The sequence below is a fragment of the Mesorhizobium salmacidum (SeqCode) genome (assembly GCF_037179605.1).
Taxonomy (GTDB): domain Bacteria; phylum Pseudomonadota; class Alphaproteobacteria; order Rhizobiales; family Rhizobiaceae; genus Mesorhizobium; species Mesorhizobium salmacidum.
This window is the reverse complement of record NZ_JAPYKS010000002.1, coordinates 54,591-110,750: the sequence shown is the minus strand read 5'-3', so window position 1 is coordinate 110,750 and position 56,160 is coordinate 54,591. Positions and strand designations below refer to the sequence as shown.

Here is a 56,160-nt window from a genome sequence, read left to right as displayed (position 1 = left end):
TGCGCGTTTGCCGGTTTTCGCCCGTGTGGACGAGGTGGGTGCGGGGCAGGCAATGCGCGGCTGTGGCGCGTGCGACACGATGAAGAGGGGTGCGGCGGCGCAAGCGGCCGCAACGTGTGATGGACCGGTTTCTGTCGAACACGGTGAGCAGGATCGATGCGAAGGGGCGGGTGTCCGTTCCTGCGCATTTTCGTGCCGTGGTGCAGAAGCGCGGCTATTCGGATCTCTACGCGCTGCGCTGCCTGGACCTGCCGGCGATGGATGTCGGCGGGCTCGATCTGCTCGACCGCTACGAGCAGCGCATCGCGCGGGAAGACCCGTTCCTGCAGACTGCGGACGACATGTCGTTCTTCTGCCATGGCGACGGCGCATTCCTGAAACTCGACCAGGACGGCCGCATCACCATGACCGATTTCATTCGCGAGCATGCCGGCATCTCGGCGGAGGTGGCCTTTGTCGGGCGCGGCAATTTCTTTCAGATCTGGGAGCCGGGACGGCTTGCGACCTATGGGGCGCAGGCGCGGGCCAGGCTTTTGCAGCTTCGGCAGGGGACGAAGGCTCACGAGGCCAAGGCTGGGGAGCGACCGGAATGACGGTGGGCCACGGCGATGATATCAACGCCGTTGGCGGATCGGTCCGCCACATTCCGGTCCTCCTTGGCGAAGTGCTGGAAGCGCTGGCGCCGGCAGAGGGCGACATCATCATCGACGGTACGTTCGGCGCCGGCGGCTACACCAAGGCCATCCTGGCGGCGGGCGCGTCCGTCGTTGCCATCGACCGCGATCCGGATGCCATCGCGGCCGGCCGCGACCTCGAGGCGCGGTCCGGGGGCCGGCTGCGGCTCGTGCAGGCGCCGTTCTCGACGCTCGACGAACACGTCGAAAGCGCCGATGGCGTCGTGCTCGACATCGGCGTCTCCTCGATGCAGCTCGACCAGGCCGAGCGCGGCTTTTCCTTCCGCAACGACGGACCGCTCGACATGCGCATGGCGCAGGCGGGACTGAGCGCCGCCGATGTCGTCAACAGTTTCAAGCCGGGCGACCTTGCCCGCATCTTCGGCTTCCTCGGCGAGGAGCGTCACGCCGGCCGTATCGCCCGCATGATCGAGGCGCGCCGGGAAAAACGCCCGTTCGAGCGAACGCTGGAACTCGCCGACGCGATCGAGACGCATATCGGCCGCGCGCCGAAGGACAAGATCCATCCGGCGACGCGCGTCTTCCAGGCGCTGCGCATCTTCGTCAATGACGAGCTCGGTGAATTGGCCAAGGCGCTGTTCGCGGCCGAACGCGCGCTGAAGCCTGGCGGCCGCCTTGTCGTGGTGACGTTCCATTCGCTGGAAGACCGCATCGTCAAGCGTTTCATCGCCGACCGCGCCGACGTCATGACCGGCTCGCGCCACATGCCGGAGGCGCAGGCGCGCACCGCGACCTTCCGCAAGGCTGGTGGCGGCGTGACGGCAGGCGACGCCGAGATTGCGGCCAACCCGCGCGCCCGCTCGGCCAGGCTGCGTGCCGCGATCCGCACCGAGGCGCCTGCGCGCAGCGGCGATTTCTCGATCTTCGGCCTTCCAAAACTTCCTGGCATCGACCGGCCAGGGGAGAGGTAAGCACGTGTTTCGTACCAGCGATATCATCCTGATCGCCGTCATGGTTTCGGCCGCCGCCCTGACCTACAAGGCCAAGCGCGAGGCCGAGGACCAGTTGGCGGCCGTGCAGAAGATCCATGCCGAGATACGTTACGAGGAGGACACGATCGACCTTCTCAAGGCCGACTGGAGCCTGCTCACCCAGCCGTCGCGGCTGCAGAAGCTCGCTGAGCTCTACAAATCGCAGCTCGCTTTGGAGCCGGTCAGTGCCCGGCAGATCGTGGGCCTGGGCGACCTGCCGGCCAAGGCCCTCGACATCCAGGACATCCTGAACGGGCGCCAGGGCGCCATGGCCGACAATTCCGACAAGGCGCCCTTGGGCGACAAGGATCCCGTCGTGACCGGAGACATCGCCCAATGATCGGCAAACTGCTGAAACGCTTCGCCACGGTAGGCCGCGCCAGGACGGGCGAGGACGGGTCGATCGTGGTCGAAGGCGCCCGCAAAGCGACCGGCGGCAAGGGCAAGGCGCGCATCGTGATGACGATGGCGGTATTCTTCGGCATTTTCTCGACCATATCCGGGCGGCTGGTCTATCTCGGTTTCCAGACACCCGATCTGTCGGGCGGTCCGCAAAGCCGGGTGACCGCGTCACGTCCCGACATTGTCGATCGCAACGGCGAAGTGCTGGCCACCGACATCAAGACAGCGTCGCTGTTCGCCGAGCCGCGCCGCATCGTCGATGCCGACGAGGCGATCGAGAAGCTGTCGACGGTGCTGCCCGAAATCGACTACGAGCAGACCTATCACAAGCTGAAGAGCGGCGCCGGCTTCGTCTGGCTGCAGCGGCAGCTGACGCCCAAGCAGCAGGCCGACATCATGCAGCTCGGCATTCCCGGTTTTGGCTTCCGCACCGAAAAGCGCCGTTTTTATCCGAGCGGCGAAACCTCATCCTACATTGTCGGCCTGACCAACATCGACAACCAGGGCATCTCCGGCATGGAGAAATATATCGATGAGCAGGGCCTGAGCGACCTGCAGGCGTCGGGCCTGGCGGTGGCGAAGGATCTCAGGCCGGTCAAGCTTTCGATCGATCTGCGCGTCCAGCATGTGGTGCGCGACGAGATCGCCGCCGGCCTGGAACGCTATCGCGCCATGGGGGCTGGCGCCGTCGTGCTCAACGTCAAGACCGGCGAAGTGGTGGCCATGGCGTCGGTGCCGGATTTCGATCCGAACAATCCCTACAATGCGCAGGACAAGGACCGGCTCAACCGGATGTCGGCGGGACTCTATGAGATGGGCTCGACATTCAAGAGCTTCACCTCGGCCATGGCGCTCGATTCCGGCAAGGCGACGATGTCGAGCCGCTTCGACGCTTCGCATCCAATCCGGGTCGGCCACCAGGCCATTCACGATTTCCACGGCAAGAACCGCGTGCTGTCGTTGCCGGAGGTGTTCCTCTATTCCTCCAATATCGGGTCGGCCAGGGAGGCCGAGCTGGTCGGCATCGAGGCGCATCGCGAATTCCTGCATCGCCTCGGCATTCTGGAGAAGATGCAGACCGAACTGCCCGAAGTTGCCCGCCCGACCGAGCCGAAGGTCTGGAAGCAGGTCAATTCGTTCACCATCGCCTTCGGCCATGGCGTGTCGACGACGCCGCTGCAAGCGGCTGTCGGCTGCGCGGCGCTGGTCAATGGCGGATTCCTGATGCAGCCGACATTCCTGGTCCGCAGCCAAGAGGATGCGATGGCGGCGGCCAAGAAAGTGGTTGCCGAAAAAACTGTCGAGGGCATGCGCTACCTCTATTCGCTCAACGCCGAGAAGGGTTCGGCCAGAAACGCCCGGGTTCCCGGCTACCGCGTCGGCGGCAAGACCGGAACGGCCGAGAAGGTCATCAATGGCCGTTACTCGAAGGAGTTGAATTTCAACACCTTTGTCGCCGCCTTCCCGATGGACGATCCGCAATATCTGGTGTTCACGATCGCCGACGCCCCGCATCCGGAAAAGCCCGGGATGACCGACGTCGCGGCCAACAATGCAGGGGTAATGGCAGGCAATATCATCAGGCGTGCAGCGGCCATGCTTGGCGTGAAGCCAGATTTCAGCCATGAAAATGGTGCAACGCTGGTTTCCTATCAGTGATTCTTGGGGCGCGCCGGCAACTGCGCGCTATTTTGTTGCGGTGAACGGAACTCGATGAAGCTCAAAGATCTAGCCGGTATCCTGCCAGTCGAAGGAACAGCTTCCGCCGATCTGGAGGTTTCCGGCATCTCGTCGGATTCCCGCCAGGTAAAACCGGGCGTCCTCTTTTTCGCGCTTGCCGGCACCAGGGCCGATGGCGCCAGCTACGCCGCCGACGCGGCCCGGCGTGGCGCTGCCGCGATCGTCGCGGGCAGCGCCCTTGCCGATTTGCCGGTTCCGGTGCTGGCGGTAGATGATCCGCGCCTGGCACTGGCGTTGAGTGCCGCCCGCTACTTCCGCAGACAGCCGCAAACCATGGTCGCCGTGACCGGTACCAGCGGCAAGACGTCGGTCGCCGCCTTCACCAGGCAGATATGGGAGCAGGCGGGATACGCAGCCGCCTCGATCGGCACCACCGGCGTGGTTGCGCCCGGCCGCAACGAATATGGTTCGCTGACGACACCCGATCCGATCGCCCTGCACCAGTTGCTGAGGGAATTGGCCGATGGCGGCGTTACCCACGCTTCGATGGAAGCCTCCAGCCACGGGCTCGACCAGCGCCGCCTCGATGGGGTTAAGCTCTCGGCTGGCGGCTTCACCAATCTCGGCCGCGACCACATGGATTACCATCCGACGATCGAGGATTATCATCGCGCCAAATTGCGCCTGTTCGACACGCTGCTGCCGAAGGGCGCACCGGCCGTCGTCTTCGCCGACGATCCGTGGTCGGAACCGACGATAAAGACGGCGCGGGCCGCTGGGCTCGATGTGCTGACGGTCGGCCGCCATGGCGATTTCCTCAGGCTGAAGCGGGTCGAGCATGAGCGTCATCGCCAGCGTGCCGAGGTCGAGGCGGACGGTGTGATCCACGAGATCGACCTGCCGCTCGCCGGCGATTTCCAGATAGCGAATGCGCTGGTTTCGGCGGGGCTTGCCATTTCCACAGGAACACCTGTCGCCAAAACCTTGGCGGCATTGGAGAAATTGAAAGGCGCGCCGGGCCGGCTAGATCTGGTCGGCACCACGGCGAGCGGCGCGCCGGTCTATGTCGATTACGCCCACAAGCCCGATGCGCTGGAGAATGTTCTGTCCTCGGTGCGTCCGTTCACCACCGGGCGCGTGATGGTCGTGTTCGGCTGCGGTGGCGATCGTGACCGGGGAAAACGACCGATCATGGGCGAGATCGCGACCCGGCTCGCCGATGTCGTCATCGTCACCGACGACAATCCGCGCTCCGAAGTGCCCGAGACCATCCGCGCCGCCATTCTCGCCGCCGCGCCCGGTGCCATCGAGATCGGTGACCGGCGCAAGGCAATCCACGAGGCTGTCGGCATGCTGCATGCCGGCGACACGCTGATCGTGGCCGGCAAGGGCCATGAGGAAGGCCAGACGATCGGCTCTGAAACCCTGCATTTTTCCGACCATGAGGAAGTGCGCGCCGCGCTCAGGGAGCGTGCCGCATGAGTTTGCTGTGGACATCGGAAGCGCTGGTTGCCGCCACGGACGGGCGGCCGCTCGGCCCCATGCCCGAAGGCATATCGGGCATTTCGATCGACAGCCGCAGCCTGCAGCCGGGCGAGGCCTTCTTCGCCATCAAGGGCGAGGCGATGGACGGCCATGACTTCGTCACCGCCGCCATCAAGGCCGGCGCCGGCGTGCTGGTGGTGGCGGAAGGCAAGCTGCCGTCTCTTGGCCGGCTGACGGCGCCGATCATCGTCGTCGAGGACGTGCTGGTTGCGCTGGAAAAGCTCGGCGTCGCGGCGCGCGCCCGCTCGCAAGCCAGGATCATCGCGGTAACCGGCTCCGCGGGCAAGACCACAACCAAGGAGGCGCTTCGCCACGTGCTTTCGGCCGTCGGCAAGGTGCATGCCTCGGCGCAGTCCTTCAACAACCATTGGGGGGTGCCGCTGACCCTGGCTCGCATGCCGGCTGACTGCGACTATGCCGTGTTCGAGATCGGCATGAACCATCCCGGCGAGATCCGGCCGCTGGCGAAGATGGTGCGGCCGCATGTCGCCATCGTCACCATGATCGCGGCCGCGCATCTTGGCTTCTTTCGCAATCTGGACGAGATCGCCAAGGCCAAGGCCGAGATTTTCGAGGGTCTGGAGCCCGGCGGTGCCGCGGTGCTCAACCGCGACGATGCGCGTTTCAAGCTGCTGGACAAGATGGCACAGGCTGCCGGCGTCGAGCATGTCTATGGCTTCGGCGAGAATGCTCGCTCGACCTTCAAGCTGGTCAAGTGCGAGTTGCATGCCGATCATTCCGACATCGCCGCCAGGATCAGCGGCCACGATATGATCGCCCGTATCGGAGCTCCCGGCCGGCACATGGTGCAGAACGTGCTGGCGGTGCTTGGCGCCGCGCATCTGGTTGGCGCCGATCTCAACAAGGTTGCATTGGCGCTGGCCGATCTCTCGGCCGAGCGCGGGCGCGGCAAGCGCCACGTGCTGCAGCACCCCGGCGGCTCGGCTTCGGACCAGCCCGGTGGCCAAATCACGCTGATCGACGAGAGCTACAACGCCAATCCGGCCTCGATGGCGGCTGCCATGGCGCTGCTCAATGCGACGCCGGTGACGGGCGAGGGCAGGCGCATCGCCGTGCTTGGCGACATGCTGGAGCTCGGCGACCACTCGGCCAAGCTGCATGCCGCTCTTGCCGATCTCATCGTCGGCACGGGCACGCGGACAGTCTTTCTCGGCGGGCCGGAAATGCGGTCGCTGGCGGAAGCGCTGCCGGGCGATATCAGGACGGAATACCGCGCCGGCGTCGAGGAGTTGAAGCCGGTGCTGCTCGCCGCGCTGAAGCCGGGCGACGTGGTGATGATCAAATCGTCGAAGGGCATCGGTTTTGCAAAACTGGTCGATGCGCTGCTGGGCAAATTCCCGGCCAAGACGATAACCAGTAACCAGACCTAGTCGGGGAACGAAAGCGCATGTTCACACTGCTGGTCGATTTCGCGGACAAGGTCTCTGTCTTCAATGTCTTCCGCTACATCACGTTCCGCACCGGCGGCGCGCTGATCACCTCGGCGCTGATCGTCTTCATCTTCGGGCCGACCATCATCAATTCGCTGCGGCTCAGGCAAGGCAAGGGTCAACCGATCCGCGCCGACGGGCCGCAGACGCATTTCAAGAAGGCGGGCACGCCGACCATGGGCGGCCTGATGATCCTGTCCGGCATCATCGGCTCGTCGCTTTTGTGGGCGAACCTGTCGAGCATCTATGTCTGGGTGGTGCTGTTGGTGACACTCGGCTTCGGCTCGATCGGCTTCTACGACGATTATCTGAAGGTGACGAAGCAGTCGCATCTCGGCTTCTCCGGCAAGGCGCGGCTTGCGTTGGAATTCATTATCGCCGGCATCGCCGCCTGGGCGATCATGCACAATGGCCAGGCGCCGTTTTCGTCGTCGCTGACCTTCCCCTTCGCCAAGGAATTCATCATCAACCTCGGCTGGTTCTTCATTCCGTTCTCCTGCTTCGTCATCGTCGGCGCCGGCAATGCGGTGAATCTGACCGACGGCCTCGACGGTCTGGCGATCGTGCCGATCATGATCGCGGCGGCGTCCTTCGGCGTCATCGCCTATCTCTCGGGCAACGCGGTGTTCGCCGAATATCTGCAGATCCATTTCGTGCCCGGCACCGGTGAACTGGCGGTCGTGCTTGGCGCGGTCATCGGCGCCGGCCTCGGCTTCCTCTGGTTCAACGCGCCGCCTGCGGCGATCTTCATGGGCGACACCGGGTCGCTCGCCATGGGCGGCCTGATCGGCACGGTCGCGGTCGCCACCAAGCACGAGATCGTGCTCGTCATCGTCGGCGGTCTGTTCGTGGTCGAAATCCTCTCGGTCATCATCCAGGTCGGCTACTTCAAGATGACCGGCAAGCGCGTGTTCCTGATGGCGCCGATCCATCATCATTTTGAAAAGCTCGGCTGGACCGAAAGCCAGGTGGTGATCCGCTTCTGGATCATCGCCGTCATCCTGGCGCTGGTCGGCCTCTCCACCCTCAAGCTCAGATAGGCTGCCATTTGATCCCCGCCGCATCCTTCGCAGGCAAGCGTGTTTCGCTCTTCGGGCTCGGCGGCTCGGGGATCGCCACGGCGCGCGCGCTGATCGAGGGCGGCACTGAGGTGCTGGCCTGGGATGACAATCCCGACAGTGTCGCCAAGGCGGCCGCCACCGGTATCGCCACTGGCGATCTGCGTGGCGCCGACTGGGCTGGGTTTTCCGCCTTCGTGCTGTCGCCCGGCGTGCCGCTGACCCATCCCAAGCCGCACTGGACCGTGGAATTGGCGCGCGGGGCGGGCGTCGAGGTCATCGGGGATATCGAGTTGTTCTGCAGGGAGCGGACGCAGTGTTCGCCGGATGCTCCCTTCATCGCCATCACCGGCACCAACGGCAAGTCGACAACGACCGCGCTGACGGCGCATATTCTCAAGGCCTCCGGACGCGACACGCAGATGGGCGGCAATATCGGCCGCGCGGTGATGACGCTCGATCCGCCGAAGCCCGATCGCCACTACGTGGTCGAATGCTCATCCTACCAGATCGACCTTGCGCCCTCGATCAATCCGACGGCCGGCATCCTGCTCAATCTGACGCCCGACCATCTCGACCGCCACGGCACCATGCAGCACTACGCCTCGATCAAGGAGCGGCTGGTGGCGGGCAGCGAGACGGCGATCATCGGCATCGACGATTCCTGGTGCGCGCAGATCGCCGATCGGCTGGAGCGGGCAGGGCGGCAGGTCATCCGCATTTCCAAGCGTCTGCCGCTGACCGACGGCTATTTCGCCGACGGCACCAACATGATGGAGGCCGTGCATGGCCGCTACAGCCGGATCGCCTTCCTCGAAGGCATCGGCTCGCTGCGCGGCCAGCACAATGCGCAGAACGCTCTAGCCGCCGTCGCCGCCTGCCTCAAGGTCGGGCTCGACCTCGGCGAGATCCAGTCCGGACTGGAAAGCTTTCCGGGTCTCGCCCATCGCATGGAGCAGGTTGGCCGCAAGGACCATGTGCTGTTCGTCAACGATTCCAAGGCGACCAATGCCGATGCCGCGGCACCCGCGCTGTCCAGCTTCAGCCGCATCTACTGGATCGCCGGCGGCCTGCCGAAGGAAGGTGGCATCGAGCCGCTGCGCGGCTTCTTCCCGCGCATCGCCAAGGCCTATCTGATCGGCGAGGCCGCACCCGCCTTTTCGGCGACGCTCGGCGAGGCCGTGCCTTATGAGATCTCGGGCACGCTGGCCGCCGCGGTCGAGCATGCCGCGCATGACGCGGCCAAAGACGACAGCGGCGAGGCAGTGGTGCTGTTGTCGCCGGCCTGCGCCAGTTTCGACCAGTTCAAGAATTTCGAGGTCCGCGGCGAAGCCTTCAGGCAAGCTGCGAGCGCTATAGATGGTGTCAAACCCATCGGAGGGGCACGATAATGCAGAGCCGTCTCGACAAAAGTCCGGTCGCAACCTGGTGGTGGACCATCGATCGCTGGTTCCTGGCAGCGTTCCTGTCGCTGATGGGGCTCGGCATCGTGTTGTCCTTCGCGGCAAGCCCCGCGGTCGCCGAACGCATCGGCCTCGACAGTTTCCATTTCGCCACCCGACAGATCATCTTCACCGTGCCTGCGCTCGGCGTGATGCTGGCGGTCTCCTTCCTCGATTCCAGGCAGATCCGGCGCATGTCGCTGATCATGCTGTGCCTCATGCTGGTGCTGATGGTGGCGGTGCTCTATGTCGGCGTCGAGGTGAAGGGCGCGCGCCGCTGGGTATCGCTCGCCGGCCTGTCGATCCAGCCTTCGGAATTCCTCAAACCGGCCTTCGTCATCATGTGCGCCTGGCTGTTCGCCGAACACAAGCGCCAGCCCGACATTCCCGGCAATCTGTTCGCCATGCTGCTCCTGGTCTTGGTCGTGTCGCTGCTGGTAGCGCAGCCGGACCTTGGTCAGACCATGCTGACCACCGGCACCTGGGGCATTATGTTCTTCATGGCGGGACTGCCATGGCTTTGGATCATCGTGCTGGGAGCCGCCGGCGTCGGCGGTGTCTTCGCCGCCTATACGGTGTTTCCGCACGTCGCGCTGCGCATCGACAAGTTCCTCACCGGCGAAGGCGACACGTTCCAGGTCGACATGGGCCGCGATGCGCTGATCAATGGCGGCTGGTTCGGCGTCGGGCCGGGCGAGGGCACCGTCAAGCGGGTCATCCCCGACAGCCATGCCGACTTCGTCTTCTCGGTCGCGGGCGAGGAGTTCGGGCTGATCATGTGCTTCTTCATCATGTCGATCTTCGCCTTCATCGTGCTGCGCGGTCTCAACACGGCGCTCAAGGAGCATGACGACTTCACCCGCTATGCCGTCGGCGGTCTGGTCACCGTGTTCGGCTTGCAGGCCGTCATCAACATGTGCGTCAACCTGCAACTGGTGCCGGCCAAGGGCATGACGCTGCCCTTCATCTCCTATGGCGGCTCCTCGCAGATCGCCATCGCCATATCGATGGGCATGGTGCTGGCGCTGACACGCAAGCGGCCGGAAAAGCGCAAGCAGATGGGCTTTGCGCTGCCGCAGCGCGCCATGCCGGCGGAGTGACATGGCCAGAGGCGTTATCCTTCTCGCGGCGGGTGGAACCGGCGGACATCTGTTTCCAGCCGAAGCGCTGGCGCACGAACTGATCGAGCGCGGCTGGGCGGTGCATCTGGCGACCGACACCCGGGCCGAGCGGTTTGCCGCCCGTTTCCCGGCGGCGGCCGTCCACCCGATCCAGTCGGCGACGTTAGGCTCGAAAAATCCCTTCACCCTGCTTGGCGCCTTCTGGAAAATCTGGAGCGGCGTGCGTCAGGCCTCCGCCATCATCGGCAGGATCAAGCCGGAGGCCGTCGTGGGCTTTGGCGGCTATCCGACCTTGCCGCCGCTTTATGCGGCGACGCGGCGCAAGGTTCCGACGCTGATCCATGAGCAGAACGCGGTGATGGGGCGCGCCAACCGGGCGCTGTCGGGCCGTGTCGATGCGATCGCCGGCGGCTTCCTGCCGCAGGATGAGAGTGCGGCCGGCGCCAAGACGGTGACGACCGGCAATCCGGTCAGGCCGGCTGTGCTCGAAGCAGCCAGGACACCTTACGTGGCTTCAATCGGGGATGAGCCTTTCCGCCTGCTGGTGTTCGGCGGCAGCCAGGGCGCGCAATTCTTTTCCGATGCGATGCCGGGGGCAGTCGCGCTGCTTTCCGATGCACAGCGCAGACGCCTCGTCATTACCCAACAAGCTCGAGCGGACGACGTGGCGCGGGTGAAGGCGGCTTATGCCGCGCTCGGCGTCGCCGTCGAGGTCTCGCCGTTCTTTACCGACATGGCGGCGCGCATTGCGGCGGCGCATCTGGTGATCTCGCGTTCCGGCGCCTCGACTGTCTCGGAGATCGCCGTTATCGGCCGGCCGGCGCTGCTGGTCCCCTATCCCTTTGCGCTCGACCACGATCAGGCAGCGAATGCGGCAGCGCTCGCTGCCGCCGGCGGCGGCGAAGTGCATGTGCAATCGTCGCTTTCGTCCGAGCGTATCGCGGCACTGCTCGGCGCCCTGATGGACCAACCGGAGCGGCTAGCGACGATGGCCGCCGCGGCCAAGTCGGTCGGCAGGCCCGACGCGGCACGGTTGCTCGCCGACCTCACAGAGGCTATTGCGTCCCGCAAAACAGTATCGGATTTCAGGAAGGGAACGCACCCATGAAAATGCCGCAGACCATTGGCCTCGTGCATTTCATCGGCATTGGCGGCATCGGCATGAGCGGCATCGCCGAGGTGCTGCACAATCTCGGCTACAAGGTGCAAGGGTCCGACCAAGCCGACAGCGCCAATGTGCAGCGGCTGCGCGACAAGGGCATCGAATGCTTCGTCGGCCACAAGGCCGAGAATCTCGGTGACGCCGAGGTCATCGTCGTCTCGACCGCGATCAAGAAGTCGAATCCCGAACTGAAGGCGGCGCGTGAAAAACTGTTGCCGATCGTGCGCCGCGCCGAGATGCTTGCCGAGCTGATGCGTTTCCGCCAGGCTGTTGCCATCGGCGGCACGCATGGCAAGACGACGACGACCTCGATGGTGGCGACACTGCTTGAAGCCGGTGGGCTCGACCCGACCGTCATCAATGGCGGCATCATCAATGCCTATGGCACCAATGCGCGCATGGGCGACGGCGAGTGGATGGTGGTCGAAGCCGACGAAAGCGACGGCACCTTCCTCAAGCTGCCGGCCGACATCGCGGTCGTCACCAACATCGATCCCGAGCATCTCGATCATTATGGCAATTTCGACAATGTGCGCGAAGCGTTCCGCCAGTTCGTCGAGAACGTGCCTTTCTATGGCTTCGGCGTGATGTGCACCGATCACCCGGAAGTGCAGGCGCTGGTCGGCCGCATCGAGGACCGGCGCGTCATCACCTATGGCGAGAACGCACAGGCCGACGTGCGCTTCACCAACCACCGCATGGCGGGGGCGACCTCGGAGTTCGATGTCATCATCCGCGACCGCAAGGGGCGCGGCCAGACAACGATAGCGGGCCTGCGCCTGCCGATGCCTGGTCACCACAATGTGTCCAACGCGACGGCCGCGATCGCGGTCGCGCACGAACTCGGCCTCTCCGCCGAGGCGATCAAGAAGGGTCTGTCGTCCTTCGCCGGCGTCAAGCGCCGCTTCACGCATACCGGTTCCTGGAATGGTGTCGACGTGTTCGACGACTACGGCCACCACCCGGTTGAGATCTCGGCGGTGCTGAAGGCGGCGCGCAGCGCCACCAACGGGCGCGTCATCGCCATCGCCCAGCCGCACCGCTTCACCCGGCTGCACGATCTGTTCAACGAGTTCTCCGCCTGCTTCAACGATGCTGACACGGTGATGGTCGCCCCGGTCTACGCCGCCGGCGAAGAGCCGATCGACGGCGTGACCTCGGACGCGCTGGTGTCGCGCATCCGCGCCGGTGGCCATCGCGATGCCCGCTACATCGAAGGGCCGGCGGATATCGCGCCTGTCATCCGCGACATCGCCAAGCCAGGCGACTTCGTCGTCTTCCTGGGCGCCGGCAATATCACCCAATGGGCCTATGCTCTGCCGAAGGAGCTTGCCGCCTCATGATGAACGGCCAGGCCCTGATCGACAGACTTGGCGACCGGCTGGCCGGCCTGCGCGGTCGCATCACGCCGAATGCCGAGATGGACAAGATCACCTGGTTCCGGGCAGGCGGCCTTGCCGAGGCGCTGTTCCAGCCCGCGGATGAGGAGGACCTTACGGCGTTCCTCAGGGCGGTTCCCGAAGAGATCCCCCTGACGATCGTCGGCGTCGGTTCGAACCTTCTGGTCCGCGACGGCGGCATCCCGGGTTTTGTCGTCAGGCTTTCCGCGAAGGGCTTTGGCGAGCCAGAAGTCATGTCCCCGATCAGGATCAAGGCAGGTGCCGCCACGCCCGACAAGCGTGTGGCGGCGGTGGCGCTCGAGGCCGGCATTGGCGGCTTCCATTTCTACCACGGCATTCCGGGCGCCATTGGCGGGGCGCTCAGGATGAATGCCGGCGCCAATGGCGTCGAGACGCGCGAGCGCGTCGTCGAGGTGCGGGCGCTCGACCGCAAGGGCAATGTCCAGACGCTGAGCAATGCCGAGATGGGATATGCCTACCGCCATTCGGCGGCGCCCGTCGGGCTGATCTTCACCTCGGCCGTTTTCGAAGGCTTTGCCGAGGACAAAGCGGTGATCAAGACGGCGATGGATGCGGTGCAGAACCATCGCGAGACCGTGCAGCCGATCCGCGAGAAGACCGGCGGCTCGACCTTCAAGAATCCCGAAGGCACCTCGGCCTGGAAGGAAATCGACAAGGCGGGTTGCCGCGGCCTGATGATCGGCGGCGCGCAGATGTCGCCGATGCACTGCAACTTCATGATCAACACCGGAACCGCGACCGGCTACGATCTCGAATATCTCGGCGAGACGGTGCGCGCGCGGGTGCTCGAGCATTCCGGCATCCGGTTGCAGTGGGAGATCAAGCGCATCGGCGATTTCCGCTCCGGGCATGCCGTGCAGGAGTTCCTCGGCCAGCTCCTCTAGCGCATCTTGAAGTTCACGTGATGCGTGAACTTCAAGAGGATCGAAATGCCGTGAAATCGTTGCTGCAAAGACTCAGCGACACGGTTTTCGCATCCATTTTCTCAGAAAGTGAATCTCTCGGAATCATAAGTACTTGCCAGTGAATCAACTCTCTGATTCTCTACCCTAAAGCGTTTCCTGATTTGAGTCGTTCGACGCGTTACCCGCGTTTTCCGTCTGGGGGGGCAACCTGCCGGGAGACTCGGACTCAGTGTTGCGGAAATCTTGGATTTTGGTCCGCCGTGAGAGGGGATGACGGGGAATGAAAAACAAGCATGTGGCCGTATTGCTGGGAGGTTTCTCGTCCGAGCGGCCCGTGTCCTTGTCTTCCGGAAAGGCCTGTGCCGATGCGCTGGAACAGGAAGGGTATCAGGTCACTCGTGTCGATGTCGGGCGCGGCGTCGGCTCGGTGCTTGCCGAGCTCAAGCCCGACGTCGCCTTCAATGCGCTGCATGGACCCTTTGGTGAGGACGGTACCATCCAGGGCATCCTTGAATATCTCGGCATTCCCTACACCCATTCCGGCGTGCTCGCCTCGGCGCTTGCCATGAACAAGGAGCAGGCGAAGAAGATCGTCAAATCGGTCGGCGTTCCCGTCGCCGAATCGAAGGTCGCCAACCGCTTCTCTATCCAGAACAAGCACCCGATGAAGCCGCCCTACGTGGTCAAGCCGGTCAGCGAGGGATCGAGCTTCGGCGTCGTCATCGTGTCGGAGGGGCAGTCGCACCCTCCGCAGGTGATAGGGTCGTCCGAGTGGAAATATGGCGATACCGTTATGGTTGAGCGCTACATCCATGGGCGCGAGCTGACCTGCGCCGTCATGGGCGATGTGGCGCTTGGCGTCTGCGAGATCATCCCGACGGGCCATTCCTTCTACGACTATGATTCAAAATATGTCGCGGGCGGATCAAAACACGAATGCCCCGCAAAAGTTTCACCGAATATTTACCAAAAAATACAGACACTGGCGCTCAAGGCTCACCAAGCTGTCGGCTGTCGGGGCGTTTCCCGGTCGGACTTCCGTTATGACGATCGTCACTCCGAAAATGGCGAGGTTGTATGGCTCGAGGTCAACACTCAGCCGGGCATGACGCCGACGTCTCTGGTGCCTGAAATTGCCGCCCATGCCGGGCATTCGTTTGGTGAACTGTTGAGTTGGATGGTGGAGGACGCTTCGTGTCTGCGTTGAAATGGGGGCAGGGCAAGGTGAGGGGCGCGGCCGGGCCGTCGCTGTTCGGCCTGCCGTTGTCGTTGGACCATTTCGTCCTGCCGCGCGTGCTTCGCCGCCCGGTGCGCATCCTGACGCGCCTTGGAGATGGTGAATTCCAGGCGCCGCGGTTCTCCGTCGCGATCATGTCGTCGGTGCTGCTGGCTTCGAGCGGGGCCTATGGCGCCTACCTCGGCGGTCATGCCGACGGCATCATTCAAAGCATCACCGCCCGCACCGGCTTTGCCGTCGATCAGGTCAAGGTGGTCGGCAACCGTCAGACTTCAGAGATCGACATTCTCGACAGGCTTGAACTCGATGGCTGGACGTCGCTGATCGGCTTCGATGCCGAGGCCGCGCGGGAGCGCATCGCGACCTTGCCGTGGATCCAGGTCGCCGCGGTGCGCAAGGTCTATCCGCATACGCTCGAAGTGCGCGTCGAGGAGCGCGCGGCTTTCGCGCTCTGGCAGCAGGGCAACGACCTCTCCGTCATCGAAAAGGATGGCGCTGTCATCGCGCCGTTCTCGGGCGGCAAGCAGGTGCTCCTGCCGCTGTTGATCGGCACCGGCGCGCCCGCCAAGGCGCCTGATTTCCTGGCCAAGGTCGAACAATATCCTGACCTTGCCAGTCGCATCAAAGGCTATGTCCGCGTCGGCGAGCGGCGCTGGGACCTGAAGCTGGACAACGGCATCACCATCAAGTTGCCCGAGGATGACGAGGACCAGGCGCTCGCCGAACTCGTCAAGATGGACCATGACAAGGGGCTGTTGTCGCGCGATATCGCCGCTGTCGATATGCGCCTGACGGACCGGCTGGTCGTGGAGTTGACGCCGCAGGCGGCGACGCAGCGCGAAGCCGCGCTCAACGAGAAGCCGAAAACCCTGAAGCGCAAGCCGGAGACGAAGATATGAGCTGGCTTGGCGGTTCTGGCGATGCCTCGTCGCGCCGGTCGGGCACCCTGACGGTGCTGGATGTCGGCTCGAACAAGGTCTGCTGCATGGTGGCCAAGCTCAAGCCGAACGATGACGGCAAGCTCCTGCGCGGCCGCTCGCATCGGATCCAGGTCATCGGCATCGGCCACCAGAAATCGCAAGGCGTGAAGTCGGGTGTCATCGTCGATCTCGATCGTGCCGAGCATGCTATCCGCCTGTCCGTCGACGCCGCCGAGCGCATGGCCGGGCTGACCGTCGATTCGCTGATCGTCAACATGACCGCCGGACGGCTGAAGAGCGAAAGCTTCTCGGCGACCATCAACCTTGGCGGCCACGAGGCCGACGAGGCCGACATCAAGCGCGTGCTCGGCGCCGGCGCCAAGCAGGCCCTGAAGGCCGAACGCGAGGTGGTCCATTCGCTGCCCGTTGGCTTCTCGCTGGATGCCGAACGCGGCGTGCGCGATCCGCGCGGCATGGTGGGCGACACGCTTGGCGTCGACATGCATGTGCTGACGGGTGATGCCGCGCCGATGCGCAATTTGGAGCTTTCCATCAATCGCTCGCACCTGTCGGTCGAGCGCATGGTGGCGACGCCCTATGCCAGCGGGCTGGCGGCACTCGTCGACGACGAGCTGGAACTCGGAGCCGCCTGCATCGACATGGGCGGCGGCACGACGACGATCTCGGTGTTTTCGGAAGGCAAGTTCGTTCATGGCGACGCCATCGCCATTGGCGGCAACCATGTCACGCTCGACATGGCCAAGGGACTTTCGACCTCGCTCGATGCCGCCGAACGGCTGAAGGTGATGCACGGCTCGGCGTTGCCGGGCAGTGCCGACGACCGCGACCTGGTCTCGATCCAGCCTATCGGCGACGACGGCGACGTGCCGCTGCAGATCCCGCGTTCGGTGATGACGCGCATCGTGCGCGCCCGCATCGACGAGACGCTCGAACTCCTGCGCGACCGGTTGAACAAGTCCGGCTATGGCAATGCGGTCGGCAAGCGCGTCGTGCTCACCGGCGGCGCCAGCCAGCTGGCCGGCCTGCCGGAGGCGGCGCGCCGCATCCTGGGGCGCAATGTACGCATCGGTCGCCCGCTCGGCGTGGCGGGCTTGCCCGAAGCGGCGAAAGGCCCTGCTTTCTCGGCCGCTGTCGGGCTTCTGATCTATCCGCAGATGGCGAGCTTCGAGAGCCATCCGGCGAAAGGCATTTCCGGTCTCAGGATGACCGGAACTGGTGGAAAACTGCATCGCATGAGTCAGTGGTTGAGAGACAGTTTCTAATTGACGGGGACAGCCCCATAGGCGGCCGCGGCGGCGAAGCGGCGTGAAAGGCAAAGGACGGAGACAATGACCATCAATCTGCAGAAGCCGGACATCACCGAGCTCAAGCCGCGCATCACCGTGTTCGGTGTCGGCGGCGGCGGCGGCAATGCCGTGAACAACATGATCACCGCCGGACTGCGCGGTGTCGAGTTCGTCGTGGCCAACACCGACGCGCAGGCGCTGACCATGTCGAAGGCCTCCCGGCTGATCCAGCTCGGCGCGCATGTCACCGAGGGGCTCGGTGCCGGATCGCAGCCGGAAGTCGGCCGCGCCGCGGCGGAAGAGTGCATCGACGAGATCCTCGACCATCTCACCAACACCCATATGTGCTTCGTGACCGCCGGCATGGGCGGCGGCACCGGTACGGGTGCTGCTCCGGTTGTTGCCCGCGCAGCCCGCGAGAAGGGCATCCTGACCGTCGGCGTCGTCACCAAGCCGTTCCACTTCGAAGGCCAGCGCCGCATGAAAACGGCCGACTTCGGCATCGAGGAGTTGCAGAAATGCGTCGACACCTTGATCGTTATCCCCAACCAGAACCTGTTCCGGCTGGCCAATGACAAGACCACCTTCGCCGACGCCTTCGCGATGGCCGACCAGGTGCTTTACTCCGGTGTCGCCTGCATCACCGACCTGATGGTCAAGGAAGGCCTGATCAACCTCGACTTCGCCGACGTGCGTTCGGTGATGCGCGAGATGGGCAAGGCGATGATGGGTACCGGCGAGGCTTCGGGCGAGGGCCGTGCGATGGCCGCGGCGGAAGCCGCGATCGCCAACCCGCTGCTCGACGAGACCTCGATGAAGGGCGCCAAGGGCCTGCTGATCTCGATCACCGGCGGCCGCGACCTGACCCTGTTCGAAGTCGACGAAGCCGCGACCCGCATCCGCGAGGAAGTCGACCAGGACGCCAACATCATCCTGGGCGCCACTTTCGACGAGGAACTCGAAGGCGTCATCCGCGTCTCGGTGGTCGCCACCGGTATCGACAAGTCGGCGGCTGAAATCGCCGCCGCGCCGATTTCGATCCGCACCGCTCCGCCGAAGCCGGCTGCCCGGCCGGCCGTCGCGCCGGTGGAAAGCCGCCCGGCACCGGTCCAGCAGGCGGTGTATGAACCACGCGCCGCCGATCCGGTTGCCGAAGCCATCCAGTTGGCCGAAGCGAATGCCGCGGCCATGGCGCAGGCTCGTCCGGCTCCGGTCGCCCATGCGGACGATTTCCGCCCGCAGAGCAAGATCTTCCAAGCGCCGCCCGCACAGCCGCAGCCGATGGTACAGCCGGTCGTCCAGCAGATGATGCAGCCGGCTCCGCAGCCGCGCGAAATGCTGCGTGAGGTTCAGCAGCCGGTCGCGATGGCGCCGCAGCGCATGCCGCGTGTCGAGGACTTTCCGCCGGTCGTGAAGGCCGAGGTCGACGCCAAGAGCCGTCCGGTGGACCATGAGAACAGCGGCCCGATGGGTCTCCTGAAGCGTCTGACCAATGGCCTGACCCGTCGCGAAGAGGAACCTGCACGGCTGCAGCCGGCGCAACCGCGCGAGCCCAAACTGCGCCAGGCCGCACCGGAAGTGCGCCGCCTCGCCAGCCAGGACGCGCAGCTCTACGCGCCGCGCCGCGGCCAACTGGACGATCAGGGCCGCCTGACACCGCAGACCAGGGCGACTCAGGACGACGATCAGTTGGAGATTCCGGCGTTCCTGCGCCGCCAGGCCAACTGAGCCGTTAACGGACTGTAACAACTGTTAACAGGCAGGCAAGGAATTGCCTGCCTGTTAACGTTTAAAGTGCTGTATAATCAATTAGTTATGGTGCCGTACATGTTCCAGTTCGCGGTTACAAAGAGTAAGAAACCGTGATTTGGAGTCTCCTTGCCGGGACATTATCTTCGCTGCCTACCATAGTCGGTATGCCGGGATTTCGGGGGAAGTAGCCCTGCCTGCCGATTTAACAAGAGCCGCGCCCTCGGGCTGGAGAAGCGGACCTAGGCATTACGGGCTCATGGGGATTGTCTTGCACGACCACCAGACGACAGTGAAGACGCGCGCGTCGCTTACAGGCACCGGCGTTCACAGCGGCAAAGAAGTTTCCATCAGTTTCCTGCCCGCGGATGCCGATACCGGCATCGTGTTCCAGCTCCTTAATGGCGATGGGCAGGGCCGCGAATTCCGCGCCCTGTTTTCCGAGATCGGCGCCACCGACCTTTGCACAATGCTCGGCGATCCCTCTGGCGAGCACATCGCCACGGTCGAGCACATCATGGCGGCCCTGTTCGGGCTCGGCATCGACAATGTCGTCATCGAGATCGACGGCCACGAGGTCCCAATCCTTGATGGCAGCGCCATGGCCTTCGTCGAAGCCATCGACCAGGCCGGCATCGAGGTGTTGGCCGTCAAGCGGCGCTATATCAGGGTGGTCAAGCCGGTCCGCATCGAGAACGGCGCCTCCTGGGCGGAGTTCAGGCCTTATGACGGTACCCGTTTCGAGGTCGAGATCGATTTCGAAAGCCCGGCGATCGGCCGTCAGCTCTTCGCATCGGACATCAATGCCGATATTTTCCGCCGCGACATCGCGCGTGCCCGCACCTTCGGCTTCATGAAGGACGTCGAGCGGCTGTGGGCCGCCGGTTATGCGCTGGGATCCTCGCTGGAAAATTCCGTGGTGATCGGTGATGACAACCGCGTCATCAATATGGGCGGCCTGCGCTATCCCAACGAATTCGTGCGCCACAAGACGCTCGACGCCATGGGCGACCTGGCGCTGGCCGGTGCGCGCTTCATCGGCTGTTTCCGCTCCTATCGCGGCGGTCACAGGCTGAACGCCGCCGCGCTGCGGCGCCTGCTGTCGGACCGCACGGCCTTCGAGATCGTCGAGACGACACGCCGGGAGCGTGGCCGGGCCGCCGAGATGAACGCCGTCAACGCGCCGCTCTATGCGCCCTGGATGATCTGATTTTCTTAATCTTTTTCGGTTTCCATGGGGCATGGGTGTTGCATGAATGCATCATCCATCAGCGAAATTGCATAGATTTTCACGCCACGGTCCGCCGCCACAAAAATGTGCGATTGGCTGGACATAGCGTTGCCGGGCAAGGCGGTTATGGTTTATGGCTGCTGCCGTCTATTAGTGCATGTCGCTCAAAAGTGGGGATCAGTTTTGGGACAACAGCATGCAAGAGGCATTGAAATAACGCCGAAAGGGCGCAATCCAATCATGTTCTTCAAGCGAGTCGGTCAATCGAAAGCGCCGCAGCGGTCTGTTTTTCTGGCGCTTTCGGTGGTTGTTCCATCGCTCTTTCTGTCGGCCTGCATGTCGTCGGAGAAAGATATCGACCTGTCGACCTATGTCGACCAGACCGAGCCGGCCGACGTTCTCTACAATCAGGGCCTCGCCAACATGAATGCGGGACGCCTGGACGAGGCGAGCAAGAAGTTCGACGCCGTCGACCGCCAGCACCCCTATTCGGAGTGGGCGCGTAAATCGATGGTGATGGGCGCGTTCGCCGACTATCGAAAGGGCAGCTACGACGACGCGATCCAGTCGGCAAAGCGGTACCTGGCTCTTTATCCGTCCACGGATGACGCCGCCTACGCCCAGTACATCATTGGTCTCAGCTACTATCGCCAGATCAAGGACGTGACGCAGGACCAGAAGGAAGCACGCCAGACCCTGCAGACCATGCAAGACCTGGTGACGCGCTGGCCGACGTCGGAATATGTAGACGATGCCAAGGAAAAGATCCGCTTCGCCAACGACCAGCTCGCCGGCAAGGAAATGCAGATCGGGCGCTATTATCTGGAGCGCCGCGAGTACATCGCCGCAGTCAAGCGCTTCCGCACCGTGGTCGAAAACTATTCTAATACCCGCCATGTCGAGGAAGCGCTCGCGCGCCTGACCGAAAGCTATTACGCGATGGGATTGACCTCGGAGGCCCAGACGGCCGCCGCGGTGCTCGGTACCAACTATCCCGACAGCTCGTGGTACAAGGATTCCTACAAGCTGCTGCAGAGCAACGGGCTGGCACCGCGCGAGAATGCCGGATCGTGGATATCCAAGGCCGGGAAGCTGATTACCGGCGCCTGACCTCCGAGCGAAGCGCGCAGCGCGCTTTTTCGGATTGATCCGAAGCTCAAACAAAAAGATAGTGCGGCGCTGCGACTCCAACGGTCGGGTGCCGCTCTAAATCTTTTTGTTTTCGTGCCTGTCGTTATCCCGAAACCGGGTCCACTTTTTGGGCGGCATGCAATAGGTCCGGTTTCTCATGCTTTCCAGACTGTCGATCCGAGATATCGTCCTGATCGAAAAGCTGGACATCGACTTCCAGCCGGGTCTTTCCGTGCTCACAGGTGAAACCGGCGCCGGCAAATCCATCCTGCTCGATGCCCTGTCGCTGGCGCTCGGCGCGCGCGGCGATGCCTCGCTGGTGCGCCATGGCGCATCGCAGGGCCAGGTCATCGCCGTGTTCGATGTTCCGCGCAACCATCCGGTGCGCGCGCTGCTCGCCGAAAACGCCATCGAGGACGATGGCGACGTTATCCTGCGCCGCGTGCAGACGGCGGACGGCCGTACCCGTGTGTTCGTCAACGACCAGCCATCCAGTGTGACGCTGATGCGCGATGTCGGCCGCGCGCTGGTTGAGATCCACGGCCAGCATGATGAACGCGCTTTGGTCGATCCCGGCGCGCACCGCGATGTGCTCGATGCTTTCGGCGGCCATCTGGGTGCCGTCCGCTCGACCGGCGAGGCATGGCGGCACTGGCGCGCCTGCGAGCAGGAGCTGACGCGCCATCGCGCCAAGGTGGCGGCCGCCGCGCGCGAGGCCGATTATCTGCGCGCCGCGGTCGCCGAACTGACCAAGCTCGATCCGCAGCCCGGCGAGGAAACCGAACTTGCGGAGCTGCGCGCCCACCTGATGCGTGCCGAGAAGATCGCTTCCGAAATCCACGACGCGCAGGATGTGCTGTCGGGTCCGTCCTCGCCCTTGCCGCAACTGGCCAGCCTGCTGAGGCGGTTGCAGCGCAAGGCGACGGAGGCGCCCGGCCTGCTTGAGGACGTGGTCAAGTCGCTGGATGAAGCGATGTTGTCGCTCGATGCGGCGCAATCGGGTGTCGAGGCCGCGCTTCGGGCCACGGAGTATGATCCACAGCGGCTGGAAAAAGCCGAAGAGCGGCTGTTTTCGCTGCGCGCGGCGTCGCGCAAGCACAGCGTCGCCGTCGACGATCTGGCGCAGCTGCGCGACACGATGGCTGCCGATCTCGCCGATCTCGATGCCGGCGAGGAGCGCCTGCACGGCCTGGAAAGGCAGGCGGCGGCCGCACGCGAAACCTACGACATCGCCGCCGCACAGCTGTCCTCGCTCCGCCATGCCGCGGCGGTCGGTCTGACCAAGGCTGTGATGGCCGAACTGCCGGCGCTGAAGCTCGAACGCGCGGCCTTCATCGTCGAGATGAAGAGCGAGGCCGAGAGCCCCATGGAGGAAGGCATCGACCAGACCGAGTTCTGGGTGCGCACCAATCCCGGCACGCGGCCCGGGCCGATGATGAAGGTCGCGTCCGGCGGCGAGTTGTCACGCTTCCTGCTGGCGCTGAAAGTGGCGCTGGCCGATCGTGGTTCGGCGCCGACACTGGTTTTCGACGAAATCGACACCGGCGTGGGCGGCGCGGTGGCCGACGCCATCGGCCAGCGGCTGGCGCGGCTGTCGAAGCGCGTCCAGGTGCTTTCCGTCACCCACGCGCCGCAAGTCGCGGCGCGCGCGGCAACACATTTCCTGATCTCCAAATCGGGCAGCACCGACCGGGTCGCGACAGGGATTGCCGAGATGGACAGGACGGCGCGGCAGGAGGAGATCGCCCGCATGCTGGCCGGTGCCACGATCACCGACGAGGCGCGCGCCGCCGCGGAGCGGCTGCTGCGCGAGAATACAAACGCGGCGTGAGACTATCCGGCGTCATGGGGCGAGTCAGGATATGGCTCCATCCTGCTGTTCAGGAATGATCTTTTCCGAAAACCGGTTCCCACTTCCGGATCATGCTCTATGGTGACGCGCCACCGTTCAGGGACAAAAAGCATGGTCGAAAAACCTGTCGATTCGCTCAGCGAAAGCGAGGCTGAAGCCGAACTCCAGCGTCTTGCCGAGGAGATCGCCGATCACGACCGGCGCTACCATGCCGAGGACGCGCCTACGATCACGGACGCGGAGTATGACGCGTTGCGGCGGCGTAATCTTGCCATCGAGGAGCGCTTTCCCGGGCTGGTGCGTGAGGATTCGCCCTCGCTCAGGGTGGGTGCCGCACCGGCGGAAGGCTTCACCAAGGTGCGCCATGCCGTGCCGATGCTCAGCCTCGCCAAGGCCTATACCGACGCTGACGTTGCCGATTTCATCGAGCGCGGCCGGCGCTTCTTCGACCGCGACAAGGATCTCGACATCGCCTTCACCGCCGAACCGAAGATCGACGGGCTGTCGGCGTCGTTGCGTTACGACAAGGGCGTGTTCGTGCAGGGGGCGACGCGCGGCGACGGTGCCGTCGGCGAGGACATCACCGCCAATCTCAGGACCATCGCCGACATTCCAGCAAGGCTGAAAGGTTCGGGCTGGCCCGAGACTATTGAGATACGCGGCGAGGTCTACATGACCTATGCGGAATTCGAGGCGCTCAAGGCGCGCTCGGCGGCTGTCGGTGGCCAGGATTACGTCAATCCGCGCAATACGGCGGCCGGGTCGCTGCGCCAGAAGGATCCATCCGTCACCGCCAGCCGCAATCTCAAATTCTTTGCCTATGCGTGGGGTTATACGACGGCGGATCCGGCACCAACGCAGTACGAAGCGGTGCAGAAATTCGCCGATTGGGGTTTCAAGATCAGTCCGCTGATGGTGCGGGCGAAGTCGGTCGAGGAGCTGGTCGCGCATTATCACCGGATCGAGGAGCAGCGCTCGTCGCTCGGCTATGACATAGACGGCGTCGTCTACAAAGTCGACCAGCTGGAGTTGCAGCGCCGCTGGGGCTTCGTCACCGGTGAGCCGCGCTGGGCCGTCGCGCACAAATTCCCGGCCGAACAGGCGATGACGACCGTGCAGAGGATCGACATCCAGGTCGGCCGGACCGGCACGCTGGCGCCGGTGGCGCGGCTGGCGCCGGTGACGGTCGGCGGCGTGGTGGTGGAAAACGTCACGCTGCACAATGAGGACTATATCAAGGGCCTGGACAGCACCGGCCAGCCGATCCGCGACGGTATCGACGTGCGCATCGGCGACACGGTCGTGATCCAGCGGGCAGGGGATGTCATCCCGCAGATCGTCAGTGTCGTCGTCGACAAGCGTCCGCCCAATGCCGTGCCTTACGAATTCCCGCACACCTGCCCGATCTGCGGTTCGCCGGCGACACGCGAGATCAACGAGAAGACCGGCAAGGAGGATTCGCGGCGCCGCTGCACCGGCGAATTGATCTGCCCGGCGCAAGCAGTGGAAGGGCTGCGCCACTTCGTGTCGCGCGGCGCCCTGGATATCGAGGGGCTGGGCGCGGAGAACATCGATACTTTCTTCAATGCCGGGTTGATCAAGACCGCCGCCGATATCTTCACCCTCAGGGAGCGCCGGCCCGCCGTGACCAAGGCGCTGGCCGAGCGGCGCGAGGAGCAGGCCAGGCAGCGCGAGGCAGCGTCCGGCAAGACCCGCAAGAACGTGCGCAGCGTCGAGGACCGCAACTATGAGGGGCTCGACAAGCTGTTCGCGGCCATCGATTCACGCCGCGAGCCGGAGCTCGACCGCTTCATTTTCGCGCTCGGCATCCGCCATATCGGCGAGACGACGGCTGCCGTGTTGGCCCGGACATTTTCAACCATCGAGGAGTTGATCCGCGTCGGCAAGGAGACGGCGGCGGCGGAGGATCCGCATGCCGTCTTCCCATCGATCAACGGCATTGGCGATACGGTGATCGATGCGCTGCGCGATTTCTTCGGCAATGAGCGCAATGACGACGTGCTGGAGAAGCTGCTGGAGCAGGTCAAACCGAAGCCGTATATCGTCACCGTCTCGGCCGACAGCGAGGTCGCCGGCAAGACGATCGTCTTTACCGGCTCGCTGGAAAAGATGACGCGCTCCGAAGCCAAGGCAATGGCCGAGCGTCTCGGCGCCAGGGTGGCCGGCTCGGTTTCGGCCAAGACCGATCTGCTGGTGGCGGGACCGGGTGCGGGCTCCAAGCTCAAGCTTGCCAGCGAACTCGGCATCGAAGTCATCGACGAGGACACCTGGCTGCAGCGGGTCGGCAAGTCGTGACGGGCGAAGCGTTCAAGGGGTTCGGCTCCAAGGCAATTCCGTTCCTGAAGGCATTGGATTTCCACCAGAGTCGCGAGTGGTTCCTGGAGAATCGCGACTTGTTCGAAAAGGAATTGCGCGACCCGCTGGGCGATCTCGTCGACACGCTTACGCAGCGTTTTGCGGAAGCCGGCCTCGGCCTGCGCGGCGATCGCAAGAAATCGCTGTTCCGCATCAACCGCGATGTGCGCTTCGCCAAGGATAAGCGACCCTATAACCGACATCTCTCGGCTATCCTGTCGCCGGACGGCACCAAGATGGAGCAGGGCGTGTTTTTCGTCCATATAGGGCTCGATCGCTGCTTTGCCGGCGTGGCCTGGTGGCAGCCGGCGCCGGAACTGCTGACGGCCATGCGCAAGGCCATCGCGAGCCATCCCGATACGTTTCGCGCCGTGGTGGCGGCGCTGAGGAAAAATGGCCTCGAACTCGATGCCGAAGGCGGCATGAAACGCACGCCGCGCGGCTTCGAAGAGGTCGCCGACAAGGACCTCGTCGCCGCCATCCGCAACCGGCATTTCGCCGTCCGCCACGCGATCGATCCGGCTGGTATCCACGGGCCGGAGCTGGTCGAGGAACTTGTCGATTTCACCTTGCGCGCCAAGCCGCTGCTCGACTGGGGCAGGGCGATCGAGGGCAAGACCGCGAAGGACTGAGCTTCCACGCAAGCGTCGACGATGATTTCCGCTGATCGTTTGGCTCAAGCGAATTCGTGTGACACGGCAAGGCATGCCACCTAAATACCGCCACTCCCTTTGTTGTCGTGCATGTCGTTGTCCCAAAACCGCTACGCTGTTTTGGGCGACATGCATCAGGAGTGGCCGATGGCGACGGACGTGATTTCTAAGAGCGGCGGCAAAAGCGATTTCTGGCAGGGCGTGCGGCTCTCCATGCCGGTCGTGGTGGCGTCGGCGCCGTTCGCCGTGCTGTTCGGCGCGCTCGCCGTCGACAATGGCTTCTCGGTCCTCGAAGCCTTCCTGATGAGCGCGCTGGTCTATGGCGGCGCCAGCCAGATGGTCGGCATCCAGCTGTTCGGCCAGCATGTCGCGCCGTGGCTGGTCGTGCTCTCGATCTTCGCCGTCAATTTCCGCCACGTGCTCTATTCCGCTGGCATTGGACGGCGCATCGCGCACTGGCCTGTCATCCAGCAGGCTCTCGGCTATTTCATCCTCACCGACCCGCAATTCGCGGTCGCGGAGGCGCGGGCGCAGTCCGGACAAACGGTCGGCTTCGCCTGGTATCTGGGGCTTGGCCTGCCGGTCTATCTGTTCTGGATCGTCGAAAGCGCGCTCGGCGCGCTGTTCGGCAAGCTCATCCCGGACACCCATGCGCTGGGCATCGATTTCCTGCTGCCGATCTATTTCCTCGGCCTCGTGATGGGCTTCCGCAAGCGCCCCTTGTGGTTGCCGGTGGTCGTCGCCAGTGCCTGCGCCTCGATCGTCGCTTACAAGACGGTGGGTTCGCCCTGGCACGTCTCCATAGGTGCCGTCGCCGGCGTGCTGCTCGCCGTCATTCTGCCGCCGCACCACAGCGGCGTGGAGGCAAGGTCATGAGCACAACATTCTGGATCATCATCGCCGGCGCGATCGCCACCTATCTCACGCGCATCGGTGGCCATCTGGTCATCTCTCGCTTCGATCACATCCATCCGCGCGTGGAAGCCGGTCTCAACGCCGTGCCGGCTGCCGTGTTGACCACGCTGGTGGCGCCGGAACTGTTGAATGCCGGACCGGCGGAGTGGGCAGCCCTGGTCGTCACGGCGGTGGTTTCGCTGCGCGGCGGGCTGATGGCGATGTTTCTGGCCGGGGCGGTGGTGCTGATCCTGGCACGGCAGTTCGTGGGGTAGGGCGCATCGCCCTTGGCGCCTCAAAAATTCAAATCTTCGCGTCGTGCGGCAGCGGTGCTGTCGCCTTTTCCAGCCAGGCCAGCGTTTCGCCGTCGAGCATCGGACCGATCTCGGTAAGCACGCGGGCGTGGTAGGTGTCGAGCCAGTGCAGCTCGTCACGAGTCAGCAGGTCCGATCGCACCAGCCTGACGTCGATCGGCGCCAGCGTCAGCGTCTCGAAGCCGTGCATGGCGATGTCGCCGCCCTCGATCTGTTCGGCCGGCGTCACCAGAATGAGGTTCTCGATGCGGATGCCGTAGGCGCCTTCCTTGTAATAACCAGGCTCGTTGGACAGCATCATGCCCTCGAGCAGCTTTTCGGTGCCGGTGCGGGCGATGCGTTGCGGACCCTCATGCACGGCCAGGTACGAGCCGACGCCATGACCGGTGCCATGGGCGAAATCGCAGCCATGCTTCCACAACGCCATGCGGGCGACGGCGTCGATCTCGGAGCCGCGCGTGCCGGCGGGGAAGCGCAACGTCGAAATGCCGATCATGCCTTTCAGCACCAGCGTGAAGCGCTCGCGCATCTCCTCGGTCGGCTGGCCGATTGGTACGGTGCGGGTGATGTCAGTGGTGCCATCCTGGTATTGCGCGCCGGAATCGAGCAGGAACAGCTCACCAGCCTGCAGCTTGCGGCTGGTGGCGCGCGAGACGCGGTAATGCATGATGGCGCCGTTCGGGCCGGCGCCGGAAATAGTGTCGAAGGAGACGTCGCGCAGCGGCATCTGGGTTTCCTCGCCGGTCTGCCGGCGGGTCTCTTCGAGCCTGGTGACGACCGCGATCTCGTCGAGGGAGCCGGGCTGCTGCCGGTCGAGCCAGCACAAAAGCTTGGCCACCGCCGCGCCGTCGCGGCGATGCGCGGCGCGTGAGCCGTTGGTCTCGGCCTGGTTTTTGGTGGCGCGCGGAATACGGGCGGGATCGGGCGCGGCAATCACCGTGCCGCCATTGTCCTCGACCAGCATGCGAAGGCGGTCGGCCGCCAGCACCGGATCGAGCGCGATTTTCGCGCCGCTTTTGGCAAGCGCCACGATCGCGGCGTCGAATTCGCCGGGTTCGTGCGGATCGGCAAGCTGGGTGAGATAGGCCGCCACCTGACGGGAGAACTTGCGTCGATCCATGAAAAGCTGGTGCGATCCGTCGGCGGCGAGAATGGCGAAGCCGAGCGCCAGCGGCGTATGCGGGACGTCGCCGCCACGAATATTGAAGGCCCAGGCGATAGAGGAGGGGTCGGTCAGCACCGCATGGGTGGCGCCGTCCTTGCCGATCGCCGTTGCCAGCCGCGCCAGCTTGTCCTTGGCGAGCTCGCCGGCAAAGCCGATCGGGTGCAGTTCGACGGGGGTTACGGGTGCGGGGGGCTGATCCTTCCAGATGATGTCGATCGGGTTCCTGTCTAGCGGCACCAGCACCGCGCCGGTCTTATCGGCGGAGGCCTGCAGCGCCTTGACCTCGCTGATCGTGTGCAGCCAGGGATCGAGGCCCAGCCGCGCCCCTTTGCCGATGTTGTCCCTGAGCCAGACAGCGGGCGGATTGTCGACCAGGCTCTCGATCGAAAAGATGCCGAGGTCGACTTCGTTGCGTACCTGCAGCGTGTAGCGCCCGTCGACAAAGACGAAGGCGCGGTCGCGCAGCACGACGGCGACGCCGGCCGAGCCGCTGAAGCCGGTCAGCCATTTCAGCCGTGCAGAACGATCGGCGACGTATTCGCCCTGGTGCTCGTCGGCGCGCGGAACGATGAAGCCATCGAGGCCATTGTCGCTGAGCCATTGGCGCAGCAGCGCCACGCGTGGCTTGCCGACTGCCGGATCGCCCGCGGAATCGAAGGTCTGGAACATGATGGGCCTCTTGATATCAGCTTGACCGTAGCGCATGGGCCTGGAAATCGGAATCGATTTCCGGCTGGCGCAACCTGCTACAGCATTGCCTGGCTGACAACCAAATGGGGCTGGTCCAGCCGTGGCCAGAAATGGACGGCGCCTGCATTCTCTTGGCGATGCCGCCTTGCCGACACGCATCAAGCTCCAGGATTCGAGGCCATTGAGGACCGGCGATGGCTTTGCCGGCCTCAGTGCTTGAGGTGGATCGTCACCCAGCCTTCGCGGTGTAAGGTGCTGATATGGCGGAAATTCTGGCCGACATAGGCCGATACCACCGCATCGCGCTGGCGGTCTAGGATGCCTGACAGCACCATCGAGCCGCCAAGCGCGATATGCCCTGCCATTTGCGGCGCCAGCCGCATCAGCGGCCGCGCCAATATGTTTGCGACGATGAGGTCGAAGGGCGCGCGCCTGGCGAAGATCGGGTGATGAAAGCCCGGCGCGGTCACCGTCTCGATGAGCGCCTTGACGTGGTTCAGCCGCGCATTGGCGGCGGCGACCTTGACCGCCACCGGATCGATGTCGGTGGCCAGCACCGGAATATGCGCCAGCTTGGCGACGGCGATCGCCAGCACCGCACTGCCTGTGCCGAGGTCGAGCGCGTTGCGCGGGTGCTCGCGCCGCACGACTTTCTCCAGCATTTCGAGGCATCCGGCGGTGGTGCCGTGATGGCCGGTGCCGAAGGCAAGGCCCGCCTCGATCTCGATGGCGAGCTCGCCGCTATGGCGCTTCCTGCTGTCATGCGCGCCATGGACGAAGAACCGGCCCGCGCGCACCGGCTTCAGGCCTTCCAGGGAACGTGCCACCCAGTCGATGTCGGGCAGCGCCTCGCGCTCGACCGGTCTCGACAAGGCGAGGCCGGCGAGAATGTCCTTCAGCCGCGCCTCAACCGCGTCGACGTCGCCATCGGCATAGAGCGAGACCTCATGGATGTCGGCGTCTTCGTCGACCTCCAGCACGGCGATCGGCAGGCCTTCATCCTCGAAGGACGTTTCGAGCGCCGCGAAGATGCGCTCGGCCTCGATCTTTCCGGTGGTGAAATGGAGCCGCGTTTGGGTCATGTGAATTCTGGTCAGCCGTTCGCGGCGAGGCGCTTCAGCTTCTCCACGGCGGTGTCGGCGCTCTCGCCATAGGCGATCGTGCCGGCAAAGTCGCCCTTGGCGTTGAGCAGCAGCACCGAGGCGGTGTGGTCCATGGTGTAGTCGCCGTCGCCGGTGTCGACCTTCTTCCAGTAGATGCCGAATGCCTTGGCCATGGCATGGACCTTGTCAGGGTCGCCGGTAATGCCGGTGATGCGGTCGGAGAAATTGCTGACATAGGCGTTCATGACCTGCGGTGTATCGCGCTCCGGATCGACCGAGACGAAATAGGCGTGCAAGTTCTTGCCGTCGTCGCCGAGCGTCTTCAGCCAGCCGGAGAGTTCGAACAGCGTGGTCGGGCAGACTTCAGGGCAATGGGTGAAGCCGAAGAAGACGACGCTGGGCTGGCCCCGGAAAGCGGCCTCGGTAATCGGTGCGCCTTTCTGGTCGACCAGGGTGAACGCCGCACCGAATGGCTCGCCGCCATAGTGGCCGCGATACCAGTCGAAGGTCAGCCAGCCGATGCCGGCGGCCATCAGGACGAGAATGCCGACCAGGATAGAACGCATCATCAGAAAAGTCCGTCTGTAATGTCATGGCGCGCCGGCCAAAGCCGTGCGCCCCTTGTTCGGCCACAGTCTTAGCGGTTCAGCCTCGCACAGGCAAAGTGCCGCGTTGCCGCAACCGCTGTGGTGTTGACGCATCTGCTTGCAAAGCCGCACAGCCCGCCCCACCTGAGACCGGCAACTCGAACCGAGGAGGCTTCTTTGCTCGAACTGATTGGGCTCAAACTGACTGGGCGGAAACTGATCGGCGGCGCGTTGGCGGCATGCGTTGCGCTTGGCGCCGGTAGCGCCGTTGCCGAGGAAGTCGGCAAGGTCGGCGTCGACTGGGTCGGCAACGACATCATCATCGACGCGATCAAGGACCCGAAGGTGGATGGCGTGACCTGCCATGTCTCCTATTTCGACCGAAGCGTCATCGACCGCCTGCACAAGGGCAATTGGTTCGAGGATCCCAGCGACTCCTCGATTTCGTGCCGCCAGACCGGGCCAATCACCATCGGCGACATCGACATGAGCGAGGGCGGCGAGGAGGTATTCAAGCAAGGTCTCAGCCTGATCTGGAAGAAGCAGGTGGTGAACCGCATCTACGACAAGAAGAACGAGACGCTGATCTATCTGTCGCACTCGCGCCAGGTGCAGAACGGCTCGGCCAAGATGTCGGTTACGACGGTGCCGCTCTACGGCCAGAACGTGGTGTGGAGCAACAGCAAGCCGAAATAGGCGGGCGAACTCTTCCTGGTGCTACTCTGACGATGATCGGCTCCTGCTTGCGGGACCAATCGACCTGACGTAAAGCCGCCGGCATGGACCGTTCCGAAGATCTCGTCGCGAAAGACCCCGAGCCGCGCATCCATCCAACGGCGGAGATGAAGGGCTGCAAGCTTGGCCGCTACGCCGCGATCGGCGAACGCGTCGTGCTGCGCGAGGTGATCGTCGGCGATTTCTCCTATTTCGAACGTCATGCCGAGGCGATCTATACGACGATCGGCAAATTCTGCTCCATCGCCGCCAACAGCCGCATCAATGCGCTGGAGCATCCGATCGAGCGGCTGACCCAGCATAAGGTCAGCTATCGGCCGAACGAATATTTTCGCTGGCTGGGTGTCGATGCCGCGTTTCGCGAGCGGCGGCGGTCGAAGGCCGTGACCATCGGCCATGATGTCTGGATCGGCCACGGCGCGGTCATCTTGCCTGGCATCGCCATCGGCAATGGCGCGGTCATCGGCGCCAATGCGGTGGTGACGCGGGACGTGCCATCCTACACGATCGTCGCCGGCGTGCCGGCGAAGCCGATCAGGCTGCGCTTTGCCCCTGAAATAGCGGCACGCATCGAGGCTCTCGCCTGGTGGGACTGGCCGGTCGAGAAACTCGCCAGGGCGGTTCCCGACATGCAGGCAATGCCGATCGAAGCCTTCCTCGACCGCTGGGAAAACGACGCCGTTTAATCTCCCGCGGAGAACGGTTTGGGCCTCGCCGTCACGGCTGCGCAGGGAGCTGTTCTTGGCGCTCTCCGGAATGAAACCCCTTCCGCCATGCGGGGGTGGCGCGGCGGAAGGGGCTGGAGGTAAACCGCTGTGAAGCGGAAGGAACAGGCTCTTGCCTGCGCGGCTACCATGACATTGAACCGATAAGGTGTGTTTTGTGCCGAATGCGCGCTTCGCGTGCATTTAATTGTATCGGTTGTATTTTTTGGCCGCGGGAACCTGAAATGGCTGGTGGTTGTTTCCTCTTGTGCCCGCACGGAGCCGCGCTGTCTGAGGGAGTTCATGATCGAGAAGCTTTTCACCAAAATCGCCAACCGGGTAGCTCACCTTGCTGGCCTGTCCCCCACGTTCGCACTCTGTTGCCTGATCGTCATCGTCTGGGGCCTAAGCGGGCCACTCTTCGCGTTCTCGGACACCTGGCAACTGGTGATCAACACCGGGACGACAATCATCACCTTCCTGATGGTGTTTCTCATCCAGAACACCCAGAATCGCGACGGCGCGGCGATCCAGGCCAAGCTCGATGAGCTGATACGGGTCAGCGCGGCCAAAAACACCTTCATCGGCATCGAGCACCTGACTGAAGCCGAGGTCCAGGAGATCCGCGCCAAATGCGAGCGGGCGGCTAAGCGGCACGACGAGAAGGTCGCCACCATGGCGGCCAAGAAGGCGGTTGCCCAGAAGCGGGGCGCGAAAAAGAGCGTGGCTTGAGGCTCAGCCTTTCATGAACGCCGCGAACGCATCCTTGTGGTCGGGGTGCCAGCGCGACAAGGCAGGGCGGTTTTCGATGATGTCGCCGATCGCCCAGGCCATGCGCTTTTCGTCCAGCGGCCGCGCGGCCTCATTGTCGGGGCACAGGATGTAGAAGTCACCCCTGACCAGCGATTCCAGCATGAAATCAATCACCTGCTCACCGGTCCACGCCCCCGCCGGCTTTTCCGTCGCGCCTTCGGTCAGGCCGGTATAGGTGAAGCCGGGGATAAGCAGATGCGCCGACAGGCGGGCGCCAGGCTCATTCCTCAGCGCATGCGCCAGACCCTCGGTAAAGGTCTTCACGCCGGCCTTGGAAACGTTGTAGGCGAGGTTGCCGGGCGGCGTGGTGATGCCTTGCTTGGAGCCGGTGTTGACGATCAGGCCCGGCTTGGCCGATGCGAGCATGCGTGGCGCGAAGGCTTCGACGCCATGCACGACGCCCCAGAAATTGATGTCGAGCAGCCGTTTCCAGCCGTCGCGGTTGTCCCAGGGTTTTCCCGGGTTGTCGCCGACGCCGGCATTGTTTATCAGCAGCGAGACGTCGCCGAAGGCGCCGAATGCCCGGTCGGCCAAACGATCCACCTCATCGGCCTTCGACACGTCCGATGCAACGGCAAGCACGGCGTCTTCGCCGGCAATCGCGGCAACGGCTCGCGAGGCATCGTCGAGGCGCGGGCCGCCAATGTCGGCGAGCACGATCTTCATGCCCATCAGCGCCAGCCGTTTGGCCGCCGCAAGACCAATGCCGCTGGCGGCGCCGGTGATGACGGCGGTATTGCCTTGGCCAAGCGCGGGCAAGGCGGTCTGGATCTCGGTATCGGGGATCATCGGCGATGCTTTCCTTTTTCGATGGCGCCGAACTTAGCGCCGGAACGGGCTTGTGCAAGCCGCCGTCGGGGCTTGTCGGGTTGACCAGTCCGGTCGTGGCTGCGCATGCTGCGATGCCAAAAGGGAGATTTCCGATTGACGGATTGGGTTGCAATTCTGAAGGAGCAGACCGCCACCGGCGACCAGATGGGGCGCGAGGTGCCACAGATGCTGGCCAACCCGGATATCAGCGAAGCCCAGGTGAAAACCTTGTTCTCCGCATTGGAAAAACAAGCGGAGTTCGTCGAGAAGCTGCGCATGGCGCTGGAGAAGTTCGGCCATGATTTCTCGATCATCAAGGCGGCGGAGCGGCTGGAAGAGCGCTATGCCGACCTTGCCGCTTCCGTGGCGGAGAAGCTGAAGGCGATGCGCGGTTAAGCAATTCCAAGAGAGGCGTGAGGCGGTTTTCCCGGGAAAAGCGCATAGCGCTTTCCCTAGGGGATTGCGCCGGACAAAGAGCTATTTTTCGAGAACGCGCGAAAAACGCGTATCCGGCACCAGCCAGACCAGGGCGACGGCGACATAGAGCGCGACGCCGATCCACCGGTCGAGGAAGGTCAGTCCAACGGCCGCTATGTAGACGGTGAGCGAAATCCTCCCCTTGCGGTCGCGGCCGATCGCCTTGGCGAATGCGGTATCCGGCCCATGCAGCCGATGCAGCGCAATGACCAGGATGCTGTAGGCGGTCGCACACATTACAAGGTCGAAACCGTAAACCGCGACGGGAACCGTGGCGAAATGGTTCTCGCCCATGAAGGCGGTCGTCATCGGCATCAGGGACAGCCAGAACAACAGATGCAGGTTCGCCCAAAGCACGTGGCCGTCGACACGCTGCACGGTGTGGAACATATTGTGCAGATTGTTCCAGTAGATGCCGACATTGATGAAGGAGAGCACGTAGCACAGGAAGATCGGCCACTGCGGCAGCAGCGCCGAAAAATCCTCGCCTTCCGGCACCTTCAGGTCCAGCACCATGATGGTGATGATGATCGCCATCACGCCGTCGGTGAATGCCTCGACCCTACCTTTGCCCATGATCACCACCCCAGTCCGCGATGAGTTGCCGAAAGATAGTAATCGTTAGCGGATGTTGGCGCGCGATAAACAGTGCGAGGAAAACTCCTCAACTATATCAGGGGAAACTTCCACGCAGGACCGGTGATCGTGGTGATCGGCCCTGGCAGCTTGTTGACTTTTCTTGCCGCGGCCTCTCCCGTTGCGATGCTGTCCCGGCCGAAGCAGTCGAACGGCCGGCACTCGATGGAGGGACCGATGAGATTTCGATTTCTGCTTGCGATAGCGACCATTCTGGCCGCCTTCTTCGGGACGTCCGCCGCTGCCTTCGCCTACGGCGCCCATACCACGACCAGCCTCAACGTGCGTACCGGGCCTGGCGCGGAATACGCCAAGGTCGGGACGCTGCCGGCCGGCTTCCGGGTTGACGTGACCGGCTGCCAGCCTGGCTGGTGCAGGATCCATGGCGGCGGTGTGAGCGGCTGGGCCAGCTCCGGCTATCTCTCGCGGGCCCAAGTCGTGCATCCGCCGGTTATCATCGTGCGCCCGCCGCATCGGCCGCCATACTGGCACCATCGGCCATCACCGCCCTCCGCACCATCGCCCACCGCACAAGCCGCGTCCCGGCAAGTGCAAGATCGCGCCCGGTTTTTCCTGCAAGTAGGCCCGGTTTCCCGCAAATAGACTGATTGCATCTGATACGGCACAAGGGGTGCCGTGATGGATCGGGGCCGCAGACCCTGATCCGCATTTGTGCGTTCATCGGCCTGGTCAGGCAAGGCCCACCGTGGTGTCAGGAGCGTGGCCGTTCACCGGAACACCGGCGGGAAGGGCGCGTTAACGTCGCGATCCCTGAAACTGATGACGAGGTTGGCCATGGCCTTTCGTGATTTGGCGCAAACTCAGAACGAGGCCGGCGACGTCCTCGCGATCCCGACTGTCGCGGCGATGATCGCGGTGCTGTTTGCCGGCAGCACGGCGCTGACGCCTCTCTATATCATCTACAAGCAGCAGTTCGGCTTTTCGCAGATCACCTTGACGCTGATCTACGCGGTCTATGTTGTCGGCAATCTCGGCGCCTTGCTGGTGTTCGGTGGCGTGTCGGATGTTGTCGGACGCCGACCCACCGCCCTGGCGGCGATGATCGTGGCCATTGTCAGCGCGCTTATCTTCCTGTTCGCCGGAAATGTCGTCTCGCTCGACGTGGCGCGCATCCTGAGCGGGCTTGGCATCGGCGTTGGCGCCGGAACGGGAACCGCCTGGATTGCCGAGCTTCTCCCCGCCGCCGACAAATCACGTGCCAGCGTCATCACCACCAGCACCAATTTCCTCGGTCTCGGTTTCGGGTCGCTGATATCGGGCCTGTTGGCTCAATACGAGCCCTGGCCCCTGCGGCTGGTCTTCGTCGTCTATCTCGTGGCACTCGCGGTGGTGGCGGTCCTGGTCTGGCGTACCCGTGAAACGGTGGCGAAGCCGGGTGGCCTCGGGCGGATTTCGATGCGGCCGCGCCTCTCCGTGCCTCAGAAGATACGCACGCGCTTCGTCGCACCGGCGGTGACCGGTTTCGGCGCGATGGCGCTGGTCGGCTTCTATGCCGCGTTGGCGCCGAGCATCCTGGCGCAGCAGCTGCACGAAACGAACCATGCCGTTGCCGGCGCGCTGTTCTTTGAACTGGCGATCGTCGCTGCGGCCAGCATCGTGGCGCTGATGCGGGTGCAGAGCAGCAAGGCCATGCTGGCCGCCCTGGCCCTGATGATCCCAAGCGTGCTGGTGGTGGTGGCGGCGCAGATGCTGGCCTCGATGACGCTGATGATCGTGGCGACGGCCAGCTGCGGTGTCGTGGCCGCGCTTGGCTACCGAGGCGGCCTGCAGGTGGTGAACGAGATCGCGCCGCAGGACCGCCGTGCCGAAGTGGTGTCCAGCTTCTTCGTCTGCTGCTTTGTCGGCAACGCCTTGCCTGTCATCGGCATCGGCGTCGTGTCGACCTATGCCAGCCCCGTCGCCGCGAGCCTGGCCTTCGCGGCCATGATCATCGCGTTCGCGCTGGTGGCGCTCGCCTTCGGGCTCAGACAGAGGCGTTGAGCAGCCGTGCTTCAGCCGTTAGGCGTTTCAGGTGCCATGTTCGCGCGCTGGCGCGGCACGCCGAGCCCGGTGTCGGGCGGTTCGCCGGCAGCCGGCCTGTTCTCGATCATGTGCAAGGTGCGCCAGCCGCCGAAGCGGTAGTAGGCCGCGGCCAGGACCAGCGAGGCGATCGAACCGGCCGGGAAACTCCACCACAGCGCTTCCTCGCCGATCACGCCGCGCATGTAATAGGCAAAGCCGGTGCGCACGATGAGCACCGAGATCACCAGGATGATCAGCGGCGGCATCACGGCTCCCGTGGCGCGCACCGTGGCGAACAGCACGATGGTGATGCCGAACAGGATGAACGACCAGGATGCTACGGTGTTGATGTGGGCGGCGATATCGATCGCGGCGCTGTCACTGCTCAGGAACAGGCTCAGGATCGAGCGATCGAAGACCCATAGCAGCGCGACGAGGGCGCCGGTCAGGACGAGGTTGAAGCCGACGCGGAGGCGGCAACGCGGCCGATCCGGTCCCAGCGGCCGGCGCCGACATTCTGCGCCGCCATGGAAGAAACCGCGGCGCCGATCGCGAGCGCCGGCATCTGGATGTAGGTCCAGAGCTGCGCGGCGATGCCGTAGGCGGCGGCGACTTGCGAACCATAGGAATTGACGATGCCCATCACCGTCAGTGCCGCCGCCGAGATGACGATCATCTGCAGGCCCATCGGCACGCCCTTGAAGACGACGATGCGCAGCAGCGCCGGATCCGGGCGAAGCAGGGCGAGATTGGTGCCGGCCAGCCGCAACGGATGCTTGCGCGCGTAGAGCACGACGAGGATGGCGATAACGCTCAGGGTCTGGCCGATCAGCGTCGAGGTGGCGGACCCGGCGATGCCGAGTTCGGGAAACGGGCCGATGCCGCGGATGAGCAGGGGATTGAGCACGATGTCGAGCACGACCGCCAGCGCCATGAAGATGAAGGGCGTGCGGGAATCGCCCGCACCGCGCAGCACGGTCATGACGAAGGACAGGAGGTTCATCATCGGCACGGCGACGAAGATGATGCGCAGGTAGGAGCGTGCGAGCGGCAAGGCGTCGGCCGGCGTGCCAAGCGCGCCCAGGATGGCGTCGACCCAGATCCAGCCGCAGACCGCGAAGACCACCGAAACGAGGAAGAAGAAAGTGGCGCTGGTGCCGACGATGCGGCGTGCCTCGGGCAGGTCGCGGGCGCCGACCGACTGCGCCACCAGGATGGTGGCCGCCATGCCGATGCCGAACACCGTGCCGAGGATCAGGAACAGGACAAGGTTGGCGTTGGAGGTCGCCGTCAGCGCCGATTCGCCGAGGAAGCGGCCAACCCAAACGGCATTGACCGAGCCGTTCAGCGATTGCAGAACGTTGGAGCCGAGCACCGGCAAGGCGAAGAGCAGCAGCGTGCGTGGGATCGGGCCGCTGGTCAGGTCGCCGGTGCGCCGACGCGCGGGCATTTTTTCGTTCATTGCCGACAGAGCCTATCTCGAGTCCGGTGCGCGATGATTGCAGATTCAACCCGACAGGTCGATGCGGGGCGCGAACGGTCCACGGTGCTCACGCCATGATCCATCCTGTTCTCAAAGCTTGCGGAATGGGATATTGATCCCAAGCGCCCGCGCGCTCTATCTCTTCCGCGACGGCAAGGACACGATGTACCGGCTGCACGGCACGCCGGAATGGGATTCCATCGGCAAGAACGCGTCGTCCGGCTGCGTGCGCTTCATGAACCAGGACATCATCGACCTCTACAGCCGCGTCAACGGCCCCGCCCAGGTCTTCGTGCGGCCCAACCTGTCTGCCGCCGGCAAGATCATGGCCGTGTCGAGCAGGACGGCCGAGCCGATCGATGCGGGCGTGCCGAAGGACGCCGAGTTCTTGAAGTAAGCCTTCACGACCTGCTCAGGCGGACGCGCCAGGCGCGCCCGCTTGTGCGGTGATCGTTACTTCTTGCCGAGACCCGGCAGCGTGACCTGATAGACCAGGAACATGGTGTCGACATCGGCGCCGTCATCGGCCTTGTAGGGCGCGCCGACCTGGAAGCCGTCCTGGGCGAGGAAGTCGTTGTCGTTGCCGACGAACAGGAAATAGTCGTCGGGCAGCTTCGGGTCGAGGACGCTGGCCAACGACATCGCTTCCCACTTCTCCGAAAGCTCGTTGTGGTCCTTCGCCCCACCATTGTGCAGGCCGAAGCGGCCAAGCTCGGCGGCGGCGTTGATGTCGATGAACGGCGTCAGCTTGGCCGGCGTCACCGAGGGATCAAGCACGCCCTTGGGCGCTAGCGGCTTGTCGGCCGCGTCGAAGGCGCCGCCCGCGATGTCGGTCGCCCCGGACACGTCGACGATGTTGATCTGGCGGTAGAGCGAAGCGTCACCCTTCTTCAGGCCCTGGCCGTTGCCGCTGTCGCGCGCCAGCATCAGGAAGGATGTGTCCGAAAGCGCCACGATCTCGCTCTGCGCGGCGACCTTGGTCTTGCCCTTGGCATCCTTGAACACCGGCAGCGGCACGACGTATTCATGCGCGAGCTTCAGATGGGCGAGGTCGGAGGCATCGTAAACCAACGCCCGGGTGTTCTGGCGCGTCGAGGGTGAATCGCCGCCGTCCTGCCTCGGCGCCGACTGCAGCACGGCGATCAGGAACTTGCCGTCCGGCGTCATCGCCATGCCTTCGAGGCCCTGGTTGTTCTGGCGCCCGGTTTCGGGATCCTTCGGATCAGGGTCGGCGGCAGCCGGACCGGGATTGTCGGAGGAGAAGTTCGGCGCTCCCTTGCGCATCGGCACGAGGGCCGCCGGCGGCTGGGTCGCCGACATCAGGCGGCCTTGCGCGGAGAACCTGTAGATGTTGGGGCCGTACTCGTCGGAGATGAACATCGAACCGTCGGGCAGCCGCACGATGGCCTCATTGTCGAGAGCGAGCTTGCCGTTGGTGGCGACGGGCAGCATCGGCATGTCGCCGGCCGCGGCGCGTACATCCGACAGCGGATCGAGGCCGGTGGCATCGGCGCCCTTGTCGTCGGTGAGAAGCATGGTGTCGGCAAGCGTCGCCTTGACGCCCGTCTGCTCCTGGCCGGCGGCGGGAGCCGCACCCGGCGCGACAGGCGTGAACTCGATGCCGATGGTGTTGAGGCGCGGCCGGTAGTCGGTGGTACCGGCGACATTGTAGCCACGGTCGGGCAGGAGCCAGAGCGATCCCTTGTAGGTGCCGGCATCATGCGTCCAGCCTGTAGTGTCGATTGCCATGCCGGAGCCCGAGCCGAAGGTCTCGCCGAACTTGTCGCGCTGAGCAGCCGGCATGCGGCCGACGCCGACCAGGCCCTTGTTGATGTAGGCCACGCCGTCGGCAAGCGCCGGTGTCAGGGCGGTGAACAAGGCCAGCGCGACGCCGAGCGAGGCGGTTCGGTGCGGGTGTTTCATGGACAATCCCCTTTGTGACGAAGCATGCCGGAGCGGCCGAAGGACAAGAACGGAAAGAGGTGCCGCATCGACGATGCCGCGCGCGCCTCCCCAAAAGCGATCTAAGGCGTGAACATGATGCTTGCGTGACAGTGCGCGATGCCGGTCCGCCAGCGTACTGGACACTTATGTCTAGTACATATAGAGTGCCGGCTTCGAACTGACCGGAAGGGAAGCCTTGAGGCCGCCGCGCGGCTTCGTCACCTCGGGCGGATTTGGCTACACGATCGGCAAGAGCGTCGCGCTGGCGTTGGTGGACGACGATTTCGCCGGGGAGGGAACGCAGCTTTGCGTGCACAGTGTCGGCGTCGAACGGCCTGCGCGGGTCATCGCGGTCTCGCCCTATGATCCCCCAGGGCAAGGCGATGCGGCAATGAGGAGGGAATTCGCGATGATCGATGAGGCGGCACGAGACAGCAGGCGCGAACGCCGGCGCGGACGCACGGGCGAGGCCGGCAGCGAATCAAGCCGCAAGCCCAATTACCGCTCGCTGAAGAACCCATTCCTGCCACAGCCGATCTTTTCCGACGACCAGGTGGCGTCGATCCACGACACGGCGCTGCGCGTGCTGGAAGAACTGGGCATCAAGGTGCTGCTGCCCGAGGCGCGCGAAGTGTTCGCCCGCGCCGGCGCCCTGGTCGATCCCGACACCGACATGGTGCGCATCGGCCGCGACATGGTGGTGGCAGCCCTAGCCTCGGCGCCGCGATCGATCCACGCCAATGCAGGCGCGCGTGCTCGTGATCTGTCGCTCGAACTGGGCTCGATGACGTTCCTGGCGGGCTCCGGCGCGCCCAACGTCACCGATCTCGACCGCGGCCGGCGCCCCGGAACGCTGGTCGCCTTCGAGGAGCTCATCAAGCTGGTGCAGCATTTCGATGTCTTGCACATGCTGGGACCGTGTATCGAACCGCAGGACATCGACAATCGTTTTCGCCATTATGCCGTCAATCGGGCGCAGCTGACATTGTCCGACAAATTCCCATTCGTGTTCGCGCGCGGCACGCCGCAGGTCGATGACAGTTTCGAGATGATCAGGCTGGCCCGCGGGCTGTCCGAGGACGAGTTCCGCTCGGGCGCGCATTGCTACACCGTCATCAACACCAACTCGCCGCGCCAGCTCGATGTTCCCATGGCGCAAGGCATCATCGACTTCGCCAAGGCGGGCCAAGTCCTGATCATCACGCCGTTCTGCCTGGCCGGTGCGATGGCGCCGATCACAGTGGCCGGCGCCCTCACGCTGCAGCATGCCGAAGCGCTGGCCGGGCTGACGCTGGCGCAGATCGTGCGGCCGGGCGCGCCGGTGGTCTACGGTTCCTTCTCCTCCAATGTCGACATGAAATCGGGAGCACCGGCCTTCGGCACGCCGGAGCACGTTAAGGCCACGCTCGGTGCGGGCCAACTGGCGCGCTTCACCGGTCTGCCCTGGCGCTCGGGCGGCGGCAGCGCCGCCAACATTTCGGACGCGCAGGCCGCGCACGAGACGCAGTTCGCGCTGTGGGGCTCGGTGCTTTCGGGCGCCACCGTCTGCATCCATGCGGCCGGCTGGCTGGAAGGAGGCTTGAGTGTTTCCCTGGAAAAGCTGGTCACCGACATCGAAGCGCTGCAGACGGTCGCGGAACTTTGTACAGCAACGCCCGGCGACGACGACGCAATCGGCTTCGAGGCCATCGCCGAAGTGCAGCCGGGCGGCCACTTCTTCTCGGCCAGCCATACCATGGCGCGCTACCGTACCGCCTTCTACGAGCCGCTGGTGGCCGACTGGTCGAATTTCGGCAACTGGACGCAAAGCGGGTCGAAGAACGCCACCGAACGCGCCACCGGCGTCTGGAAACGCATCCTCGCCGATTTCGAGCCGCCGGCAACGGCGGCCGCCACGTCAGGCGTGCTCGATGCATTCATCGCGCGGCGCACGGAAGAGGGCGGCGCGGCACCGGTGTCGTGAGATAGCTCGCGGATCCACCGTCCTGAATTGTGGCCGTTGTCCCGGAACCCGCGGCGCTTCCCACGCATTCATGGAAGCGGGCCAATGCCTGGCTTCATTCGCGAGCCGTTGAGGGAGGACGACATGGGTTTCGACCAGTATCACGAACCGCCGGAAGAACTGTCGCAGGAAGTGCGGACCTTTGCTCGCATGATCACCTCGCTGATCGAGGAGGCGGAAGCAATCAGCTGGTACGAACAGCGCATGTCGGTGGAGAAGGACCCGCAGGCCAAGGCGATCATGAAGAACGCGCAGAGCGAAGAGTTCAAGCATTTCGGCATGGACCTCGAATTCCTGCTGCGTCAGAAGACGGACTGGCGCGTGGAACTGAAGGAGATTCTGTTCACCACGGGGGATATTGTGAAGGCTGGCGAGAAGGGCGAGAAGAAGGTGGATTGAGGTGGAAAGCCGGCCTACGAGGCTAGCCGAATTCAACTCACACCGCCGCCACAAATCCATCCAGCACGCGTTTCTGGCCGGCTTTGTCGAAGTCGATGGTCAGCTTGTTGCCTTCGATGGCTGAAATATTGCCGTTGCCGAATTTCTGGTGGAAGACGCGGTCGCCGACGCTGAAAGCCGACGGCGTGTCGGAGACGGATTTGGCGACCAGTTCGCCGTCGATGGTGCGGCCCTTTACGCTGGTGCGGCCGGCGCCGTAGCCGGAGTCTGTCTCGCCATAGCCGATGCGTTCGACCTGATGGCCCGAGCGCGTGCCCCAGTTGCGGTCGGTCGCCTCGGTGCGGTTGGCCTGTGCGCGCTGCCAGCCCGGCGTCGAATAGGTGTTGGAGAAGGCGCCGGACTTTTCCCCGCCACCCGAATTGGCGCCGATATTGTCGAAGCGCGAGGCGCCATACGGGTTCTGTCTTCCTGCCCCTTGGCCGCCGCCACGGCCGGACGCGAACGAGCCGCCGCCATAGGGATTGCCGTAGCCGCCGTAGGAATTGCCGGCTTCGGCGACCTCGACATGGGCTTCCGGCAGTTCCTCGAGGAAGCGTGACGGGATCGTCGATTGCCACAGGCCGTGGATGAGGCGGTTGGAGACGAACCAGATATGCAGGTTCTTCTTGGCCCGCGTCAGGCCGACATAGGCGAGCCGCCGCTCTTCCTCCAGGCCTGAGCGGCCGCCTTCGTCCAGCGCGCGCTGATGGGGAAAGAGGCCTTCCTCCCAGCCGGGCAGGAAGACGGTCTCGAATTCGAGGCCCTTGGCCGAGTGCAGCGTCATGATGGAAACGGCATCGAGCCCTGCATTCTGCTCGGCATCCATGACCAGGGCGACATGTTCGAGGAAGGAGCGCAGCGATTCATACTCCTCCATGGAGCGGATCAGCTCCTTCAGGTTCTCGAGCCGGCCGGGGGCTTCCGCCGAGCGGTCGTTCTTCCACATGTCGGTGTAGCCGCTCTCTTCGAGAATGGTCTCGGCGAGCTCGGTATGCGGCGTGGTTTCCAGCGCCTTCTGCCAGCGCTCGAAATTGGCCGCGACCTCGCGCAGCGCGGCGCGGGGTTTCGGCTTCAGCTCGTCGCTTTCGGCAAGCGTTCCCGCCGCCTCCAGCATCGGGATGCGCAGGCTGCGCGCCGTGTCGTGGATCTGGCGGATGGTCGCTTCGCCCAGGCCGCGCTTCGGCACATTGACGATGCGCTCGAAGGCGAGGTCGTCGGTGCTGTTGGCGACGACGCGGAAGAAGGCCAGCGCGTCGCGGATTTCCATGCGTTCGTAGAAACGCGGGCCGCCGATGACGCGGTAGTTCAGACCGAGCGTGATGAAGCGGTCCTCAAAGGCGCGCATCTGGAAGGACGCGCGGACAAGGATCGCCATGTCGTTCAAATTATGCTTCTGGCGCTGGTAGGCCTCGATGGTTTCGCCGATGGCGCGGGCTTCCTCCTCCGAATCCCAGGCGGCGTGGACGTTGACCTTGCCGTCCTCGGGATCGTTGCGGTCGGTGAACAGCGTCTTGCCGAAACGGCCCTCATTGTAGGCGATGAGATGGGAGGCGGCCCCCAGTATGTGCGCGGTCGAGCGGTAATTGCGCTCCAGCCGGATGATGGTGGCGCCGGGAAAATCCTTGTCGAAGCGCAGGATGTTGTCGACCTCGGCGCCGCGCCAGCCATAGATCGACTGGTCGTCATCGCCAACGCAGCAAATGTTAACAGTGGTGCGGGCTTCGGTCGAAGAGCGCCCAATCTCCCCCGTTGTGGGGGAGATGTCGCCGGAGGCGACAGAGGAGGGCGCTGTCCCTCCGGCCTGTCGGCGCGAGGCGCCCCTCTCTGTCCTGCCGGACATCTCCCCCTCTAGGGGGGAGATTGGCTTGCCTTCCGGCCTTTGCGCCAGGAGGCGCAGCCACATGTATTGGGCGGTGTTGGTGTCCTGGTATTCGTCGACGAGGATGTATTTGAAGCGCCGGTGATAGTCCTTCAGCACATCGGGATTGGCGCGGAAGATGCGGATCGGGTGGCAGAGCAGGTCGCCGAAGTCGCAGGCGTTCAGTGTCTGCAGGCGCTCCTGATAGGCCTTGTAGAGTTCGCGGCCCTTGCCGTTGGCGAAGCTGCGCGCATCGCCCTCGGCGATGTCGGCCGGGCCCTGGCCCTTGTTCTTCCAGCCGTCGATCATCTGGGCGAACTGTTTCGCGGGCCAGCGCTTGTCGTCCAGGCCCTCGGCCTGGATGAGCTGCTTGATCAGCCGCACGACGTCGTCCGTGTCGAGGATGGTGAAGTCGGATCTCAGGCCGGCAAGCTCGGCATGGCGGCGCAGCAGCTTCACCCCGATCGAGTGGAAGGTGCCGAGCCAGGGCATGCCCTCGACATTGCCTTCGCCGATCAGGATGCCGATGCGCTGCTTCATCTCGCGCGCGGCCTTGTTGGTAAAGGTGACGGCGAGGATCTGCGACGGGAACGCCCTGCCGGTGGCGAGGATGTGGGCGATGCGGGTGGTCAGCACGCGGGTCTTGCCGGTGCCGGCGCCGGCCAGCACCAGAACCGGGCCTTCGGTGGTCTCCACCGCAAGCCGCTGCTCGGGGTTAAGCCCCCTCAGATAGTCCGGCGCGTTGTTTTGGCCGCCGCGGGCAGCCATGGCGCGCGCGGCAATGCCCGACGGGGCCGTGGGCCGCGCATCGGGTTCGTCGAAAAAGGGCATGTCTTCGGAAAAGCCGGACATCGCCCCCGAATGTAGTGATTCGGTAGCGAAAGACCAGAACTGTCTACGTTTTGTTCCGGTAAAGTGCCTGATACGGCGACTTGAGCGACATGGCGGCCGGCGTTGTGAACAACCTCAGGCGGAAGGGGTTGCTGCCGCGGACCCATGACCTACGCTTGACAGGCGCGGCGGTCGGGAGAAAGTTGCGCAGGGGGCAGCACACAATGCCGGGTTGCCCAAGGCCGCCTCATGCGCGCAACAGTCGAAGGAGTATCATCTTGGCTGTCACCATCACCTCCCTCATCCTCTTCCTCATCGGCCTGGCGGTCGGCGCCGGCGGTATCTGGTTGGTCTCGCTGGGCGGCAGCTGGTACTACATCATTGTCGGTCTCGCCTTCCTGATCGCCGCCTGGCTGCTCTACCGGCGCCGTTCCACGGCGCTCTGGCTCTATGCGGCAATCGTGATCGGCACGCTGGCCTGGGCGGTCTGGGAAACCGGCTTCGACTGGTGGGAACTCGGCCCGCGCGGCGGCATCATCGTGCTGGTGGCGCTGTGGCTGCTGACGCCGTGGGCGCGGCGGGGCCTTGCCGGTCCGGACGGCCGCGCGCCTCTGATCCTTGCCGTGCTGGCATCGCTGGCGGTGGCCGGCTATTCGATGACCACGGACCCGAAGGACATCGGCGGCGCGCTCGACCCCGACAAGGTGATTCCCAACGCCAATCTCGGCGGCGATGTGCCGGCGGGCGAATGGCACTATTACGGGCGCACGCAGTTCGGCCAGCGCTATTCGCCGCTCGACCAGATCACGCCGGACAATGTCGCCAATCTGCAGCCGGCCTGGACCTACCGCACCGGTGACGTGAAGGGCCCGGACGATGTCGGCGAGACCACCTACCAGGTGACGCCACTTAAAATTGGCGACACGCTCTATATCTGCACGCCGCACAACTTCGCCATCGCCGTCGATGCGGCGACCGGTAAGGAGAAGTGGCGCTACGACCCCAAGGTCAAGCTCGACAAGGACCGCCAGCACCAGACCTGCCGTGGGGTCTCCTATTATGCCGATGCCGCGGGCGCCGCCGGTCAGCCCTGCGCTGCGCGCGTCTACCTGCCGACCTCGGATGCCCGGCTGATCGCGCTCGACGCCGTCAACGGGCAGGTTTGCCCGGCCTTCGCCGAGGGCGGCACGCTCAATCTGTTGGCCAACATGCCGTATCCGAAGTCGGGCTATTACTACTCGACTTCGGCGCCGCTGATCGCGGGCGGCAAGATCATCGCCGGCGGCGCGGTCAACGACAATTATTCGACGCAGGAGCCGTCCGGCGTCATCCGCGCCTACGATGCGAGCACCGGAAAGCTGCTGTGGAACTGGGATTCCGGCAATCCGGACCAGACGACGCCGCTGCCGGCCGACCAGACCTACACCGCCAACTCGCCCAATATGTGGTCGACGCCGAGCGCCGACGAGAAACTCGGCCTGCTCTACGTGCCGCTCGGCAACCAGACGCCGGACCAGCTCGGCATGGGCCGCAGCGCCAATGTCGAGAAATTCTCCTCCTCGATCACCGCGCTCGACCTCAATACCGGGCAGTTGAAATGGGTGCGCCAGACCGTGCACCATGACCTCTGGGACATGGACGTGCCGGCGCAGCCGAGCCTGATCGACATCACCAAGGCTGACGGCTCCGTCGTGCCCGCCCTCGTCGGGCCGACCAAGCAGGGCGACCTCTATGTGCTCGACCGGCGCACCGGCGAGCCGGTCATCCCCGTCAAGGACGTGCCAGCGCCGGGCGGCGCCATCGGAGGAGATCACACATCGCCGACGCAGCCGGCATCCGACCTTTCCTTCAGCCCGCCGCCGCTGACCGAGGCCGATATGTGGGGCATCACCATGTTCGACCAACTGGCCTGCCGGATCGCGCTCCATAAATTGCGCTATGAAGGCCGCTACACGCCGCCCTCGCTGCAGGGATCGCTGGTCTACCCCGGCAATTTCGGCACTTTCAACTGGGGTGGCGTTGCGGTCGATCCGGTGCGGCAGGTGATGTTCGGCATGCCGACCTATCTCGCCTTCACGTCCAGGCTGATCCCCCGCGCCGACGTGCCGCCGCCGGGCGACACCAAGGGCAGCGAGCAGGGGCTGAACCGCAATGACGGCGCGCCCTATGCGGTGGTGATGGGACCGTTCCTGTCGCCGCTCGGCATTCCGTGCCAGGCGCCGCCCTGGGGCTATGTCGCTGGCGTCGATCTTCGGACCGGTACCATTGCCTACAAGCACCGCAACGGCACCGTCTACGACATGACGCCACTGCCGTTGCCGCTGAAGGTCGGGGTGCCCGGCATTGGCGGACCGATGATCACGGCCGGCGGTGTTGCCTTCCTGGGTGCCGCCGTCGACGACTATCTGCGCGCCTACGACCTGACATCGGGCAAGCAGCTCTGGCGGGCGCGGCTGCCGGCCGGAGGGCAATCGACGCCGATGACCTATACGGTCGCCGACGGGCGGCAGTTCGTGGTCATCGTCGCCGGCGGCCACGGCTCGGTGGGCACCAAGCCGGGCGATTATGTGATGGCCTACGCGCTGCCGAAATAGGCGGTGCCGGGGTTCGGCGATCCGACGATCAGCCGAGCCCCAGATGGGCCTTCAGGCTGGGCACCGAACCGAGCACCTGGTTGGTCAAATCGGGGCCGGCGGCGGCCTCGGCCTGCTGGACCAGCGTCTCGCCGGCCTTCTGGATCTGCGCCATGTCGAGGCCGGATGCCTTGAGCGCGGCGAGGCCGTTGACCAGTGCGCCGGCTTTCTCACCGAGAACGCCGCCAAGCGCGCCTTGCAGCGACGACAGGAAGCCGCCGCCGCCGGCCGGCGCGGCGGCCATGACGTCATATTGGTGCGCAAGGTCGTCGGCGCCGGGGATCTTGGCGAAAAACGAAGACGCGCTGGTGCCTTCGGCCTCGTGCTCCAGCACCGAGAAAATGGTGCCGACGACCTTTTCGGTCGTAGCCTGGTCAAGACCGGCCTTCTGCGAGACGGTGTTCACGATGTCCTGGACGTTCATGACTTCACCTCAACCTTGGGATTTCGTGTTTGCGCGCTGACGCCGGCGGCTGCGGACCTTGACCATGGACTTGCGGCTCGCCGCGACAACAGCCGCGCGCATCGCCAGAACGGCCGCCACTGCTGCCACAAAGGCGGTTGCCAGGATCGGCGAGGCCATGGTCATCGGTATTGTTCCTTTCAGATCGGGCCTATAGGACCGTGGCCGCCAAAGGCGGCCGGCAAGCCAGTTTCCCCCACTATTGTGGCAGCGCCATCAAGATTTGTCACCGATGACAAAAACGTGATGATCTTCCAGCCGACCGATTGGCGGCCGGGAGGACAGCGAGATGTCACGGTCCGGTGACTGGACGATGAGAGGCTCGCCCCTATCTTGCGCCCGGCAAGGACACCGAAGCCGAGAGAGCGAGGAAGCCGATGGCCAACGTCACCACCAAACCCGTCATCACCCAGGCGATGATCGACGCCTATGACGAATACACGCATCTCACGCTGGATCGCCGCCGCTTCATGGAGCAGTTGACCAGGCTTGCCGGATCGGGTGCCGCGGCCGCCGCGATCGTGCCGATGCTGGCGGCGAACTCCGCCCAGGCGGCGATCGTGGCCGAAAACGATCCCCGCGTGAAGGGCGAGGACATCACCTATCCCGGCAGCGGGGGCGAGATGAAAGGCTATCTGGTCAAACCGGCAAACCAGACCGGCAAGCTCGGTACCGTCATCGTCATCCATGAAAACAGGGGGCTCAACCCGCATATCCGCGACGTCGCCCGGCGCGTGGCGCTGGAGGGCTTCTTGGCACTCGCGCCCGATTTCCTGTCGCCGCTCGGCGGCACGCCCACTGATGAGGACAAGGCGCGCGACATGTTCGGGAAACTCGATGCGGCGCAGACCGTTGCCAACGGCGTGGCGACGGTCGCCTTCCTCAAGGCCGACAAGGACGGCAATGGCAAGGTCGGCGCCATCGGCTTCTGCTGGGGCGGCGGCACCGCCAACATGCTGGCCGTCAACGCGCCCGATCTCGCCGCCAGCGTCGCTTATTACGGCATGCAGCCCAAGGCCGCCGACGCGTCGAAGATCAAGGCTGCGCTGCTGCTGCATTATGCGGGCTTGGACGAGCGCACCAACGCCGGCATCGATGCTTTCAAGAAGGAACTCGACGCCGCGCATGTCGAATACACGGTCTATGTCTATGAAGGCGCCAACCATGCCTTCAACAACGACACCTCGGCGGCGCGCTACGACAAGAAGGCGGCCGACCTCGCCTGGGGCAGGACGATCGCCTTCCTCAAGCAGAAGCTGGCCTAGGCACGATCAGCCACTGGTTTGTGGAAGGCAACGCCGGCCACGACCAGCGCGATGCCGAGGCAATCGGTCGGGCCGGGAATCTGGCGCAGCACGACGATGCCGATCAGCGTCGCGGTGACCGGCAGCAGCGACTGCATCAGCGCAAAGCTCGCGCGCGGCAACCGCGCCATGGCGAGCTGATCGCAGATATACGGGATGACCGAAGAACAGATGCCAACGCCTATTGCCGCGATGAGCAGCGGCGGCGAGAAGAAGGCGGGCAGCGCGTCGGTGACACCGATCGGAAGCACGACAACGAAGGCGACCGCCATGGCGGCACCCAGGCCGGCGATCCCGTCGCCGGCGCCCGCGCGGGCGACACGGTGGCCAAGCACGATGTAGCCGACAAAGAGCGCGCCGTTGAGGAAAGACCAGAACAGCCCGACCGGGTCGCTGGACCATTTGACGTCAATCAACAGCAAGGTGCCGGTGACGGCGATGGCGAGAGCGGCCAGATTGCGGGCGCTCCTTAGGCCGACCAGCGCAATGCCGATGGTGCCGACGAACTCGATCGCCGCCACCAGCGAAATCGGCAAGCGGTCAAGCGCCAAGTAGAACGAGCAGTTCATCACCGCCAGGCAGGCGCCGAAGGCAATGAGCAGGAGCCGCGTCCGAGGGCCGGCACGGGCGAAGGTTCGCCAAGGGCGGGTCAGCGGCGCGAAGATCAGCGCCGCGGTGGCGATGCGCAGGCAAGCCATGCCGAGCACGCCGACATGCGGGAAAAGCAGCACGGCGAAGGCCGGCCCGAGATAGTGGAAGACCGCGCTGACCGCGAACCAGAGATGCGGCGGCAGTCTTGTCGCCAGCCCGGTGCGTGCGGGGCCGGCAAGGGCCGGGCGGACAGCCGTAGGGCTGACTGCGGTAAAACTGGAATGCGGTGCTTGCCTCGGGTCGTCCATGAGACCAGTATCGTAGCCGATCGTCCCGATTTATATGGATGATGATCCGCTTGTCCGATCATTTCTTCCCCGGAAGCAAGGAGTTTTCCATGAAACGCCTTCGAAGCGAAAATACCGACCTCGATGCGGCCGACATGAAGATCCTGCGCCTGCTGGAGAAGGATGCGCGCGCCAGCACGGCGGAACTGGCGCGCTCGGTCGGCCTGTCGGCGCCGAGTGTGGCCGAGCGCATCAAGCGGCTGCAGGAAAACGGGGTGATCGAAGCCTATTGCGTCAAGATCAATCCCGCGGCGCTTGGCCTGCAACTATCGGCATGGTTGCGCATCCGGCCGGTGCCCGGGCAATTGGCCGTCGTGGCCGAGATCATCCGCGACCTGCCGGAAATCGCGCAATGCGACCGGGTGACCGGCGAGGACTGTTTCATCGCGCTGGCGCATGTCGGCTCGGTCGCCGAACTCGAACGGGTGATCGACCGCATCATCCCCCATGCGATGACCAATACGGCGATCATCCAGTCATCGCCGGTGATCGCGCGCTCACCGCTGGCGGCGATCAGGCGGCAGCCGTGAAGCTGGGGATTTGATCCCTCCGCCTCGCTATGCATGGCCGCGCTTCAGGCGGGCGCGCTTCAGGATGCTGCGCCAGCGGATCATGTCGAATGGAATCGGTTCGTTGTTGTTGGCGATGTGAAAGATCTCGTTGTCGACATTCTTGAGCGAACGCCAGAAATCATAGTCTGATATGCGCGGATCGGCGGCCAGCCTGTCCACCTCGACCTTGATGTCGGTTTTCATGCACGTTCCTCGAACCGGCTTCGCCCCGCCGCCCGCTAAAACAACCCTTGTGCGGACGTTTTCGACCGCTCCGCTGAGTCGTTCAACGGCTCAATTGGCTTGTTCCCGTTAAAACCTCGGTAAGGTTAACGCCGGTGCGAACCCGCTTCAAGCGCGGGTGCCGGCGGTTATCCGAGGTTCTGCGATTTTGAGTTTCGGGTGTGGCTTTGAAGCCAGCCCGGTCTTCGCGCTAATGGGGCCGAGATGAATGCCGGCTTCGCCCTACTTGCGCTTGATTCCAATCGAGCGGCCGGCGCGTTCGGGCATCGGCAGCACCGAATGGGCGGCGCGCATGGCCTCGATCCTGGCCAGCACATCGGCCGGGAAGGGCGCCACCTTCGGCCCCGACATGTCGACATGCAATGACAAGGTCTCGGAAGTGGCGGCGAGCCAGCCATCGACATGGCGGATCTCCTGGTAGGCCCGCAGCCGCTTCTCGTCATGATCGATCAGCTGGAAAGAGACCATGACCTTGTGGTCCAGGTGCAGTTCCTGCACGTAACAGACATGGACTTCGGCGGTGTAGATGGTGAGCCGCCGCTCTTTCACATAGTCCAGCCCCATGCCCATCGCCTCGAATGCCTCGTCCGAGCAGCGGTCGAACAGCACGTTGTAATAGGCCATGTTGAGATGGCCGTTGTAATCGATCCAGTCCTTCTCGATGTCCATGGGCCTGGAGACGAAGGGCGCGGAGATGGACATCGAAACTTCCTTGTTCTGGTGCTGGACAGAGCGTGGTTGCGGAGACTACGCATCCATAGTCGCATAACAAGCATGCATGCTGGTCCATTCGCGGAGGATTTCATGGCCCTGAGCGACCTCAATCCGGTCGAACGCAACGAGGAAGGCATTACCGCCGTGCTCGGCATCCTCAAGCAGTGGCTGGGCGAGCGCTTCCAGACCGGACAGGCCATCCGCTCGCAGCACGCGCATACGACCACTTACATTCCGACGCAGGCGCCCGACGGCGTGGCTTTCCCCGAGACCACGGCCGAGGTGCAGGAAGTCGTGCGCGCCTGCGCCGCGCATCGCGTGCCGGTGATCGCGTTTGGCGTCGGTTCGTCGCTGGAAGGCCACACCAATGCGCCCGGTGGCGGCATCTCGGTCGATATGTCGCGGATGAACCGCATTCTTTCGGTCAATCCACAGGATCTCGACTGCACCGTCGAACCCGGCGTGACGCGTGAGGATCTGAACCGGCATTTGCGCGACACCGGCCTGTTCTTCCCGATCGATCCGGGCGCCAATGCCTCGCTCGGCGGCATGGCGGCGACGCGGGCCTCCGGCACCAATGCGGTGCGCTACGGGACGATGCGTGAGAACGTGCTGTCGCTAACCGCCGTCATGGCCGACGGCGAGACGGTGACGACCGGCAAACGGGCGAAGAAGAGTTCGGCGGGCTATGATCTGACCCGGCTGCTGGTCGGCTCGGAAGGCACGCTCGGCATCATCACCGCGCTGACCTTGAAGCTGCAGGGTATTCCGCAGGCGATCTCGGGCGGCGTCTGTCCGTTTCCGAGCGTCGAGGCGGCCTGCAACGCCGTCATCGCGACGATCCAGATGGGCATTCCGGTGGCGCGCATCGAACTGGTCAATGCGCTGCAGATGCGGGCGATGAAGACTTATTCCAAGCTCGACTATCCCGAGAGCCCGTGCCTGTTCGTGGAATTCCATGGCAGCGATGCCGGTGTCGCCGAGCAGGCCCAGACCTTCGGCATGATCGCGGAAGAGAATGGCGGCGGGCCGTTCCTGTGGACCAGCGTCGCCGAGGAGCGGACGAAATTGTGGAAGGCGAGGCACGACGCCTACTGGGCGTCGCTGACCTTGCGGCCGGGCGCCAAGGGCCTGTCGACCGATGTCTGTGTGCCGATATCGCGCTTTGCCGAATGCGTCATGGAAACCGAGGCCGATATCGCCGAGATGGGGCTGATCGCGCCGATCGTCGGCCATGCCGGCGACGGCAATTTCCACGTGCTGGTGCTGATGGATGTGAACGATCCCAAGGAAATCGCGCTGTCGGAAAAATTCGTCGCGCGGCTCAACATGCGGGCGATCGCCATGGAGGGCACCTGCACCGGCGAGCACGGCATCGGCCAGGGCAAGATCGGCTTCCTGCGCCATGAACTCGGCCATGGCGTCGACATCATGCGCACCATCAAGCAGGCGCTCGATCCGCTTGATATCATGAATCCCGGTAAGATACTGCCGGACCCGACGCAGCACTAGCTGGAGGGCCGGCACAGGGCTGGCATCTCCACGCCCGGATACCCCTGCTCACATTGATGCGCGGCGTGCGGGCTCGGCCTGGTGGAGATAGCCCGTGAACGTGTCAGGGGAAGACGGCTTCGATAGCTGGGTCACCATGCGGCCAACCTCGCCACGATGATAGGCACCGTGGGTTATGACGTGCGCGAGCATCTCTTCGCGCGACATTTGTCCCGAGGCGCCGTCAGTAAAGCTGAAGGTGATCGTCTCCGCCAGTTCTTCCGGTTCCACCTGTTCGACATAGCGGAGGTACCAGCGGTCGGTTTCGATGATCGCCTCGGACAATTCGGCGAGCTTCGGCGTGCTGCTGGTGCCCGTGTCCCGATAGCCGTGCGTCCTCTTCTGGATGTTCGACATAAAGATCCTGTCGACGACATGCGCGTGATTGATGGTTTCAAGGATCGCGACGAGTTGCTCGTCGGTCACGTCGTTTTCGACGTCGGCCAAAAGAGCGAGGAGTTCATCATCAGCCCAGGATTTGTAGCCGAACAGGGATAGAAGCAGTGTCTTGCTGCTCATAGTGGCCTCTCATTGACTTGCCTGTTGCGCTTCTTGAATAAATGTGAGCGGACATTCGCATTTTGGTGAAAAAGCCTGACCATGGCTACTCGCGTTCCCTTACGGCATGAAAGCGTGCGCAAAGCACCACGGCAGCAGCGTTCCCGCGCGACAGTGGATACCATCGTCGAGGCCGCGGCTCGCGTTCTGGCGCGGCGCGGCTGGGCGCATTTCACCACCAATGAGACGGCTTCGGCCGCCGGTGTCAGCGTCGGCTCGCTCTATCAGTATTTCCCCAACAAGCTGGCGCTGGCGGAGGAGATCCGCAAACGCCACCTCGATGCAGTGCTCGCCGCCATATCCAGTTCAGATGAGCGCGTCGGAGCGGGCATGCTCGAGCAGCGCGTGGCGAAGCTGATCGACGGGGTCGTCGCTGCTCACAGTGTCGATCAGCACCTACACCGCGTCCTGCTCGACGAAGTGCCACTTGCCGCCCGCTCGACGCAGGATCAGTTCGAAGCGGAATATCTGCGCCGCTACCAGGTCGTGATTGCATCCGCCTCAGGCAAGCCCGATCCCGAGCGCGATGACTTTGCCGGGCGCGTGCTGTCGGGCGCGGTCGAAGGGGTCGTGCATGCCGCGGCGCGACATGGCGAGCTTGATTCGCCGGCATTGCGAGCGGAGCTCATAGACTTGGTCTGCGGATACCTGCGCCGCCGAACCGCGAGTTGATTGGCGCGGCATCGGCGTCGTGCGGGCGCGTCGGAAGGCTTCTTGACCGCTGCGGTTTTGGGGCAGAGACTCAGCGCTCAATAGGCTTGGAGCCAACAAGGCGTGCCGGCTGAGGAGGACTGTCATGGCTATTTCACGCAAGGAAGAAGCGCGCGCGCTGAGCGCCGACGAACACGAGATGGTGGAGAAGTCGCACCATCCGGCGGTGCAGGAGCTTTCCGACTCCGACCTTTCCGGCCTGGTCAAGCTGCTGCGGGAGCGGCGCGACAAGGCGCAGACCGAAGCACATCGCCGGCGGCGCGAGATACGCGGCAAGGGCGTGGCGAAAGGTGCGGCACCCTCGAAGGCCGACGGCGGCTCGCAAATGAAGCTCGCGGTGCTGGCGATGGCGATGCGGCGGTTGAACGGCGAGGCCGAACGGCGCCGGCAACTGGCGGCGCGCATTTCACTGGTCGACAACGCGCGCAAGGCGCTGGCCCTGAAGCAGAAAGCCCCGGACGGTCCCGCGCACAATTCGCGCACGGCGCACAAGGGAATGCGGGCCGTGGCCAACCGGAAGGTTCCAAGTCTGGTTCGACCGGCGGAACTCGGCCGCCAGCGCAAGGCGGCCAAGGTGGCTCAGGCAAAGCGCGACGCACGTTGAAGGGCCGCGGATAGAAGCCGCCAGCCGCTGCTCTACTGTGCAGGGCGAAGCTGCTCCTGGGCGTCCTGCACAAGC

Annotated in this window: 53 protein-coding genes and 1 pseudogene (1 of these 54 cut by a window edge); 38 read left to right on the top strand and 16 right to left on the bottom strand. The window is 64.3% G+C overall.

Annotated elements, in window-relative coordinates; all coding sequences use genetic code 11:
- Positions 1-119: 119 nt before the first annotated feature.
- The 23 genes from mraZ (at position 120) to O7A60_RS03025 (ending at position 27,478) form a co-directional block, all read left to right on the top strand.
- On the top strand, positions 120-593 hold the full coding sequence (mraZ, locus tag O7A60_RS03135) for a division/cell wall cluster transcriptional repressor MraZ (RefSeq protein WP_337104976.1): 474 nt from the start codon (positions 120-122) through the stop codon (positions 591-593).
- Complete coding sequence (gene rsmH / locus O7A60_RS03130; protein WP_337104975.1) at positions 590-1,606, top strand: 16S rRNA (cytosine(1402)-N(4))-methyltransferase RsmH; 1,017 nt, start codon at positions 590-592, stop codon at positions 1,604-1,606. The genes mraZ and rsmH overlap by 4 nt, the downstream gene beginning before the upstream one ends.
- Before the next feature lie 4 nt (positions 1,607-1,610).
- Positions 1,611-2,006, top strand: a complete 396-nt coding sequence (gene ftsL, locus O7A60_RS03125) for a cell division protein FtsL (protein ID WP_027141642.1) — start codon at positions 1,611-1,613, stop codon at positions 2,004-2,006.
- Positions 2,003-3,727 carry a peptidoglycan D,D-transpeptidase FtsI family protein gene (locus O7A60_RS03120; protein WP_140502413.1) on the top strand — a complete coding sequence of 575 codons (1,725 nt, stop codon included), beginning with the start codon at positions 2,003-2,005 and terminating at the stop codon, positions 3,725-3,727. Before ftsL ends, O7A60_RS03120 begins: the two co-directional genes overlap by 4 nt.
- A gap of 54 nt (positions 3,728-3,781) precedes the next feature.
- Positions 3,782-5,230 (top strand): UDP-N-acetylmuramoyl-L-alanyl-D-glutamate--2,6-diaminopimelate ligase, encoded by a 1,449-nt coding sequence (locus O7A60_RS03115; RefSeq protein ID WP_337104974.1) that lies wholly within the window; start codon positions 3,782-3,784, stop codon positions 5,228-5,230.
- Entirely contained in the window at positions 5,227-6,684 is a 1,458-nt protein-coding gene (locus O7A60_RS03110) for a UDP-N-acetylmuramoylalanyl-D-glutamyl-2,6-diaminopimelate--D-alanyl-D-alanine ligase (RefSeq protein ID WP_337104973.1), read from the top strand. The genes O7A60_RS03115 and O7A60_RS03110 overlap by 4 nt, the downstream gene beginning before the upstream one ends.
- Positions 6,685-6,701: 17 nt before the next feature.
- Positions 6,702-7,784 carry a phospho-N-acetylmuramoyl-pentapeptide-transferase gene (gene mraY, locus O7A60_RS03105; protein WP_337104972.1) on the top strand — a complete coding sequence of 361 codons (1,083 nt, stop codon included), beginning with the start codon at positions 6,702-6,704 and terminating at the stop codon, positions 7,782-7,784.
- 8 nt (positions 7,785-7,792) lie between these two features.
- The gene (gene murD / locus O7A60_RS03100; protein WP_337104971.1) at positions 7,793-9,193 is read left to right on the top strand and encodes a UDP-N-acetylmuramoyl-L-alanine--D-glutamate ligase; all 1,401 of its coding nucleotides are present in this window, start codon (positions 7,793-7,795) and stop codon (positions 9,191-9,193) included.
- Positions 9,193-10,344: a putative lipid II flippase FtsW gene (gene ftsW, locus O7A60_RS03095; protein ID WP_027051103.1), complete on the top strand. Its 1,152-nt coding sequence runs from the start codon at positions 9,193-9,195 to the stop codon at positions 10,342-10,344. The genes murD and ftsW overlap by 1 nt, the downstream gene beginning before the upstream one ends.
- Before the next feature lies 1 nt (position 10,345).
- The gene (murG, locus tag O7A60_RS03090) at positions 10,346-11,473 is read left to right on the top strand and encodes an undecaprenyldiphospho-muramoylpentapeptide beta-N-acetylglucosaminyltransferase (RefSeq protein ID WP_337104970.1); all 1,128 of its coding nucleotides are present in this window, start codon (positions 10,346-10,348) and stop codon (positions 11,471-11,473) included.
- Positions 11,470-12,870 carry a UDP-N-acetylmuramate--L-alanine ligase gene (gene murC, locus O7A60_RS03085; protein ID WP_027141649.1) on the top strand — a complete coding sequence of 467 codons (1,401 nt, stop codon included), beginning with the start codon at positions 11,470-11,472 and terminating at the stop codon, positions 12,868-12,870. Before murG ends, murC begins: the two co-directional genes overlap by 4 nt.
- A complete protein-coding gene (gene murB, locus O7A60_RS03080; protein WP_337104969.1) occupies positions 12,867-13,832 on the top strand; it encodes a UDP-N-acetylmuramate dehydrogenase in 966 nt (321 codons plus the stop codon). Before murC ends, murB begins: the two co-directional genes overlap by 4 nt.
- Before the next feature lie 301 nt (positions 13,833-14,133).
- Entirely contained in the window at positions 14,134-15,060 is a 927-nt protein-coding gene (locus O7A60_RS03075; protein WP_337104968.1) for a D-alanine--D-alanine ligase, read from the top strand.
- On the top strand, positions 15,048-15,989 hold the full coding sequence (locus tag O7A60_RS03070; RefSeq protein WP_337104967.1) for a cell division protein FtsQ/DivIB: 942 nt from the start codon (positions 15,048-15,050) through the stop codon (positions 15,987-15,989). Before O7A60_RS03075 ends, O7A60_RS03070 begins: the two co-directional genes overlap by 13 nt.
- The gene (gene ftsA, locus O7A60_RS03065) at positions 15,986-17,293 is read left to right on the top strand and encodes a cell division protein FtsA (RefSeq protein WP_015317215.1); all 1,308 of its coding nucleotides are present in this window, start codon (positions 15,986-15,988) and stop codon (positions 17,291-17,293) included. The genes O7A60_RS03070 and ftsA overlap by 4 nt, the downstream gene beginning before the upstream one ends.
- 66 nt (positions 17,294-17,359) lie before the next feature.
- Positions 17,360-19,045, top strand: coding sequence for a cell division protein FtsZ (gene ftsZ, locus O7A60_RS03060; protein ID WP_140502428.1), 1,686 nt, complete (start codon positions 17,360-17,362; stop codon positions 19,043-19,045).
- Between the two features lie 280 nt (positions 19,046-19,325).
- Complete coding sequence (lpxC, locus tag O7A60_RS03055) at positions 19,326-20,276, top strand: UDP-3-O-acyl-N-acetylglucosamine deacetylase (protein WP_140747462.1); 951 nt, start codon at positions 19,326-19,328, stop codon at positions 20,274-20,276.
- Positions 20,277-20,537: 261 nt separating this feature from the next.
- Positions 20,538-21,407 (top strand): outer membrane protein assembly factor BamD, encoded by an 870-nt coding sequence (locus O7A60_RS03050; RefSeq protein ID WP_027141655.1) that lies wholly within the window; start codon positions 20,538-20,540, stop codon positions 21,405-21,407.
- A gap of 178 nt (positions 21,408-21,585) precedes the next feature.
- Entirely contained in the window at positions 21,586-23,259 is a 1,674-nt protein-coding gene (gene recN / locus O7A60_RS03045; RefSeq protein WP_337104966.1) for a DNA repair protein RecN, read from the top strand.
- 132 nt (positions 23,260-23,391) lie between these two features.
- On the top strand, positions 23,392-25,596 hold the full coding sequence (gene ligA, locus O7A60_RS03040) for an NAD-dependent DNA ligase LigA (RefSeq protein WP_337104965.1): 2,205 nt from the start codon (positions 23,392-23,394) through the stop codon (positions 25,594-25,596).
- Positions 25,593-26,288: a DUF2461 domain-containing protein gene (locus tag O7A60_RS03035; protein ID WP_337104964.1), complete on the top strand. Its 696-nt coding sequence runs from the start codon at positions 25,593-25,595 to the stop codon at positions 26,286-26,288. The genes ligA and O7A60_RS03035 overlap by 4 nt, the downstream gene beginning before the upstream one ends.
- Positions 26,289-26,456: 168 nt before the next feature.
- Complete coding sequence (locus O7A60_RS03030; protein ID WP_337104963.1) at positions 26,457-27,185, top strand: AzlC family ABC transporter permease; 729 nt, start codon at positions 26,457-26,459, stop codon at positions 27,183-27,185.
- On the top strand, positions 27,182-27,478 hold the full coding sequence (locus O7A60_RS03025; protein WP_027141660.1) for an AzlD family protein: 297 nt from the start codon (positions 27,182-27,184) through the stop codon (positions 27,476-27,478). The genes O7A60_RS03030 and O7A60_RS03025 overlap by 4 nt, the downstream gene beginning before the upstream one ends.
- Before the next feature lie 28 nt (positions 27,479-27,506).
- Here the strand turns inward: O7A60_RS03025 and O7A60_RS03020 are convergent, their stop codons facing one another.
- The 3 genes from O7A60_RS03020 to O7A60_RS03010 all read right to left on the bottom strand — a co-directional run bounded on the left by O7A60_RS03020 (position 27,507) and on the right by O7A60_RS03010 (position 31,044).
- Positions 27,507-29,351: an aminopeptidase P family protein gene (locus tag O7A60_RS03020; RefSeq protein ID WP_337104962.1), complete on the bottom strand. Its 1,845-nt coding sequence runs from the start codon at positions 29,349-29,351 to the stop codon at positions 27,507-27,509.
- 230 nt (positions 29,352-29,581) lie between these two features.
- Positions 29,582-30,454, bottom strand: a complete 873-nt coding sequence (locus O7A60_RS03015; RefSeq protein ID WP_337104961.1) for a 50S ribosomal protein L11 methyltransferase — start codon at positions 30,452-30,454, stop codon at positions 29,582-29,584.
- Between the two features lie 11 nt (positions 30,455-30,465).
- Positions 30,466-31,044, bottom strand: coding sequence for an SCO family protein (locus O7A60_RS03010; protein ID WP_337104960.1), 579 nt, complete (start codon positions 31,042-31,044; stop codon positions 30,466-30,468).
- Positions 31,045-31,239: 195 nt separating this feature from the next.
- Here O7A60_RS03010 and O7A60_RS03005 point away from each other — a divergent pair, with 195 nt between their 5' ends.
- From O7A60_RS03005 to O7A60_RS02995, 3 genes are all read left to right on the top strand, one after another.
- Complete coding sequence (locus O7A60_RS03005; protein ID WP_140502441.1) at positions 31,240-31,758, top strand: CreA family protein; 519 nt, start codon at positions 31,240-31,242, stop codon at positions 31,756-31,758.
- Positions 31,759-31,841: 83 nt separating this feature from the next.
- Positions 31,842-32,483, top strand: a complete 642-nt coding sequence (locus O7A60_RS03000; RefSeq protein WP_337104959.1) for a DapH/DapD/GlmU-related protein — start codon at positions 31,842-31,844, stop codon at positions 32,481-32,483.
- A gap of 321 nt (positions 32,484-32,804) precedes the next feature.
- Positions 32,805-33,233: a low affinity iron permease family protein gene (locus O7A60_RS02995; RefSeq protein WP_337104958.1), complete on the top strand. Its 429-nt coding sequence runs from the start codon at positions 32,805-32,807 to the stop codon at positions 33,231-33,233.
- 3 nt (positions 33,234-33,236) lie between these two features.
- On the opposite strand, the gene O7A60_RS02990 is transcribed toward O7A60_RS02995, so the two are convergent.
- On the bottom strand, positions 33,237-34,103 hold the full coding sequence (locus O7A60_RS02990) for an SDR family NAD(P)-dependent oxidoreductase (RefSeq protein ID WP_337104957.1): 867 nt from the start codon (positions 34,101-34,103) through the stop codon (positions 33,237-33,239).
- Between the two features lie 135 nt (positions 34,104-34,238).
- Here O7A60_RS02990 and O7A60_RS02985 point away from each other — a divergent pair, with 135 nt between their 5' ends.
- Positions 34,239-34,520, top strand: a complete 282-nt coding sequence (locus O7A60_RS02985) for a hypothetical protein (RefSeq protein WP_023792142.1) — start codon at positions 34,239-34,241, stop codon at positions 34,518-34,520.
- 81 nt (positions 34,521-34,601) lie between these two features.
- On the opposite strand, the gene O7A60_RS02980 is transcribed toward O7A60_RS02985, so the two are convergent.
- Positions 34,602-35,177: a TMEM175 family protein gene (locus O7A60_RS02980; RefSeq protein ID WP_337104956.1), complete on the bottom strand. Its 576-nt coding sequence runs from the start codon at positions 35,175-35,177 to the stop codon at positions 34,602-34,604.
- A gap of 237 nt (positions 35,178-35,414) precedes the next feature.
- Between O7A60_RS02980 and O7A60_RS02975 the strand changes: the two genes are divergently transcribed.
- On the top strand, positions 35,415-35,840 hold the full coding sequence (locus O7A60_RS02975; protein ID WP_337104955.1) for an SH3 domain-containing protein: 426 nt from the start codon (positions 35,415-35,417) through the stop codon (positions 35,838-35,840).
- Positions 35,841-36,032: 192 nt separating this feature from the next.
- Positions 36,033-37,238, top strand: coding sequence for an MFS transporter (locus O7A60_RS02970; protein ID WP_337104954.1), 1,206 nt, complete (start codon positions 36,033-36,035; stop codon positions 37,236-37,238).
- 11 nt (positions 37,239-37,249) lie between these two features.
- On the opposite strand, the gene O7A60_RS02965 is transcribed toward O7A60_RS02970, so the two are convergent.
- Positions 37,250-37,687, bottom strand: a complete 438-nt coding sequence (locus tag O7A60_RS02965; RefSeq protein ID WP_337105195.1) for an MATE family efflux transporter — start codon at positions 37,685-37,687, stop codon at positions 37,250-37,252.
- A 17-nt stretch (positions 37,688-37,704) separates the two neighbouring features.
- A complete protein-coding gene (locus tag O7A60_RS02960) occupies positions 37,705-38,709 on the bottom strand; it encodes an MATE family efflux transporter (protein ID WP_337104953.1) in 1,005 nt (334 codons plus the stop codon).
- Positions 38,710-38,866: 157 nt separating this feature from the next.
- On the opposite strand from O7A60_RS02960, the pseudogene O7A60_RS02955 reads away from it, so the two are divergent.
- Positions 38,867-39,139: pseudogene (locus tag O7A60_RS02955) on the top strand (L,D-transpeptidase); the annotation flags it as partial.
- A 56-nt stretch (positions 39,140-39,195) separates the two neighbouring features.
- Here O7A60_RS02955 and O7A60_RS02950 read toward each other — a convergent pair.
- The gene (locus O7A60_RS02950; RefSeq protein WP_337104951.1) at positions 39,196-40,665 is read right to left on the bottom strand and encodes an esterase-like activity of phytase family protein; all 1,470 of its coding nucleotides are present in this window, start codon (positions 40,663-40,665) and stop codon (positions 39,196-39,198) included.
- Between the two features lie 217 nt (positions 40,666-40,882).
- On the opposite strand from O7A60_RS02950, the gene O7A60_RS02945 reads away from it, so the two are divergent.
- Together O7A60_RS02945 and O7A60_RS02940 are read left to right on the top strand one after the other, a co-directional pair.
- A complete protein-coding gene (locus O7A60_RS02945; protein ID WP_337104950.1) occupies positions 40,883-42,649 on the top strand; it encodes a trimethylamine methyltransferase family protein in 1,767 nt (588 codons plus the stop codon).
- 123 nt (positions 42,650-42,772) lie between these two features.
- Positions 42,773-43,087 (top strand): ferritin family protein, encoded by a 315-nt coding sequence (locus O7A60_RS02940; protein ID WP_149902611.1) that lies wholly within the window; start codon positions 42,773-42,775, stop codon positions 43,085-43,087.
- Between the two features lie 37 nt (positions 43,088-43,124).
- Here O7A60_RS02940 and O7A60_RS02935 read toward each other — a convergent pair whose 3' ends face one another.
- Positions 43,125-45,836, bottom strand: a complete 2,712-nt coding sequence (locus O7A60_RS02935; protein ID WP_337104949.1) for an ATP-dependent helicase — start codon at positions 45,834-45,836, stop codon at positions 43,125-43,127.
- Between the two features lie 257 nt (positions 45,837-46,093).
- Between O7A60_RS02935 and O7A60_RS02930 the strand changes: the two genes are divergently transcribed.
- A complete protein-coding gene (locus O7A60_RS02930; protein WP_337104948.1) occupies positions 46,094-48,409 on the top strand; it encodes a glucose/quinate/shikimate family membrane-bound PQQ-dependent dehydrogenase in 2,316 nt (771 codons plus the stop codon).
- 28 nt (positions 48,410-48,437) lie between these two features.
- Here O7A60_RS02930 and O7A60_RS02925 read toward each other — a convergent pair whose 3' ends face one another.
- Positions 48,438-48,872, bottom strand: a complete 435-nt coding sequence (locus O7A60_RS02925; protein ID WP_337104947.1) for a hypothetical protein — start codon at positions 48,870-48,872, stop codon at positions 48,438-48,440.
- A 9-nt stretch (positions 48,873-48,881) separates the two neighbouring features.
- The gene (locus O7A60_RS02920; RefSeq protein WP_337104946.1) at positions 48,882-49,037 is read right to left on the bottom strand and encodes a hypothetical protein; all 156 of its coding nucleotides are present in this window, start codon (positions 49,035-49,037) and stop codon (positions 48,882-48,884) included.
- A 251-nt stretch (positions 49,038-49,288) separates the two neighbouring features.
- Here O7A60_RS02920 and O7A60_RS02915 point away from each other — a divergent pair, with 251 nt between their 5' ends.
- Positions 49,289-50,176 carry a dienelactone hydrolase family protein gene (locus O7A60_RS02915; protein ID WP_337104945.1) on the top strand — a complete coding sequence of 296 codons (888 nt, stop codon included), beginning with the start codon at positions 49,289-49,291 and terminating at the stop codon, positions 50,174-50,176.
- Here O7A60_RS02915 and O7A60_RS02910 read toward each other — a convergent pair.
- Positions 50,173-51,114, bottom strand: coding sequence for an EamA family transporter (locus O7A60_RS02910; protein WP_337104944.1), 942 nt, complete (start codon positions 51,112-51,114; stop codon positions 50,173-50,175). The two genes, O7A60_RS02915 and O7A60_RS02910, sit on opposite strands and share 4 nt — an antisense overlap.
- 89 nt (positions 51,115-51,203) lie before the next feature.
- Here O7A60_RS02910 and O7A60_RS02905 point away from each other — a divergent pair, with 89 nt between their 5' ends.
- A complete protein-coding gene (locus O7A60_RS02905; RefSeq protein WP_337104943.1) occupies positions 51,204-51,683 on the top strand; it encodes an Lrp/AsnC family transcriptional regulator in 480 nt (159 codons plus the stop codon).
- A gap of 27 nt (positions 51,684-51,710) precedes the next feature.
- On the opposite strand, the gene O7A60_RS02900 is transcribed toward O7A60_RS02905, so the two are convergent.
- Entirely contained in the window at positions 51,711-51,908 is a 198-nt protein-coding gene (locus O7A60_RS02900) for a hypothetical protein (protein WP_015317249.1), read from the bottom strand.
- A gap of 261 nt (positions 51,909-52,169) precedes the next feature.
- On the bottom strand, positions 52,170-52,649 hold the full coding sequence (locus tag O7A60_RS02895) for a thioesterase family protein (RefSeq protein ID WP_337104942.1): 480 nt from the start codon (positions 52,647-52,649) through the stop codon (positions 52,170-52,172).
- Positions 52,650-52,751: 102 nt separating this feature from the next.
- Here O7A60_RS02895 and O7A60_RS02890 point away from each other — a divergent pair, with 102 nt between their 5' ends.
- On the top strand, positions 52,752-54,173 hold the full coding sequence (locus tag O7A60_RS02890; protein WP_337104941.1) for an FAD-binding oxidoreductase: 1,422 nt from the start codon (positions 52,752-52,754) through the stop codon (positions 54,171-54,173).
- 48 nt (positions 54,174-54,221) lie between these two features.
- Here the strand turns inward: O7A60_RS02890 and O7A60_RS02885 are convergent, their stop codons facing one another.
- Entirely contained in the window at positions 54,222-54,731 is a 510-nt protein-coding gene (locus tag O7A60_RS02885) for a DinB family protein (protein ID WP_337104940.1), read from the bottom strand.
- Positions 54,732-54,845: 114 nt separating this feature from the next.
- Between O7A60_RS02885 and O7A60_RS02880 the strand changes: the two genes are divergently transcribed.
- Positions 54,846-55,442 (top strand): TetR/AcrR family transcriptional regulator, encoded by a 597-nt coding sequence (locus O7A60_RS02880; RefSeq protein WP_337104939.1) that lies wholly within the window; start codon positions 54,846-54,848, stop codon positions 55,440-55,442.
- Positions 55,443-55,566: 124 nt separating this feature from the next.
- Entirely contained in the window at positions 55,567-56,085 is a 519-nt protein-coding gene (locus O7A60_RS02875; RefSeq protein WP_337104938.1) for a hypothetical protein, read from the top strand.
- Positions 56,086-56,117: 32 nt separating this feature from the next.
- Here O7A60_RS02875 and O7A60_RS02870 read toward each other — a convergent pair whose 3' ends face one another.
- A protein-coding gene (locus O7A60_RS02870; protein ID WP_337104937.1) for a Dyp-type peroxidase crosses the window boundary here: on the bottom strand, positions 56,118-56,160 show its end. It continues 944 nt past the right edge of the window; 43 of the gene's 987 nt are visible here — the last part of the coding sequence; its start codon lies beyond the right edge, outside the window — the gene reads right to left on this strand; its stop codon occupies positions 56,118-56,120.

What these genes read in the sequence shown, in the direction of transcription:
- O7A60_RS03020 (WP_337104962.1), bottom strand. Translation starts at nt 29,351, where the DNA reads ATGTTCCAGACCTTCGATTCCGCGGGCGATCCGGCAGTCGGCAAGCCA.
- O7A60_RS02950 (WP_337104951.1), bottom strand. Translation starts at nt 40,665, where the DNA reads ATGAAACACCCGCACCGAACCGCCTCGCTCGGCGTCGCGCTGGCCTTG.
- O7A60_RS02915 (WP_337104945.1), top strand. Translation starts at nt 49,289, where the DNA reads ATGGCCAACGTCACCACCAAACCCGTCATCACCCAGGCGATGATCGAC.
- O7A60_RS02910 (WP_337104944.1), bottom strand. Translation starts at nt 51,114, where the DNA reads ATGGACGACCCGAGGCAAGCACCGCATTCCAGTTTTACCGCAGTCAGC.
- O7A60_RS02990 (WP_337104957.1), bottom strand. Translation starts at nt 34,103, where the DNA reads ATGATCCCCGATACCGAGATCCAGACCGCCTTGCCCGCGCTTGGCCAA.
- murG (WP_337104970.1), top strand. Translation starts at nt 10,346, where the DNA reads ATGGCCAGAGGCGTTATCCTTCTCGCGGCGGGTGGAACCGGCGGACAT.
- O7A60_RS02940 (WP_149902611.1), top strand. Translation starts at nt 42,773, where the DNA reads ATGGGTTTCGACCAGTATCACGAACCGCCGGAAGAACTGTCGCAGGAA.
- O7A60_RS02885 (WP_337104940.1), bottom strand. Translation starts at nt 54,731, where the DNA reads ATGAGCAGCAAGACACTGCTTCTATCCCTGTTCGGCTACAAATCCTGG.
- mraZ (WP_337104976.1), top strand. Translation starts at nt 120, where the DNA reads ATGGACCGGTTTCTGTCGAACACGGTGAGCAGGATCGATGCGAAGGGG.
- murC (WP_027141649.1), top strand. Translation starts at nt 11,470, where the DNA reads ATGAAAATGCCGCAGACCATTGGCCTCGTGCATTTCATCGGCATTGGC.
- O7A60_RS03025 (WP_027141660.1), top strand. Translation starts at nt 27,182, where the DNA reads ATGAGCACAACATTCTGGATCATCATCGCCGGCGCGATCGCCACCTAT.
- O7A60_RS02975 (WP_337104955.1), top strand. Translation starts at nt 35,415, where the DNA reads ATGAGATTTCGATTTCTGCTTGCGATAGCGACCATTCTGGCCGCCTTC.
- O7A60_RS02960 (WP_337104953.1), bottom strand. Translation starts at nt 38,709, where the DNA reads ATGCCCGCGCGTCGGCGCACCGGCGACCTGACCAGCGGCCCGATCCCA.
- O7A60_RS03015 (WP_337104961.1), bottom strand. Translation starts at nt 30,454, where the DNA reads ATGACCCAAACGCGGCTCCATTTCACCACCGGAAAGATCGAGGCCGAG.
- O7A60_RS02935 (WP_337104949.1), bottom strand. Translation starts at nt 45,836, where the DNA reads ATGTCCGGCTTTTCCGAAGACATGCCCTTTTTCGACGAACCCGATGCG.
- O7A60_RS02980 (WP_337104956.1), bottom strand. Translation starts at nt 35,177, where the DNA reads ATGGGCAAAGGTAGGGTCGAGGCATTCACCGACGGCGTGATGGCGATC.
- O7A60_RS02895 (WP_337104942.1), bottom strand. Translation starts at nt 52,649, where the DNA reads ATGTCCATCTCCGCGCCCTTCGTCTCCAGGCCCATGGACATCGAGAAG.
- ftsZ (WP_140502428.1), top strand. Translation starts at nt 17,360, where the DNA reads ATGACCATCAATCTGCAGAAGCCGGACATCACCGAGCTCAAGCCGCGC.
- murB (WP_337104969.1), top strand. Translation starts at nt 12,867, where the DNA reads ATGATGAACGGCCAGGCCCTGATCGACAGACTTGGCGACCGGCTGGCC.
- ligA (WP_337104965.1), top strand. Translation starts at nt 23,392, where the DNA reads ATGGTCGAAAAACCTGTCGATTCGCTCAGCGAAAGCGAGGCTGAAGCC.
- O7A60_RS03075 (WP_337104968.1), top strand. Translation starts at nt 14,134, where the DNA reads ATGAAAAACAAGCATGTGGCCGTATTGCTGGGAGGTTTCTCGTCCGAG.
- O7A60_RS02995 (WP_337104958.1), top strand. Translation starts at nt 32,805, where the DNA reads ATGATCGAGAAGCTTTTCACCAAAATCGCCAACCGGGTAGCTCACCTT.
- O7A60_RS02920 (WP_337104946.1), bottom strand. Translation starts at nt 49,037, where the DNA reads ATGACCATGGCCTCGCCGATCCTGGCAACCGCCTTTGTGGCAGCAGTG.
- O7A60_RS03000 (WP_337104959.1), top strand. Translation starts at nt 31,842, where the DNA reads ATGGACCGTTCCGAAGATCTCGTCGCGAAAGACCCCGAGCCGCGCATC.
- rsmH (WP_337104975.1), top strand. Translation starts at nt 590, where the DNA reads ATGACGGTGGGCCACGGCGATGATATCAACGCCGTTGGCGGATCGGTC.
- O7A60_RS03120 (WP_140502413.1), top strand. Translation starts at nt 2,003, where the DNA reads ATGATCGGCAAACTGCTGAAACGCTTCGCCACGGTAGGCCGCGCCAGG.
- O7A60_RS03115 (WP_337104974.1), top strand. Translation starts at nt 3,782, where the DNA reads ATGAAGCTCAAAGATCTAGCCGGTATCCTGCCAGTCGAAGGAACAGCT.
- ftsA (WP_015317215.1), top strand. Translation starts at nt 15,986, where the DNA reads ATGAGCTGGCTTGGCGGTTCTGGCGATGCCTCGTCGCGCCGGTCGGGC.
- O7A60_RS02905 (WP_337104943.1), top strand. Translation starts at nt 51,204, where the DNA reads ATGAAACGCCTTCGAAGCGAAAATACCGACCTCGATGCGGCCGACATG.
- O7A60_RS02970 (WP_337104954.1), top strand. Translation starts at nt 36,033, where the DNA reads ATGGCCTTTCGTGATTTGGCGCAAACTCAGAACGAGGCCGGCGACGTC.
- lpxC (WP_140747462.1), top strand. Translation starts at nt 19,326, where the DNA reads ATGGGGATTGTCTTGCACGACCACCAGACGACAGTGAAGACGCGCGCG.
- O7A60_RS02875 (WP_337104938.1), top strand. Translation starts at nt 55,567, where the DNA reads ATGGCTATTTCACGCAAGGAAGAAGCGCGCGCGCTGAGCGCCGACGAA.
- mraY (WP_337104972.1), top strand. Translation starts at nt 6,702, where the DNA reads ATGTTCACACTGCTGGTCGATTTCGCGGACAAGGTCTCTGTCTTCAAT.
- ftsW (WP_027051103.1), top strand. Translation starts at nt 9,193, where the DNA reads ATGCAGAGCCGTCTCGACAAAAGTCCGGTCGCAACCTGGTGGTGGACC.
- O7A60_RS03050 (WP_027141655.1), top strand. Translation starts at nt 20,538, where the DNA reads ATGTTCTTCAAGCGAGTCGGTCAATCGAAAGCGCCGCAGCGGTCTGTT.
- O7A60_RS03110 (WP_337104973.1), top strand. Translation starts at nt 5,227, where the DNA reads ATGAGTTTGCTGTGGACATCGGAAGCGCTGGTTGCCGCCACGGACGGG.
- O7A60_RS02900 (WP_015317249.1), bottom strand. Translation starts at nt 51,908, where the DNA reads ATGAAAACCGACATCAAGGTCGAGGTGGACAGGCTGGCCGCCGATCCG.
- O7A60_RS02925 (WP_337104947.1), bottom strand. Translation starts at nt 48,872, where the DNA reads ATGAACGTCCAGGACATCGTGAACACCGTCTCGCAGAAGGCCGGTCTT.
- O7A60_RS03010 (WP_337104960.1), bottom strand. Translation starts at nt 31,044, where the DNA reads ATGATGCGTTCTATCCTGGTCGGCATTCTCGTCCTGATGGCCGCCGGC.
- O7A60_RS03030 (WP_337104963.1), top strand. Translation starts at nt 26,457, where the DNA reads ATGGCGACGGACGTGATTTCTAAGAGCGGCGGCAAAAGCGATTTCTGG.
- O7A60_RS02890 (WP_337104941.1), top strand. Translation starts at nt 52,752, where the DNA reads ATGGCCCTGAGCGACCTCAATCCGGTCGAACGCAACGAGGAAGGCATT.
- recN (WP_337104966.1), top strand. Translation starts at nt 21,586, where the DNA reads ATGCTTTCCAGACTGTCGATCCGAGATATCGTCCTGATCGAAAAGCTG.